Raw genomic sequence first — 44,974 nt, forward strand, 5'->3', positions numbered from 1 at the left:
CCTACTGGCCGGTTTCCATCGCCTATTTCGACGATGAGTCCGATGGCGGCGATCAATTGCCGGTCTACACACAGTCCTTCAATCTTTTCGACAATGGTGTCACCCGTGACCTGACGCTGGATTACGGCGATGTTGTGCTGACTGGCAAGCTCTCCAGGCTGGAAATGCTGGACAAGACCACGTGCCAGCCGCCGAAATAGGATTATCTTGCCGATAAGCCTTGATTTGCCGCCGGTTTCCCTATAAGGCGACCGGCATTCCACACGTGAAGCTTGGGATTGTGCGGGAGAAATCCGCTCAGTTCCGCCCGGTGGCATCCTGAAAAGATGCTGTTTGCTTCACGGGGGTTGAACCGGAAAAGGAGACAAAGGCATGGCATTGCCTGATTTTACCATGCGTCAGCTTCTCGAAGCTGGTGTACACTTCGGCCACCAGACGCATCGCTGGAACCCGAAGATGAAGCCGTACATCTTCGGCGATCGTAACAACATCCACATCATCGACCTGGCCCAGACGGTTCCCATGCTGTCGCGCGCCCTGCAGGTCGTGTCCGACACCGTTGCCCGTGGCGGCCGCGTTCTCTTCGTCGGTACCAAGCGTCAGGCTTCTGATCTGATCGCCGACGCTGCCAAGCGTTCTGCCCAGTACTACGTCAACTCCCGCTGGCTCGGCGGCATGATGACCAACTGGAAGACCATTTCCAACTCCATCCAGCGCCTGCGCAAGCTGGACGAAATCCTCAACTCGGAAGCCCAGGGCTATTCCAAGAAGGAGCGTCTGAACCTTGAGCGCGAGCGCGAGAAGCTGGAAAAGGCTCTCGGCGGTATCCGCGACATGGGCGGCGTTCCGGACCTGATGGTGATCGTTGACACCAACAAGGAAAAGATCGCAATCGATGAAGCCAAGCGTCTGGGCATTCCGGTCGTCGCCATCATCGACTCCAACTGCGATCCGGACCTGATCGACTTCCCGATCCCGGGCAATGACGACGCTTCCCGCGCCATCGCTCTTTACTGCGATCTGATCTCGCGCGCTGCCATCGACGGCATTGCCCGCCAGCAGGGCGCTTCGGGCCGTGACATCGGCGCTTCCGCTGAAGCTCCGATCGAGCCGGCTCTGGAAGGCGCTGCCGAGGCTTGATCCTTGCGCCGGTGACGGGGCTCTGCTCCGTCCTGTCTTCATGACGAGGGCCGCCTAGCAGCTAAAGCTGTTCGGCGGCTCGATCCTTTCATGAGGCCGTTGGCTTCTGAAAGGTATTCCCGGCGTGATAGCCCTCCTTTCATCACGCTGTAACAGTTTCGGGTACAGTCGTGCCCAGCCTGGGCGCCGGTTGCGGTTTCGCGATTCGGATGCGCCCCATGAACGCAAAAGAGGCAAACAATGAGCGAAATCACTGCTGCAATGGTGAAGGAACTGCGCGAAAAGACCGGCGCAGGCATGATGGATTGCAAAAAGGCTCTGGCCGAGACCGCTGGCGACATGGAAGCCGCGATCGACTGGCTGCGCGCCAAGGGCATTGCCAAGGCCGACAAGAAGTCCGGCCGCACCGCAGCGGAAGGCCTGATCGGCGTTGCCAGCGCCGGCACCACGGCTGTGGTTGTCGAAGTCAACTCCGAAACCGACTTCGTTGCCCGTAACGATGCCTTCCAGGATCTCGTTCGCGGTATCGCTTCGGTTGCCCTGTCCACCGAAGGCACAGTTGACGCCGTTGGCGCCGCCACCTACCCGGCCACCGGCAAGTCGGTGACCGACAGCATCAAGGACGCCATCGCCACCATCGGCGAAAACATGACGCTGCGTCGCGCTGCCCAGCTCTCCGTCGAAGACGGCGTTGTCGCAACCTACGTCCATAATGCTGTTGCCGACGGCCTCGGCAAGCTCGGCGTTCTCGTCGCGCTGAAGTCTACCGGCAACAAGGATGCCCTGGCCGCCATTGGCCGTCAGGTTGCCATGCACATCGCTGCCACCAACCCGCTGGCCGTTCGTGCCGAAGAAGTTGACGCTGCCGTTGCAGAACGCGAGCGTAACGTCTTCATCGAACAGTCCCGCGCCTCGGGCAAGCCGGACAACATCATCGAAAAGATGGTAGAAGGCCGTATGCGCAAGTTCTTCGAAGAAGTTGCTCTTCTGTCGCAGGCTTTTGTCATCAATCCCGACCTGACCGTTGCAGCTGCCATCAAGGAAGCTGAAAAGGAAGTCGGCGCTCCGATCGAAGTCACCGGCATGGCTCGCCTGCTGCTCGGCGAAGGCATCGAAAAGGAAGAGACCGATTTCGCTGCCGAAGTTGCTGCTGCTGCCAAGGGCTGATCGCTTCTTCGCACATCCTTATTAGGGAAAACTCAGGGCATCGCGTGACAACGCGGTGCCCTTCGTGTATCGGGCTTTGGGTTGGGTTCGGCAGCGGCGCGCCTTCCACCCCGTGTCTAGCCTCCCGCGCCTCATGTTTTTGTTTTAATGCATCTGCCCGCCTGCAAGCCTCCGGGTTTCGCATCGGTGCGCGGCTTGCCTCAGGAGAAACCATGACCTCCAAGCCCCTTTACAAACGCGTTCTGCTGAAAGCCTCCGGCGAAGCCCTGATGGGGAGCCAGGGGTTCGGGATTGATGTGGCCGTGGCGGACCGGATCGCCGGTGATATCGCCGAAGCCCGCGCCATGGGCGTCGAAGTCGGTGTCGTGGTCGGCGGCGGCAATATTTTCCGCGGCGTGGCCGTCGCCTCCAAGGGCGGCGACCGTGTCACCGGCGACCACATGGGCATGCTGGGTACGGTGATCAACGCTCTGGCGCTGGCGACCTCGCTGCGCAAGCTCGATATCGACACCGTCGTGCTGTCGGCCATTGCCATGCCGGAAATCTGTGAAAGCTTTTCCCAGCGCGTGGCGCTGCATCATCTGGCCCAGGGCCGGGTGGTGATTTTTGCCGGCGGCACCGGCAATCCCTTCTTCACCACCGATTCGGCAGCTGCCCTGCGCGCCGCCGAAATGGGCGCTGAAGCCATCTTCAAGGGCACCCAGGTAGACGGCATCTACTCCGCCGATCCCAAGAAGGACCCGACGGCAACCCGCTTCGACAAGCTCACCCATGATGCGGTGCTGGAAAAGGGCCTGGCGGTCATGGACGTGGCGGCGGTTGCGCTTGCCCGCGAAAATCATATCCCGATCATCGTCTTCTCCATCCATGAAAAGGGCGGCTTCGGTCAGATTCTTGCCGGCGGTGGTTTGAAGACGGTTGTCAGCGACGATTGACAGAACGGGCATTTCACGTTTTCAAGGCCCATCTGTTCAGCATACGGAGAAGTTACATGTCTGATGGTATCGACCTTGGCGCTCTGAAGCGCCGTATGGAAGGCGCTGTGACCGCATTCAAGAGCGATATCGCGTCGCTGCGCACCGGCCGCGCCTCTGCCAATATTCTCGATCCGGTCATGGTCGAGGCCTATGGTTCGCGCGTGGCGCTCAACACGGTCGCCAACATCACCGTGCCGGAGCCGCGCATGCTCGGCGTTTCCATCTGGGACAAGTCGATGGTGGGCGCCGTGGATCGGGCGATCCGCGAATCCAATCTCGGCCTGAACCCGATCGTCGATGGCCAGAACCTGCGCATTCCGCTGCCTGAACTCAACGAAGAGCGCCGCAAATCGCTGGTCAAGGTCGCGCACGGCTATTCCGAAAATGCCAAGGTGGCAGTGCGCAATGTGCGCCGCGATGGCATGGATGCGCTGAAAAAGGCGGAGAAGGACGGCGATATCGGCAAGGACGACGCGCGGGCGCTGTCAGAAAAAGTGCAAAAGATGACGGATGAGACGATTTCCGACATCGATCGCTTGCTCGTGGAAAAGGAAAAGGAAATCATGCAGGTCTGATCGTGCCTGTGTGATGCTGCTGCGCTTACTCCGGAAAGGCCTTTGAGGCTCACCGCGACACCTTTAAGTGCTGCATCGCGCAAGAATAGCCGCAAGGCAGGCGCGATGCGGTGCGACCGAACAGGATCTGTCATGACGATAGCCGAGTTGAGCAATGTTCCGGAGCATGTTGCCATCATTATGGATGGCAATGGCCGTTGGGCCAATGAACGCGGTCAGCCGCGCTCCTTCGGGCACCGCCATGGCGTGGAGGCCGTGCGCACGGTGGTGCGCGCCGCCGCCGAGATCGGCGTGAAATATCTCACCCTCTTTGCCTTCTCCTCGGAAAACTGGCGCCGCCCGGAAACCGAGATCCAGGACCTTTTCGGTCTGTTGAAATTCTTCATTCGCCGTGATCTGGCCGAGCTTCATTCTGCCAATGTCTGCATCAAGGTCATCGGCGACCGGCATTCGCTCACCTCCGATATTCTCAATCTGCTTCTGGAAGCGGAGGAGACGACCCGGAACAATGACGGACAAACACTGGTGATTGCCTTCAATTACGGGTCGCGTGACGAATTGGCGCGGGCTGCGCAGTCGCTCGCCCTCGAGGTGCAGGCCGGACGTCTCGATCCCTCGCAGATCACCCCGGATGCCATCGCGGCCCGGCTGGATACGGCTGGCATTCCTGACCCGGACCTCATCATTCGCACCAGCGGTGAAGAGCGGCTGTCCAATTTCCTGCTCTGGCAATCCGCCTATTCGGAACTGATGTTCGTGCCGGAATACTGGCCGGATTTCGGGCGCGAGCAATTCTTCGCTGCTATCGAGCGCTTCGGCGCCAGATCCCGCCGCTTCGGCGCACTTGCGCCGACGGCAGCAGCGGGATCGTAAGCGCCGATGTCGCGGGAACTTCAGCTTCGCATCCGCTCCGGGATTGTCATGATCGCGGTGGCGCTGCTCTGTACGTGGTATGGCGGCTTTGCCTTCCGGCTACTGGCCGCCATCATTGGCCTTGGCGTGTTCTGGGAATGGTCACGCATGACACGGGTGGCGGATAAAACCGTGCGCGGGCTGGCCGTGGGCTGGTTGGCGGTGACTTCGGTTGCCGCCAATGTGCTGGTCGGCGATGCGGGCCTGAGCCTGCCGCTGTTGGGCGGCTTTCTCATCACGCTCGCGATCATGGCAGCGCTCCGGCGCTGGCCCTGGTGGTTGCCCGGCGGCGTCTTCTATGCCGGATTGTGCATCGTCGCGCTGGCGGCCATTCGCGATGACGATGCTCTGGGCTTTGTGGCCATGCTCTTCGTCTTCGTCACGGTCTGGAGCACTGATATCCTGGCCTATTTTGTCGGCCGCACACTGAAAGGGCCAAAGCTTGCGCCGCGTATTTCCCCCGGCAAGACATGGTCTGGTGCCGTGGGCGGGGCTGTGGCCGGGATGATCGGCGGCTCTGCCGTTGTCTTTGCCTATTTTTCGCTGACGGGCTGGTGGGTCCCTGCCATCGCGCTGCTGCTCTCCATCGCCAGTCAGGCGGGTGATCTGTTCGAATCCTTCATCAAACGGCGGTTCGGCGTCAAGGATTCCAGCCACCTCATTCCCGGTCATGGTGGTGTGATGGACCGTGTGGACGGTCTGGTGACCGCAAGCTTCGCGGCATTTGCGATTGCTATGGGTCTGGCGGCGGCACAATCCGGTACCGCTGATTCCATCGGCTATCTGCTGTTCGATCTGGCAGGACGATCCTAAGTCTGTTAAGGACTGTTCTTTAAAGGCCTGTCATCCTTGTGGAAAAGGCAATGGACGAGGCGGGAAGGAGCATGGGGAGCATGGCAATCATCAGCTTTTTGACTGGCTATATGCTGCCGTTCATCGTCGTGCTGTCGCTCATCGTTTTCGTGCATGAGATGGGGCATTATCTGGTGGGCCGCTGGTGCGGCATCCGCGTGCTGGCCTTTTCTCTGGGATTCGGTCCCGAGCTGGTGGGCTTCAACGACCGTCATGGCACGCGCTGGAAGGTGAGCCTGATACCGCTCGGAGGCTATGTCCGATTCTTCGGCGATGCCGATTCGTCCAGCAAGACCGATTCGTCCGAACTCGATGCGCTCACTCCGGAAGAACGCGCCCAGACCCTGGGCGGTGCGGCGCTCTGGAAACGTGCGGCAACCGTTGCTGCTGGCCCCATCGCAAATTTCATTCTGGCGATTGCGATTTTTTCCATCACCCTGGGTGTGCTGGGCAAGCCCGTCTCCGATCCTGTTGTGGCCGAAGTGCGCGCCGATGGCGTGGCTGCTGCGGCTGGCGTTCAGCCAGGAGATGTTCTGCTGGCGCTGGATGGCCGGTCGGTCAAGACCTTCGATGATGTCGTGCGGTATGTCAGCCTTCGGCCCGATGTCTCCATCGCCGTGACGGTCAAGCGGGGTGATGAGCATCTGACCCTGCCGATGACGCCCCGGCGCGTGACGACGACCGACCGTTTCGGCAACAAGGTAGAAGTCGGTCAGATCGGAATCGTCACCACGCAGCAGAGCGGCAATTTTCGTGTGGAAAAACTCGGGCCTCTGGAGGCGGTGACGGAAGGCGTTCGCCAGACCGGCGCGATTGTCTCCAGCACCTTCGATTATCTTCAAGGACTGGTGGCTGGCCGCATGAGCGCCGATCAGCTGGGTGGGCCGATCCGGGTTGCCCAGACATCGGGCCAGGTCGCGACGCTGGGTGTTGCCGCTTTGATGCAGCTTGCAGCCGTTCTGTCGGTTTCGATTGGATTGCTGAATTTGATGCCTATTCCGGTGCTTGATGGCGGCCACTTAATCCTCTATGCGCTAGAGGCAGTGAGGGGCAGGCCGATCAGCGCTGCTGCGCAGGAATGGGCCTTCAAGGTTGGACTGGCAATGATTTTATCGTTGATGGTTTTTGCCACCTGGAACGACATCAGCCACCTCATTGGCTGAGGGTCAGGGGTAATAAACGGTTAACGATGTTTCAAAATGGTAGTGGCGAATGCGCCACGTCTCGAAATGAAGTAAATGGAAATTAACCGGCGGCCTTGCTTGTAGAGGAAAAGCGGTTAAAACCACCAACGGACCGGAGTCGGTTTTCTGGCCGAGGTACAACGGAAAAAAGGTTAGAAGTTCACATGAAGGCTGGTTCAAGATTTTTGAACGCAGTATCGGCGGTTGCGCTGTCTGCTGGTGTAGTGTCCTCGAGTGCAGGCATCCTGATCCTCGGCTCTGCCGCTGTGGCTGAGGCTGCAGTGATCCAGCGCATCGACGTGCGGGGGGCGAGCCGCGTCGGCACGGAAGCCGTGCGCTCCAACGTGACGATCCAGCCTGGCAAGACATTCTCCAATACCGATATCGATGAGTCCGTTCGTCGCCTCTACGCCACCGGCTATTTTTCCGATGTGAAGATGTCGGTTTCCGGAAGCACGCTGGTGGTGTCGGTCAGCGAAAACCAGCTGGTCAACCAGGTCGTGTTCAACGGCAACCGCAAGATCAAGGACGACAAGCTCACGACCATCGTGCAGACGCAGCCGCTTGGTCCGTACAGCAAGGAACTGATCGACTCCGATATCAAGCGGATCAAGGAAGCCTATGCTGCCATTGGTCGTAACGATGTGCAGGTTACGACCCAGGTCGCCAATGTTGCGCCGGGTCGTGTCAACCTCGCTTTCGTCATCAATGAAGGCGACCGCACCAAGATCGCATCGATCAACTTCACCGGCAACCAGGCTTATGGCGACAGCCGTCTTGCCGCCGTGATCGCGACCAAGCGTTCCAACCCGCTGTCGTTCCTGACGCGCAAGGACATTTACAACGAAGACAAGCTGCGCGCCGATGAAGAGTCGCTGCGTCAGTTCTACTACAATCACGGCTATGCCGACATGCGCGTCATCTCTTCCGATGCGGCGCTGAACGAGCAGACCAATGAATACACCATCAACATCACCATTGATGAAGGCCAGCGCTACAAGTTCGGCAATATCGATGTCGAAAGCTCTGTTGAAGGTGTTGATGCCAATGAGCTGAAGGCTCTGGTGTCCACCCATTCCGGCGATGTCTACAGCGCCAAGGAAATCCAGAAGTCGATGGAAGCGATTTCGCAGCGTGTGTCCGCCAAGGGTTATCCCTTTGCGCGCGTCGTGCCGCGCGGCAATCGCGACATGGGCACTGGTACGATCGGCGTGACCTACATGGTCGACCAGGGCGAGCGCGCCTATGTTGAGCGGATCGATATCCGCGGCAATACCCGCACGCGTGACTATGTTATCCGCCGCGAGTTCGACATCAGTGAAGGTGATGCCTTCAACCAGGAAATCATCACGCGGGCCAAGAAGCGCCTTGAAGCTCTGGGTTACTTCAGCTCGGTGAACATCACCACCGCGCAGGGAAGTGCGCCTGACCGCGTCGTCATCGTCGTCAATGTCGAAGATCAGTCCACGGGCTCCTTCGGGATCGGCGCCGGTTACGCTGCTGGTGGCGACGGTCTGCTGCTCGAAGCCTCAGTCGAGGAAAAGAACTTCCTCGGTCGTGGGCAGTACATCCGCGTGTCTGCCGGTGCGGGCACGGATAACAGCCAGACCTACAACATCTCGTTCACCGAGCCTTATTTCCTCGGCTATCGTCTTGCTGTGGGCTTTGACCTGTTCAAGAGCAGCACCAGCAGCAATGACTACTACGATTATAACGAGCTCGGCGGCACGCTGCGTGTCACCGCGCCGATCACTGAAAACCTGGCCACGACCTTCCGCTACACCTACAAGCAGCTGAAGTATGAAGGCACGGATGACTGGCAAACCGGCCTGTCCCAGCCCTACCAGGATCTCGTGAATGGCAGCCCCTGGGTTCAGTCTTCGGTCTCGCAGAGCTTGGTCTACAACACGCTTGATGACCGTAACCTGCCGCATGAAGGCATTTACGCGAGCTTCACGCACGAGTTTGCCGGTCTCGGTGGCGACTCGGAATATTACAAGCTCTACGGTAAGGCGCGCATCTTCAAGTCGCTGTCGGATGAGCACGATATTATCGGCTCGCTGTCGGTGGGTGCAGGTCATGTCTTGCCCACGGGTGACAACCTGAACATCTTCGACCAGTTCCAGCTGGGCGGCAAGGAAATCCGCGGCTTCGAGAACAATGGTATCGGCCCGCGCATGACCGGCTTCAAGGATGATGCGCTCGGCGGCACCACCTATTTCACGGTGTCTGCTGAAGCCAGTGCCCCGATGCCGTTCGTGCCGCAGGATGCCGGCTTGCGAATCGCCGTCTTCTCGGATGCCGGTACGCTCTACGGCAACAAGGTTGCCAACAGCGCCGGTGTACAGGGCGAGGATATGGCTTGGCGTGCGTCCGTGGGTGCCGGTATCGTCTGGGCTTCGCCATTCGGTCCGCTGCGCTTCGACTATGCCGAGCCGATCGTCAAGGAAGATTACGACCGCGTTCAGCAGTTCCGATTCTCCATTGCTAACCAGTTCTGATTTCTGTAGTCCAAGGCGCAGACAAAACGACCAGTCTGGGACCTTGGTATATGGATCATGAGCATTTCTTTCCGCCCCATGCGGGAGTCAGTTTGAAAGAGCTGGCGGCCCGCCTTGGGGCGGAACTGATTGGAGACGGGGCTGAAGAGCGGATCATCCGCAGTATCGCCCCAGTCTATCGCGCCAAGCCGCATGAACTTGGCTATATTCTTTCCCGAAAGAACAAGGGTGAGCTGGACACCAGCCAGGCAGGCGCCATCCTGTGTGAAGAGGCGCTGCGTTCGCTTATCCCTTCTCACATCCCGGTATTGCTGACGAAGGCACCCCATACGGCCTTCGCGCTCGCAGGGCAGATCCTGCATCCCGAGGCGGCTCGTCCCGGTCCCATTTCGTCTGCTGGCCAGGGGATTTCGCCGGGCGCACATGTCGACCCGACAGCCAGGCTGGAGCCTGGAGTGACGGTCGAGGCTGGAGCGGTGATCGGCGCTCATGTGGAGATCGGGACGGGGTCCTATATCGGTCCTGCTGCCGTCATCGGTGCGGGCGTGAAGATCGGCCGCGATAGTTCCGTGGCCGCGGGAGCCTCGGTTTTTTCCGCCTATCTTGGCAATGGCGTTATCATCCATAATGGTGCGCGTATCGGGCAGGATGGCTTCGGCTATGCACCCGGTCCGCGCGGCATGGTCAAGATCGTGCAGATTGGCCGTGTGATCATTCAGGATCATGTGGAAATCGGGGCAAATACCACAATCGATCGCGGCACCATGGATGACACGGTCATTGGCGAGGGCACCAAGATCGATAATCAGGTGCAGATCGCTCACAATGTCCGCATTGGCCGTCATTGCGGCATCGTTGCGCAGGTGGGTATCGCCGGCAGCACGGTGATCGGTGATGGCGTCATGATCGGTGGCGGCACCGGGGTGAACGGCCACGTTCACATTGGGGACGGTACGCAGATTGCGGCATTCAGTGGTGTTATGTTCGACCTGCCGCCCGGCCAGAAATTCGGGGGAATTCCGGCGCGGCCCTTGCCCGATTTCTTGAGGGAATGTGCCGAGATCATGGGCCGTGCAGGTAATGCGTTGAAGACACGGAAGGGGAAAAAATGACGACAGACGTGAAGGAATTGGGGTCGCTCGATATTCTCGAGATCATGAAGCTGATCCCGCATCGCTATCCGTTCCTGCTGGTGGATCGCATCATCGAGATCGACGGCGACAATTCCGCTATTGGCCTCAAGAATGTTACCATCAACGAACCTTTCTTTGCCGGGCATTTTCCCGGTTATCCGATCATGCCGGGGGTTCTGCTGATCGAGGCCATGGCGCAGACGGCTGGCGCCATCTGTGCGCTGAAGGAAGGCACGAAGGATCATCTGGTTTATTTCATGATGATCGACAATGCGCGTTTCCGTAAGCCTGTGGTTCCGGGTGATCGCGTCGAGTTCCATGTCGTGAAGCAGAAGCAGCGCGGCAAGATCTGGATGTTCAAGTGCGTCGCCAAGGTCGATGGCGGTACGGTTGCCGAGGCTGATATCGGCGCGATGATGAGACCAAGGGACGAACAATGAGTGCGGTTGCAGCGAGCGCTGAAATCCATCCGTTGAGTGTTGTCGAGGATGGCGCCGTGATCGGCGACAATGTCCGCATCGGCCCTTTCTGCCATGTGGGGGCCAAGGTGGTGCTGGGTGAAGGCACCGTTTTAATCTCGCATGCCGTTGTCACGGGCAAGACGGTGCTGGGGCGCAACTGCCGGATTTTTCCGAACGCCGTTATCGGTGGCGAACCGCAGAGCATTCATCACAATGGCGAGGAAACGACCCTCACCGTCGGTGACAATTGCACCATGCGCGAAGGCGTCACGATGAATTGCGGTACTGTCGAAGGCGGTGGCAAGACCGTTGTTGGCAACAACAATCTTTTTCTCGCCAACTCGCATGTGGCGCATGATTGCCAGTTGGGCAACGGCATCATCCTGTCCAACAATGTCATGCTGGCCGGTCATGTGAAGATTGACGACCGCGCCATTCTGGGCGGCGGTTCGGCGGTGCATCAGTTTACCCGCATCGGGCGTCAGGCCTTCATCGGCGGGCTTTCTGCCTGCAGCTATGATGTCATTCCCTATGGCATGCTGAACGGCAATCCCGGTCTTCTGGGCGGTCTCAACGTGGTGGGCATGACGCGGGCCGGTATGGATCGCGCCACCATTCACCGGGTGCGCAAGCTCTTCAAGGCGCTGTTCGATGAGGAGGGCGCGATCCGCGAGAAGGCAACTGCCGCCCGCGAGGAATTTGCAGACTGCAAGGAAGCGATGGAAATCCTCGATTTCATCGCCGCCGAGAGCGATCGCGCCCTGTCGTCGCCGTTCCGTGGCAAAGCGTGACGGCGAGGGCTGACCAGGGCAGGCTTGCTATCATTGCCGGCAGCGGCATGCTGCCGGTCTATGTGGCGGAGGCTGCCCGTGCTTCAGGCGAAAATCCGGTGATCCTGCCGCTTCTTCATGAGGCCGATCAGCGCTGGGAAGGTTTCGATACCGCACCGATGGGCGTGGGGGATGTTGCGGGCTTGGCCCGCAATGTCAAACAGTTCGGCATTGACCGCGTGGTGATGTCGGGTGGGGTGCGCAAGCGCCCGGCCTTCCGTGATATTCACGTCAATTTTGCCTTCCTGAGAAAATTGCCGCATGCCGTGCGCACGCTGTTGTCCGGCGGCGATGATGCCGTGCTGAAAATGGTGATCGGGCTGATCGAGTCCCAGGGCTGCCGTGTGATTGGCGCGCATGAGATCGTGCCGCAATTGCTGGCCGAACGGGGTCCGCTTGGGGCTCATGCGCCGACTGAGGACGACAGGCGGGACATTTTGAAGGCCGCGCAGGCCGCAGATGCGCTGGGCAGGCTGGATGTGGGGCAGGGCGCTGTCAGCGTTGGTGGCCGCATCGTTGCGCTGGAAGGCGTGGAGGGGACTGACCGCATGCTCACCCGCGTGGCGGATCTTCGCGCGGAAGGCCGTATCTCCGCCCGTCGCAAGGGCGTGCTGGTCAAACTCTGCAAACCGCAGCAGGATATTCGCGCCGATTTGCCCACCATCGGCCTTTCCACCGTTGAAAACGCCGCCAAGGCAGGGCTTGCCGGTATTGCCGTGCAGGCTGGCCGGGCACTGCTTTTGCAGCGGCAGGAAACCTTGCATCGTGCCGATGCGCTTGGCATTTTCATTTGTGGCATCGATCCCGAAGATGGGGAGACACCATGGTAAGCGCGAAGCGACTGAAAATAGCCGTGCTGGCAGGGGAGGTTTCCGGCGATTTGCTGGGCGGGGATTTGATATCCGCTCTCAAGCGCGACTATTCCGGCCCCGTCGATCTGGTTGGCGTCGGCGGCCCTGCCTTGCAGGCGGAGGGCTTGCGCTCGCTCTTCGATTTCTCTGAACTGTCTGTCATGGGCGTTACCCAGGTGCTTGCCCGCCTTCCCAGGTTTATCTCGCTCATCCGCAGCACGGCAAAGGCGCTGATTGTTGAGCGGCCTGACGTTCTTCTGATTATCGACAGTCCCGATTTTACCCACAGGGTGGCGAAAAAGGTGAGGGCGGCGCTGCCGGGCGTGCCCGTGGTCAATTATGTCTGCCCCAGTGTCTGGGCCTGGAAGGAATATCGCGCCCAGGCCATGCTTTCCTATGTGGATCGCGTGCTGGCCGTGCTGCCTTTCGAGCCGGCGGTGATGGAGCGGCTTGGCGGGCCACAGACACATTTTGTCGGCCATCGGCTGGCATCGGCGCAGGCGCTTCTGACCTGCCGGGCTGCCCGCTCGCTGCGGCCCGTTCCGGCAGCGGAGGAGCCGAAGACGATCCTGCTCCTGCCGGGATCACGCAAGGCGGAGGTCGCGTCACTCCTACCGATTTTTGGCGAGGCGGCGCAGGTTTTCGTGGAGCGCAACGGGCCGACGCGGTTTTTGCTGCCCACCGTGCCGCGCCGGGAGGCTGAGGTGCGTGAGGGTGTTGCAGGCTGGGCCGTCAAGCCCGAGATCATTATGGGCGAGGAGGAGAAATGGCGGGCCTTTGCCGACGCCGATGCCGCCATGGCTGCTTCCGGCACGGTGGTGCTGGAACTGGCGCTGGCCGGTGTTCCCGCCGTTTCGACCTATAAGACGGATTGGCTGATCAAGCTCCTGCACAAGCGCATCAAGATCTGGACGGGCGTTTTGCCCAATATCATTATCGATTATCCGGTCGTGCCGGAATATCTGAACGAACAGCTGCGCGCAGGCGCCGTTCTCAGATGGATGGAGCGGCTTTCGACCGAGACGCCGGAGCGCCGCGCCATGATGGCCGGCTATGACCGGCTCTGGCAGATGATGCAGACAGAAACCCCCGCCGGTGAAGCGGGGGCGTCGGTTCTGCTTGATCTCCTGCGGGAGCGCGGAATTCTGGTGGGCTGATTTAAAGCATGTCGCGCAAAAGTGTGCAGCGGTTTTGCGATAACGACATGCGTTAAACCAAGAACGTAAAGCACGTTGCATGAGGCTGATAAGCCGAAACGGGCTTTACGGGATTGACCCTAACGCAAACGGTCCGCGTGCCAGCGCAGGTGATCGTCCATGAAGGTGGAAATGAAATAATAGGAATGGTCGTAGCGTTCATGCTGGCGCAGCGTCAGCTGAACGTCGGTGCCCTTCACGGCATCTTCCAACAGCCAGGGCATCAGTCCGGTTTCCAGGAAGCTATCGGCCTTGCCCTGATCCACCAGAAATTCCGGAAAGCGAGCGCCATCTTCGATCAAGGCGCAGGCGTCATAGGCGCGCCAAAGGGCACGGTCGCTGCCCAGATATTTCTCGAAGGCATCCTGTGTCCAGTCTGCCTTGAGCGGGCTGACAATGGGGGCGAAGGCAGAGCAGCTCTTGAAGCGGTCAGGGTTTTTCAGGGCGATGGTCAGCGCTCCGTGGCCGCCCATCGAATGGCCAAAAATGCCTTGCCGCGTCATGTCGGCGCGGAAGGTCTCCGCGATCAGGGCCGGCAGTTCCTCGGTGATATAGCTGTACATCTGGTAATGCTCGACCCAGGGCGCTTGCGTGGCATTCAGATACATGCCGGCACCCTTGCCCATTTTCCAGTTGGTGGCCTCATCGGCCACGTCATTGCCGCGCGGGCTCACATCCGGGCAGACGATGATCAGGCCAAGCTCGGCTGCGAGGCGGCGATATTCGCCCTTTTCCATTACATTGGCATGGGTGCAGGTCAGGCCGGAGAGATACCAGAGCACCGGGCGCTTTTCTTCAATCGCTTGCGGCGGCACGAAGACGGCAAAGGTCATGTCGCATTTGCAGGCGTCCGAACTGTGGGAGAACACGCCCTGCATGCCGCCGAAAGCGGTGTTTTGGGAAAGAATGTTCATGGGAAAACTCCGGAAAGATCAGCCGGCGAGGGCAACAGCAGCATTGACCGCCGCTGCCACCAGCACGGTGTTGAAGAAGAAGGACGTCACGGCATGCAGGATGTTGACGCGCCGCATGGCCGTGGTGGTCACCGCCACGTCGGAGGTTTGGGCGGTCATGCCGATGACCAGTGAGAAATACAGAAATTCATAGGCGCCCGGCTCTTCCGTTTGCGGAAAATCCAGCCCGCGATGCGGCTCTGTGCTGTCGCCCGCTGGCTGATGCTGCCAGAAGCGGTGCGCATAATGCATGGCGAACATCACATGAATAGTGAACCAGCCGCCGATGACTGAGGCAAAGGCCAGTGCCACTTCCAGCAGGCTTTCGGAGCCGTTGCCACGGTTCAGCGCGTTGAACAAGGCAACGACCGCTGCCCCGACCGCCACCAGGCTGACCATGGGAATGGCAATGGTGGGGGCATCGTCGCGCTGCGGACTGGTTTTCAGCCGCTGTGCCGTCACACCTGGAATGCGCCTTGCCATGGCGGCAAGATAGAGCACGAAGAAGATGATGGCCGAAAGCTCCACGGCCAATTGCGGCTTCAGCGCCAGGAACACCGGAAGCGAACAGATGCCGATCAGGCCCGCCCGATAGAAGGGGCTATGCCGGTGGCGGCGCAGCAGAAAGAGAAAAGGCTTTTTCTTTGCGGTCATGGTTGCGCCATGGATTTGGCCTTTCGGCACAGCCGGTCGAGGGTTTCCAGAAATTGCGAGCGATCCCGCTGGGTGAAGGCGGCATTATATCCCTTGCTTTCACCGGTTTCGCGCAGATGCGCGCCAAGGTCCCGCATGGCGCTGGCCATGCCGATATTCGTCTGGTCGAAAACTCGCCCGGATGGCCCCGTCACCAGCGCACCGGCGGCCACACAACGCACGGCCAGAGGGACATCGGCGGTGATGACGATATCACCGGTCGTGGCGTGCTCGGCAATCCAGTTATCTGCGGCATCGAAGCCATTCGAGACAATGACATTGCGCACCATGGGATCGCGGGACGGCCTGAGGCCGGAATTGGCAACGAAGGTCACCGGCAGGTCATGCCGCTCCGCGACCCTTAAAATTTCCTGCTTCACCGGGCAGGCATCGGCATCGACATAGATGCTGGTCATACCCGTTCCAAAGGTTGGTGAGGCAAGGGCGGCAATTCAACGGTGATTTCGTCATTCACCCTCACGTCGCCACCTTGCAGGACGATTGCCATGATGCCCGCCTTGCGGATGAGATGCCCCTGTTCATCGCGATCCAGCACGGCAGCAGTCAGGCCTTTTGAATAGGTGTCGAGTTGAGCGCAGGGATTACGCAGGCCCGTCACTTCCATCACGGCTTGGCCAACGATCAGTTTCGCGCCCCGAGGCAGGTTCAGGAGGTCGATATTTCGCGTGGTGATATTCTCTCCCATCACACCGGGTGCGACGGGAAAGCCCTGGGCCTGCAGTGCATCGATCAACTCGCCATGAATGAGGTGGACCTGTCGCAGGTTAGGCTGCGACGGGTCTATTTTCACGCGAGAGCGGTGCTTGACTGTTTCACCGCAATGGGCGTCGCCTTCCACGCCTTTTCCCGCCAGCAGCGTGATTTTCTCCACGCATTGCTTTGAAAAGTCATGGGAGGCGCTGACGGCCAGAGCTTCTACTTTTCCTCTTTGTTTTAACGTGTTTCCGGACGGAAAACCGGATTCCAGTTTTCCTGGAAACACTTCAGGAGGCATCGCTTTACTCCAGATTCTTAGAGCATAATCCGACCGGAGTGAAACGAGGATCGATAAGATTATGCTGCAAAAATAATAAGTTAGAGCGCAGATCTGATTCAATCAGATCGAAAAGCGCTCTAATAAACCACGACGCCGCGGATGCTTTCGCCCTTGTGCATCAGCTCGAAGCCCTGGTTGATGTCTTCCAGAGGCATGGTGTGGGTGATCATCGGATCGATCTGGATCTTGCCGTCCATGTACCAGTCGACGATCTTCGGAACGTCGGTGCGGCCGCGCGCGCCGCCGAAGGCGGTGCCCATCCACTGGCGGCCGGTGACGAGCTGGAAGGGCCGGGTGGAAATCTCCTGACCTGCGCCCGCCACGCCGATGATGACGCTCTTGCCCCAGCCGCGATGGGCCGATTCCAGCGCCTGCCGCATGACGCGGGTATTGCCGGTGCAGTCGAAGGTATAGTCGGCGCCGCCGATCAGGTCGCCATTGCGCTTCGTCATGTTGACGAGATAGGGCACGATGTCGTCGCCGACGTCTTTCGGATTGACGAAATGCGTCATGCCGAACTTCTCGCCCCAGGCCTTGCGGTCAGGATTGATGTCGACGCCGATGATCATGTCCGCCCCCGCAAGCCGGAGGCCCTGCAAGACGTTGAGGCCGATGCCGCCAAGGCCGAAGACGATGGCCGTGGAGCCGATTTCCACCTTGGCCGTGTTGATCACCGCGCCGATGCCGGTGGTGACGCCGCAGCCGATATAGCAGATCTTGTCGAATGGCGCGTCCGGGTTGACCTTGGCCACGGCGATTTCCGGCAGAACCGTGAAATTGGCGAAGGTCGAGCAGCCCATATAATGATGGATCTTGTCCTTGCCGATGGAAAAGCGGCTGGTGCCGTCCGGCATCAGGCCCTGTCCCTGGGTGGAGCGAATGGCGGTGCACAGATTGGTCTTGCGCGACAGGCAGGAATAGCATTCGCGGCATTCGGGCGTGTAGAGCGGAATGACGTGATCGCCCTTCTTGACCGAGGTGACGCCCGGTCCGACATCCACCACGATGCCAGCGCCTTCATGGCCCAGAATGGCTGGAAACAGGCCTTCGGGGTCCGCGCCGGACAGCGTGAAATCATCGGTGTGGCAGATGCCCGTGGCCTTGACCTCGATCAGCACTTCACCGGCCTTCGGGCCTTCGAGCTGCACGGTCATGATTTCCAGCGGTTTGCCAGCCTGCACGGCAACGGCGGCGCGTACGTCCATATCAATGCTCCCTACATGTATAATGGCAAGGGCCGTTTTGCGGTCACCCTGCCAATCCTGACGGCAACTTGCCACGGCAGAGCCTGCCGCTTCAAGCAATTAGAGCGTTTCATTGCTTCGCGGAAACATTGAAACGCTCTAACTCGTTGTTTTTACGCATTTCCGGACGGAAAACCGCTATCCACTTTTCTCAGGACAATGCTCTGACCGTTTGCTTTCGTCAATGTCCCGAAAAGGTCCGGGACCGGTTGCCGCCGTCCTATCTCAGGCTGCGGCCACCGGCTTTGCTCCGTCTATGCCAATCCATCCGCCTGTTTCCCGCGCAGTGCGAAGAGCCGCAAAGCTCTCGGCCACCAGGATCTTCAAGAGATGCGTCAGCATCGCCGATTCCAGCGGGGAATTGACCCGGCCCTCAGTGGTAAAGGTTTCGAAAATCCACAATAGCTTGGCCTGATCCACCCGATTTTCCGGCGGCATGCGATGCAGAATGAAATCGGCGACGGATTCGATGAAAAATGTCTCCCATTCCGGACATTTTTCCGGGCAGAAGCTGTTCAGCACCAGCAGCGTCAGAAGATCTTCATGGGATCTGACGCCTTCCGGCAGCCCGAATTTTTTCAGCAGACTTACGTCATGGCTCTCCATTCTCCGCTTTCCGGCTATGACGCAGGCCGGAAAGGAGAGGCGAAAATCATTCATCCCCAACCCCGTTTCATCATGAAACTACCTATGGCTTTATGGGTCAATATCCTGCCATCGGCTTAAGGTTGATGGTTAACGCATGTTTAAACCGGGTTTAGAACTGGTTCTTTTTGGGTCTTCCGCTGTTCACGCCAGAGAATGAACAGTCCTGAACCGACGATAATCAGAATTCCGCACCACTTTGACACTGTTGGAAAGTCTCCGAACAGCAGATAACCCAGAATGGTTGCGGCAATGATCTCGAAATACTGGAAAGGCGCCAGCACGGAGAGCGGCGCCATGCGGAAGGCCTTGACCACCAGCAGATGCAGATAGCCAGAAAGCGCGCCCAGGATCACCAGCAGGGAAAGGCCGAGACCGTTTGCGGGCAGGGAAGGGATGAAATCCTCATGGCCCGCCGCTGAACCGGCCAGAATGGCAAGGGCCATGAAGGCGGTTCCGCCGAAACCGGACATGGTTTGCATGGTCATGGGACTGTCCGCATCGCCCAGCGCCCGATTGAGAAACATATAGAGTGCAAAGAGAAAGGCACAGAGAACCGGCAGCAGCGCCGTCAAGCCGAAGATTTCCCAGCTCGGCTGGATCACGATCATCGCCCCGCCAAAGCCGACGAGAATGGCAAGCCAGCGCCGCCAGCCGACCTTGTCGCCCAGAAAGGCCGCTGAGAGCGCGGTCAGGATGAAAGGCTCGACGAAATAGATGGCGAAGACATCCGCCAGCGGCATGTATTTCACCGCCATGAAAAAGGCGAGGCTGGCCGCCCCATGCAATGCGCCCCGCAGCAGGTTGAGGCCGGGCCGCTTTGCCTTCAGCGCCTTGCGTCCCTGCGTGGCGATGAGAAAGGGCAGGGTAACGGCGATCTGGAAGAAGAAGCGATAGAACGTGACCTGCCCCGGAGACATGCCCTCATAGGTAGCCATGTATTTGGCAATGGCATCCATGCCCGGCAGCAGCATCATGCAGCCAGCCATCAGCATCATACCGCGCAGCAGGGAAGGCGAAGACACAGCCTTGTTCATGTAATGTTCCAATTTTTGTCCCTTTAGATCACGAGTCGTGCATGGATGCAAGGCAAGCGCTCCGTCCGGTGGGCGGCCTGCCTTTTTTCGCCAAGCCCCGTTTCAAGAGGGGAAGTGTTTCGCTTCTCTGCGAGTCTTGAAATCCTATTCCTTATAAAAATGATAGAATTAATTAGTCTGCTTGGAGGAGCGGGCTGACGCCGCTGTGACGATTGGGGAATGAATGATGATTACGCGCAGACGCGGACTTCAACTGGCGGGGATCGCCGCGACCGGACTTCTTCTTGGCCAGACGACTGCCAAGGCGGCAGCGCAGAAAATTCGCATCGGCTGGCAGAAATTCGGGGTGCTGGCGCTGGCCAAGCAACAGGGCGCGCTGGAAAAGCGGTTTGCCGATCGTGGTATTTCTATTGAGTGGTCGGAATTCACCTCCGGCCCCCCGCTTCTTGAAGCGTTGGGGGCGGGCTCGCTGGATTTCGGCCCGACGGGCGATGTGCCGCCGCTGTTTGCCCAGGCTGCGCGCGGCGATCTTCTCTATGTCGGCACCTATCGTCCACCTTCGGCCTTTCATGGCCTGCTGGTGCAGAAGGATGGGCCGACCCAGGGCCTTGCCGATCTGAAGGGTGTGCGGCTGGCCTATAAGCGGGGGTCCAGCGCCCATAATTTTGCTTTCAAGGCGCTGGCCAAGGTTGGGCTGACGCCGAAGGATGTCAAGGAAGTGGATCTTGCGCCGCCGGATGCCGCCGCCGCCTTCAAGAATGGCAGCATCGATGCCTGGGCCATCTGGGATCCCTATTTCGCCATCGCCGAGCAGGACCCGAAAGCACGGCTTTTGACCACCTCGGACGGTATTGTCGAGGCCTGGGGCTATTTCCTCGGCAATGGGGCCTTCACCAAGGCCAATCCGCAGATCGTCAGTGAGATTCTCGATGAATTGCGCAAGGTCGGTACTGCGGCCCAGCAGGATATTGACGGTACGGCCAAGGCGCTTGCCGCCATTACCGGCGTGCCGGAGGATGTGACTCGCGTCACGCTGACCCGCGCCGGGTCCGATCTCGGCCAGATCGCCACCGTTTCCGATGCGGCACTTAACTATCAACAGCAGCTTGCCGATGATTTCCGCGCGCTCGGCGTCCTGCCGAAAAGCCTGAAGATCAGCGACATCGTCTGGCGGCCTGCGGCCTGACCTAGTGGTTTGATTGTGACATTTGCTAGCCTGTGCAGCACCCTCGAGAGCAAATGTCACAATCATGAAAACCACTAGCAACCTTATGATTCTAGTGGAATTTTTGAATTTGACATTTGATCATCGAGACCCCCGCAAATGGGTGTCAAATGTCAAATTCATTCCACTAGCCTTCTAAACCATGACCAAGGAGAGGTTCATGATCCATCGCAGACAAACGCTTGCACTCCTGGGGGCGGGATTTGCAAGCCTTGCCGCGCCTGCCATTCGTCCGGCGCGCGCAGCCGTCAGCCTGCGCATTGGCTGGCAGAAAAATGGGGTCGTGGCGCTTGCCAAGCGGCAGGGTGCTCTGGAAAAGCGGCTTGCCGGCCGTGGCGTGACGGTCACCTGGTCGGAATTTACCTCCGGTCCGCCGCTGCTCGAAGCGCTCGGGGCTGGCGCTCTGGATTTCGGACCCACCGGCGATGTGCCGCCGCTGTTTGCGCAGGCGGCGCGGGGCAATCTCGTTTATGTCGGCGCCTATCGGGGTGCTTCCGCCGGAACCGGCCTGCTCGTCCACAAGGATGCGCCGATCCAGAGCCTTGCCGATCTGAAGGGGCGCAAGCTGGCGTTCAAGCGCGGCTCCAGCGCCCATAATTTCGTGGTCAAGGCCTTGCGCAGCGGCGGTCTGGGTGTCGGTGACGTTCAGGCTGTCGATCTGGCGCCGCCGGATGCGGCGGCAGCTTTCAAGACCGGCAGCATCGATGCCTGGGCCATCTGGGATCCCTATTTCGCCATCGCCGAGGCCGATCCGCAGGCCCGCCTTTTGACCACCGCCGAGGGTATTGTCGATAGCTGGAGCTTCCTGCTCGGCAATCGCAGCTTTGCCGAAGCCAATCCTGAAATCATCACCGAGGTGCTGGATGAGCTTGGCAAGGTCGGAGCGGGCGCCCAGAAAAACCTCGATCAATCCGTGGCCGATCTCTCGGAGATTACCGGCGTGTCTGCCGATGTCACCCGCAAGGTGCTGACCCGGCGCGGCTCCGATCTCAGCAAGATCGGTCCCATTCCTGATGAGGCCGTCGCCTATCAGCAGGCGCTGGCCGATGAATTCTATTCGCTCGGCATCGTGCCGAAGAAGCTCACCATTTCCGATATCGTCTGGCGCGCCAAGGCCAGTTGACCTTCAAAAAGGAGGATTCTCCCATGAGCACCACCACCAAGCCGCTCGATTTCCTGTGGTTTATCCCGTCATCCGGCGATGGCGCCTATCTCGGCACCGATCACCTGAGCCGTCCCGCCGATCCGGCCTATTTCAAGGAAATCGCCGTTGCTGCCGACCGCCTCGGCTATTCCGGCGTGTTGCTGCCGACGGGCGTGGCTTGCGAGGAATCCTTCACGCTGGCCGCCTATCTCGCCGCCTTCACCGAACGGCTGAAGTTTCTGGTGGCCATCCGTCCCGGCACGGCATCGCCTGCCTATTATGCCCGCCTTGCTTCGACGCTGGACCGGGTTTCCGCCGGTCGGCTGCTGCTCAATATCGTGGTGGGCGGCGGTCCGCAGGAACTGGCGGGAGATGGCATCTTCCTGCCGCATGACGAACGCTATGATCATGCCGACGAGTTCTTTCAGGTTTTCAATTCTCTGATCGAAACCGGCCACGGCCATGTCGATGGCAAATATATCCAGGCCCACAATGCGCGTTTGGTGCTGCCGCCGGTACAGGAGCCGCGCCCGCCGCTCTATTTCGGCGGCTCGTCGGAAGCGGCCATCGATTTCTCCGCCGGTCTGGTGGATAAATATCTCACCTGGGGCGAAACGCCGGATCAGGTGGGCGAAAAGATCGCGCGCGTCCGCAAGGCGGCGGCGGCCAAGGGCAAACAGGTCAGCTTCGGTATTCGCCTGCATTTCATCGTGCGTGAAACCGATGACGAGGCCTGGGAAGCCGCCGACCGGTTGATTTCGCATCTCTCCGATGAAACCATTGCCGCCGCGCAGGAAGGCTTTGCCAAGAATTCCGATTCCGTCGGCCAGTCGCGCATGCTGGCGCTGCACCAGGGCCGCCGTGACAAGCTGGAGGTTTCGCCCAATCTCTGGGCCGGCATCGGGCTGGTGCGCTCTGGTGCCGGAACGGCGCTGGTCGGCTCGGCCAAGACGGTCGCAGCGCGGCTCAAGGAATATCAGGATCTCGGCATCGATACGGTCATCGCCTCCGGCTATCCGCATCTGGAGGAGGCCTATCGCGTCTCAGAACTGCTGTTCCCGGAAATCGGCCTTGGCAAGCCGGTCAGCCATGTGCGGGCAGCCTTTGGCGAGCCGCAGGTCTTCGGCGGCGGCGGCCATGGCGGCAATGTCCGTCTGGCATCCGCCTCCTGATACCAAGGCTCGAAGATGCTGACGCATCCCCGCCTTGAAAGAATTTCGAATATCTCAAATGCATCAAGGGCTTGAGATATTCGAAAGGGGAATACGAACGGTCATCTTCAATGACCGTTCGTATGACGTTTCATTTCCATGATGTCTGGAACGGCCTTCGGGCCGTTCTCGCCTGCCGTGAAGAGGAAAAGCCGATGACCGCATTCGACATCGCCACCACACGCATCGCCCGCCGGGTCAAGAGCCGTAGACCCCTGCCGCGCCTGTCGTTCAGAGGGCTTATTCCCTATGCGTTGCCGCTTTCTGTGCTGGTCGTCTGGCAGGCGCTGGCCTCCTTCGGGGTGATTTCCGACCGGGTCATGCCTGCGCCGACGGCAGTGGTCACGGCCTTCTGGGATCAATTGCTGAGCGGCGATCTCATTCGCGATATCGGCATCTCCACGGCGCGGGCGCTGGGCGGCCTTGTCGTGGGCGGGCTGCTGGGGCTGGCGCTTGGCATTGCCAACGGCGTTTCGCGGCTTTCGGAAGAAGTGACGGACACGACGCTGCAAATGCTGCGCACCATTCCGCACCTCGCCATGATTCCGCTGGTCATTCTCTGGTTCGGCATTGGCGAGGAATCGAAGCTTTTCCTTACCTCGCTCGGTGTGCTGTTTCCGGTCTATCTCAACACCTTCCACGGCGTGCGCAATGTCGATCGCGGTCTGATCGAGATGGGCCGGATCTATGGCATGAGCCGTTGGACGCTGTTTCGCAAGGTGGTGTTCCCGGGCGCGCTGCCCTCCATCTTCGTCGGGTTGCGCTATGCGCTCGGCATTATGTGGCTGACGCTGATCGTCTCGGAATCCATCGCTACGTCTTCGGGCATCGGCCACATGGCCAATGAAGCGCGGGAATTCATGATGACGGATGTCGTGGTGCTGTCGCTGCTGATTTATGCCGCCCTCGGCAAACTGGCCGATGTGATCGCGCGGGCGCTGGAACGCCGCGCCCTGGCCTGGAACCCGGCCTATGCCCGCTGAACCCGGCTTTGCCGGTCAGCCGCCGGGCTCCGTCGGACGTGATGGCTGGGACGTCATTCGCTCAACACTCTTTTCGGACCAGAACAGACCGATGATCGAAAGGAAATGCACCATGGCCGAGACCGCTTCCCTGCCGCGCTCCTTCTTTGCCGCCCAGCAGGGCTCCTTGCCCGTGTCCCTGAAGCTGCATCGCGTCGAAAAGCGCTTCGGCGGCAATCAGGTTCTGCGCGGTATCGATCTCGATATTCCTGCCGGTCAGTTCGTGGCGATCGTCGGAAAAAGCGGCTGCGGCAAGAGCACGCTGCTGCGCCTGCTGGTCGGGCTCGACCAGCCGACATCCGGCGAGATTGCGTTGACGACGGAGCAGGGCGCGGATCAGGTCAATGCCCGCATCGTCTTTCAGGAACCGCGCCTGCTGCCCTGGTCAAGCATCATCGACAATGTCGTTGTCGGTCTGGGTGAGGGGGTAGAGGCCGCCAAGGGCCGCTATGCCGCCCAACGCGTTTTGGAAGAGGTGCGGCTGTCGGACAAGGCCGGTTCCTGGCCTTCGGAACTTTCCGGTGGCCAGCGGCAGCGCGCGGCCCTTGCCCGGGCGCTGGTCAGCAATCCCGGCCTGCTGGTGCTGGATGAGCCGCTCGGCGCACTGGATGCGCTGACGCGCATCACCATGCAGCAATTGATCAGCCGGGTCTGGCGCGAACTTGGCTTTACCGGCGTGCTGGTCACCCATGATGTCAATGAAGCGGTCTATCTGGCGGATCGGGTGATCGTGCTGGATCAGGGCCGGATTTCGCTGGATCTTACCATTCCGCAGGCGCATCCGCGCCAGCACGGCGATGCAGCACTTGCAGGCTATGAGCGGCAATTGCTGGAAGCCATTCTGGGACGCGACGCCTGATCCATCACAATGGGGAGGTCATGCCGCCCCATTCTCATTATACCGTAGACGCATTTTCAAATATCGAAAGACGCTTCCACGCCGCGCTGCAAGCGCTCCAGCATCTGCAAGGCAAGGCGCTCCGCCTGAGCGGCAATTTCCGGTGCGCCGGTCAACTCGCCAAACCGGCCACGGGTGAGCGGCCCGGCCACAAAGAGATTGCCGAGTGCCAGACCATTGCGTCGCAGAGCGCGGCAATTTTCATCCACGTCAAGACCAAGGCCGTGAATATCGGGGCGAATGAGTCGGGCGTCAGCGAGATCGCGCAGATAATCCTGCGACTGGATCAGCCGCGCATAATCCGGTCCCGTGGCCACGGCCACCCATTGGCAGCTATGGCGCTCCACCATGCCGTGCGGTTTGAGAATGATATCGAGATGAATGGCCTGCGGTGTCCGTTCCACGCGGCAGATCTGCCCTGCGATGTTTTTCAGCGTGCCCTCGCGCATGTCGTGGGCCAGCAGGGATGCGATCTGCGGCGGCATGCGGTAGCGGTGGGTTTCGTAGCGGCGTTTCAGATGCCGCATGAACCGCTGCTGCTCCTGATCGCTGAGATTTTGCCAAAGCGCCTGACCCTGTTGGCGAAGCGTGTCGAACACACTCTGCCAGGGCAGGCCACGATCGGCGGCATCCTGCACGGCAGCGCGCACCGTCTGCAATAATTGACGGGCGGAGGCAGGCGGCGGGCTGATGAAGTTTCCAGCCGGCGGCAGGCCGCCCAGGCTCTGCGTCTGCGGCAGCCTGCCGCTGCGCGAGAGCATGAGGATTTCGCCTTTATGCCCCTTGCTGCGAAGCGATGCCACCAGATCGAGGGCCGTCAGCCCGGCACCGACGATCAACACCTTGTCATCCGGCTGGCAGGTGTCGAGAGCATTCCATTGGCCGGTTTCAGCCAGAAAGCGCGGATGGCCTTCCAGTGCACCCGCAAGCGCCTGCGGCGGGCGGGCGGTTAGATGCGTGGTGGCAATCACCACCTCCTCGGCATAAAGCGTGCTGCCCTGATCGCCGGTGATCAGCCAGCCCTGACCGCTGCGGGTCAGGTGCGCCACTTTCTCGCGAAGATGGCGAACGAGACCTGCTTGCAGCAGCGGCTGCATCTGTTCGGCCATGAACAGGCCGAAATCGCTGCGGCGGGCGTAAAAGGCGCCATCGGCGGCAACACCTTCCGGGTCGCTTTCCAGTTTGCCGGTTTGAACCAGCCATTGATGAAAGGCATCGGGCGCTTCGGGCAGGGCCTTCATGCGGTGTGAGGCGACGTTCAGCCGCAGAGCATCGTCATGACAGTCATAGGCCAGACCCTGGCCGAGAGCGGCGCGTGGTTCGAAGACCGCCACAGCGCCATCGCGTCCGAGACGCGTCGCGAGAGAACGGGCAAGCGAAGCTCCCGTAAACCCTCCACCGATAATTGCCACCTGGCAGCGTCCGAAGGGTGGAGCGAAATGACCCCTGAGGTCCTGCTCCCGCCACAATGCTCGATGTTCCAGCATGGCTTTTCCTCTCTATTGTTGATCCCTCTTTTGCCCTTACGTCCCGGCGGAAATCGCCTTCTGAACAAGGCAAGTTTTGCATTTATTTTCTAGTGAATATATAGATTATAGTACGCCATGTCTACGGCAAGGGCGAGCATGCCGTTAGATCTGTCATAAATGTGAGATGCGGAGCGGTTTTTGCGAGGATCTGCAAAACCGGTTCTGCTCTTTCACCGAATGTGAGATACTCAACCGCTGCGATCCGGCCGTAGCGGCAAACCGAGAAAAACAGGCCGGGCGTGCTACGGTGCAGGAAATGGCCGGATTCAATGGCGAATCGCTGGTGATCATGTACCGGGCAATGCGGGGAGCGTCGTCATGGGAACCATTACGCATCTGCATGAGCGGCTGAGGCCCGCGCCATCGCATGTTGGCAGTGAGGATGATGCGCTGCATCGTGCTGCGGAAATTGCCGCACGCGGCCTGGCCTCTCGTCGCCAATTGCGGGATGAACTCTCGCAAGCGGGACTTCTGGGGGTCTCCATCCCGGCGGATTTCGCCGGTCTCGATGTCTCGAACGGCGTGTTGGCGGAGATTGTCGCCAGCCTTTCGGCCAAGGGCGATGACGGTGCTGCCGTACTGATCGGCCATCAGGCGGCGCTGGAGGCCCTGCGCAATTCCGGCAGTGAGGAGCAGCGCCGTGTTCTTTTTGCCCGTGTCGCTGCCGGGGAAAGCTTTCACCTGATCGAGACCGCGAGCACACTGAAACTGGCCGCTGATGCGCTCGGTTCACGCCTGGATGATCTGCAATCGCTGGCCGGTCATGGCTCCGAAGCCGACTGGCTGGCGGTGTTTGCCCATAATGAAGCGGGTGGCGAATGTCTGGCGGTTTTTTCCCGGCAGGATCTTCTGGCGGCGCAGGAACCGGGACAAATGCCGGGCCTGCATGTCTCCGTAGATGGTGTTCTGCCGTGCCGTGCCGGTGCGCGCGCCATGTCCGAGGTGATGCGGCGCTTTCTGCAAGGGGCCGTGGTGCAGGGCCGGGCGCGGGCAGGCGGCTTTCAATCCGCAATCCCGCATTATGATGGGCTGTCGCAGGCGCGCTTCGTTCTGGAAAAGGAAAGCCTTGCGGCTTTGCTGGAGCGCTGCGGTCTTGCCATCGATGCCGCGCAGGTCAATCCCGGTCCGCAAACCATAGAGGCGGCGGCAATGGCCGCCCTGATCCTGCAAGCGGCGGCTGAACGCATGTTTACAGTGCTGGGTCTGGAGGTTTCCGGTCAGCCCGCGTTGAACGCGCTTGCGTCGCGGCTTGAACCGGGACGGCATTGAGCCGACAGCAGATAGCAATTTTGGGCTCAAACCAGCACTTCGTCGGCCAGTAGCGGCGTTGCCTTTTTGCTCACGAATTCCGCCAATGACATATTGTCGAGGATCATGGCGATGGCGTCCCGCACTTCCGTCATGGACAGGCGAACCTGACAGGCTTCCGGATCCGCACAATCATCGCAGGCTTCAAAGGCGGTGCGGCTGGCGCAGCGGATAGGCGCAAGCGGCCCGTCCAGGGCGCGCACGACTTCGCCGATCATGATGTCGCTGGCTGGCTTGGCAAGGCCGTAGCCGCCGTTGGGGCCTTTCTTGGAGCGCAGAATACCGTCTTTGCGCAGTTCCAGCAGAATAGCGTCCAGGAATTTCTTGGGGATATTGTTGCGCGAAGCGATCTCGTTCACGAAAGCACTTTCACCCGGCGCCAGGCTGGCGAGATCAACCAGTGCCTTCAAACCGTATTTGCCTTTTTTCGTCAGCATGACAACACCCGTTATGGCATGCTCCTGCGGTTACACCGCCACCCATGAACATGCTATGAACAAAAACATAATCAGCGCGCGTTTAACGCCGCGCTCCCGGCCCCGTTTCTCCGGGCCTGGGTTTCTCGTATCTGATATTGTCTATAAAGAAGCTGGTTTTAATCATCAATGAACGAAATGCCGCGCCTGCGAAAAAGGCGCGCGTTCTCTGCACACATTTGGTTTCCGTTCGTAACCGCCGCTTGAAGAGTGGCGGTTAGAGCATGTCGCGCAAAAGTGTGCAGCGGTTTTGCGATGACGACATGCGTTAAAACAAGAACGTAAAGCACGTTGCATGAGGCTGATAAGCCGCAACGGGCTTTACGAACTTTCAGATGATAAGATTGGCGAGGATTTCGTTTTCGGTAATGTCTTCGAAGCCCAGCCCTGCGGCATCGAATCGCTCGATGAGGCCGGTGAAGTTTTCCCGTGACGACGTTTCGATGCCGATGAGGATGGAGCCGAAATTGCGGGCCGACTTCTTCAGATATTCAAAGCGCGCGATATCGTCTTCCGGCCCCAGCAGGTTCAGGAAATCACGCAGAGCGCCCGGGCGCTGCGGCAGGCGCAGGATAAAGTACTTCTTGACGCCCCGATAGCGCATGGCGCGCTCCTTGACGTCCGGCAGCCGCTCGAAGTCGAAATTGCCGCCGGACACCACCGCCACCACGGTTTTGCCGCGGATGGTATCCGGCTCCATAAGGTCCAGGGCGGCAATGGCCAGCGCGCCCGCCGGTTCCAGCACCACGCCTTCGATGTTCAGCATATCGGTCATGGTGCAGCAGATGGCGTTTTCCGGCACCAGCATCACCTGTTCGGCGGAAAACTGTTTGAGAGCTTCAAAGGGGAGGGCGCCGATACGGGCCACCGCCGCGCCGTCCACGAAATTGTCGACCTTGGGCAGCGTGACGACCTCGCCCTTTTCCAGCGCCCGCTTCAAGCTGGGTGCCCCGGTCGGTTCTGCAAAGACAAAATTTTCCTTAGCGACGGTGCCCGCCAGATAGGAGGTGACGCCAGCGCTCAAGCCGCCGCCGCCAACCGGCAGGATGATGAGGTCCGGCACCACCCCTTCCGGTAGTTGCTCCAGGATTTCGGCGGCCACTGTTGCCTGGCCCTCCATGATGTCCTCATGGTCGAAGGGCGGCACCATGGCGCCTTGCACCTCTTCCACATAATCCTGCGCGGCCTTGTAGCACTGGTCGAAAATATCGCCCACCAGCCGGATGGAAATGAAGGCGCCGCCGAAAACGCGGGTCTTGTCGATCTTCTGCTGCGGCGTCGTCACCGGCATGAACACCACGCCCTTGACGCCGAAATGGCGGCAGGCAAAGGCAAAGCCCTGAGCATGATTGCCGGCGGAGGCGCAAACGAAGATCCGGTCCGTCTTGCCGGAGGCGATGGCCTTGCGGAAAAAGTTGTAGGCCCCGCGCACCTTATAGGAGCGCACCGGCGTCAGATCCTCCCGCTTCAGATAGATGGTGGCATCGTAAAGCTTGCTCAGATGCTCGTTCAATTGCAGGGGCGTGGCCGGAAAAAGCTCCCGAACGGCTTCCAGCGCGGCGCCCACCTCAGATTTATCCACGTCCATGATCCTGTCTTCAGCTTGCAAGAGCCGGCAAGGCATCGGCATCTGCCGGCCTTCTGCCCGGCGCGGTTTGCAATTGGACCTAAAGCACACCCAGGAAAAGTGGAAGCCGGTTTTCCGTCCGGGTGTGCGAAAAACGAAAAAGCACACCCAGGAAAAGTGGAAGCCGGTTTTCCGTCCGGGTGTGCGAAAAATGAAAACGCACACCCAGGAAAAGTGGAAGCCGGTTTTCCGTTCGGGTGTGCGAAAAACCAAAAACCTGTCCCTCGCAAAGAGTGGCACCCGCTTTTCCCCTGAGGAGCCGGGAAAACTGTATTTCCGTTGTGCTTCAGGTTGCTTTCCCCCGTCAGCCCTCATCGGGAATGATCTCTATTGGGACGCATCAAGAAAATGTGAGCCTCTTTTCTGTGGGAAACCGTCTCAAAACTGGACCTTTACAGGGGGTAATCGGTTTTGGGGCTTACTCCCTAAAGAATGAGGGGTAGATGTGTCCTAACATGAAGCAGGGTCATATTTTTCCGCGCAGGTTGTGGCGGTGCAGCAATAAACAACTCTAAGAATATATCGCGCGCCTTCGAACATTTTTGGGTCATTTTTTCATTGTACGGCGATTGTCTCAGAATGTTTTCTTGTGGGACGGTGTGTATCGCTTCGTAAAACGCTTCTGCAATCTGTGATTTTCCTTTTTGTTTCAGTGTTTCTCGTGGATTGCCCCCAAAATTAATTTGGGTTTAAGCATAATGAACCCAAATATATTCGTTTCTCAGTATTGTAAAACTTGTGCTGCCTCTGTATGGTTAAGTTTGTCCTAAGATAGTTGTGGGCTTGAAAAGCATGGGGAAGTGCCGGGGTGTGTGTTGCGTAGGGTGCCGGTGGTATCGACGCGCGCAGGCCGGACAGGGGTCCCTTTTTGAGACGTGAGGTGTCCGATGAAGGTGACTGTCGCTGTCGTTATTCCTTTTTATCAGAGAGAGGCGGGCATTCTCGCCCGGGCCCTGGAGTCTGTTCGCACCCAGACCGTGGCTGACCGGATTTATCTGCATGTGGTGGTGGTGGATGATAGCTCCCCCATGCCGCCCGCGCAGGATCTCGCTCCTTACGAAGACGTACCGGAAATGCGCGTGACCCTGCTGCAAAAGCCGAATGGCGGGCCAGGCGAAGCGCGCAACATGGCCCTGGACTATCTGGAAGACCACGATATCGATTACATCGCCTTCCTGGATTCCGACGATGTCTGGCATCCGGATCATCTGGAGCGGGCGCTGGACGGTCTCGCCCATGGCGATTTCTTTTTCTGCAATCATGTGCGCGGCAGCCATTACGCAGATTACTTCCTGGGACTGCCTGAAACGCGCCGCCTGCTGGCCGCCGAAGAGGAGATCACCTGCGGAGATGGCTTCCGCGCCTTCCGCAAGGGCACGCTGTCCGGCGTGATGATCAGGGAATGTCCGCCCCAGACCTCCACCGTCGTCTATCGTTTCAAGCGCAATATCGGCCTGCGCTTCAATGGCGCGCTGCGCAGTGCTGGCGAAGACCATGTGTTCTGGATCGAACTGTCGCTTTTCAATGACACGGTGGTGGATCCGCGCATCAATGTGAGCTGCCTGGAAGGCGTGAACCTCTATTGGTCGAATGTCAGCTGGTCCAGCCCGAAATCCGTGGCGATCCAGGGCTGCCTGGCCCTGCAGTTCAATTATATGAAAAATACGCCGGTGATCATGCTGGCCGATCCGCAGACCATTCTGTTCCGGCATCGTCTTTATGAGGGCGCTTACACTTACGCGCTCATTCGCGGCCTGGTGAAGGGTTTCCTGCCGGAGTTCAAGGTGTTTGCCCGGCTGGCGCTGGCCTATCCGGGGTATATGCTTCGGGTGCTTGGAAGCTTCCGCTTCTTCATCCAGAATCGCCGTATCATGACCAATGAAACGGCTGTGAAGACCTTGACGCCGGAAGATGTCGTCGCCTGACGGTTTCAAGGTCCTTAACCGTAATGGTTATAAGCCCTGCCCTGCGGTGGGGCTTCACCATTTAGGGCGCCCATGCTAGAGGGATAAGTGAGTTGAGCAGCGTGATGCTGCTCCCGGATTCATCCCCGATGATTGAGGTCGGGCGTCAAACCTGTCGGATCCCATGGCCAGTTTTCTGTCGAAAATTTTTTCCGCTTTCTCCGGTTCTTCTGCAGGCAAGGAGCGGCAGGCTGCGGCCTGCGAGCCGCAATTGCATGGCGATTGCCGGATTTTTGCCGAGCCCATTCGCGAAGGCAGTCAGTTTCGTCTGGCGGGCCGGATCGAAAAGGATGTCGATGGCCGGGTGCTGACCCGCAGCTTCATCCGCGCGGATCTGTTTTCGGGGCAGGACGAGGCGCTGGAATTCACCTTCCGCAAGGCGCGGCAGATCATCGACCAGAACGGGCCTTCGCTCTTCGCCGACGGAGAGGCTTCGCGCACAGTTTGAATTTCGTGTCGTCAGAGAAAAAGGCCGCCGATAGAGCGGCCTTTTTCATTGCATCCAGCAGTGATCAGAGGATCAGCCGGTACTTCGCAAAACCCTCCGTGCCGTCACCGGCATCCTCGATCTTTGCGCCAATCACCTTGGAGGCAAAGGGGCGGCCCTTCGGCCCGGTCTGGAAGACCGCCGTGGTGCCGGGCAGGGCGGCAAAGCGCCAATTGCCGTCAGCGGACGGGTTTATGGTGCCTTGGGAAATGATGTAGCGCACGATGACGTCGCGATTGGTGTCCGGGCCGACAAAGATCACCTTGTCGCCGGCGATCTCCGGGAATTTTCCGCCGCCGCCTGCGCGGTAATTATTGGTGACCACAACGAATTTCTGTTGCGGATCAATCGGTTTGCCGTTGAAGCTGAGGTTCTTGATGCGGTTGGCTTGGGGATTGGCTTCCTTGCCGTCCTTGTCGTATTTCGCCGGTTCCGAGAGGTCGATCTCATAGGTCACGCCGTCGATGACGTCGTAGTTATAGCTCGGGAAATCGAGGTTCAGCAGATCGGCATCCTTGGAGCCGGGCTTGATCTGATTGAACATGCCCGCCGACATTTCCAGCCAGTTCTTGACCTGCGCGCCGGTGATCAGCACAGCCTGCACGGTGTTGGGATAGAGGTAGAGGTCGGAGACATTTTTGATGGCGATATCGCCCGCCGGAACGTCGGTGTAGTAATCGGCGCCGCCGCGGCCACCGGCCTTGAAGGGGGCAGCCGCCGAGAGCACCGGATAATCCTTGTACTGCGTCTCCTTCAGCATGTCCTTGATGTACCAGAGCTGCGCATTGGAAACGATCTGTACGGACGGGTCATCCGCCACCAGCGCAAAATAGGAGTAGAGCGGCGCGGAGGTCTTGCCCACGGGCGTGCGCACGTAAGCCAGCGTTGCCTCATGCTCTTCCTGAACAGCGGCCACCACTTCCGGCTTGTCCTTGGTGTCGGCGATGATCTTCTTGGCCTCGTCGCGGTGATAGATCGGTCGGGCTTCGCTGGTGAAGTCCACGATCTTCCAGCTCTTGCCGTCCTTTTCGAGAAGCAGGTCGATCAGCCCCATATGTGAGCCCCAGAAACCGGCCATGACGGCGGGCTTGCCCATCAGCGTGCCCTTCACGGCATCCACGCCCTGCATGCCGTCCCAGGTTTTCGGGCCGGGGAAGACGAGATGCTGGTGGCCGGTGAAAATGGCATCGATGCCCTCGACGCCTGCCAGGTAGAGCGAGGCATTTTCCATTTTCTCGCTCGGCCCCTTGGCGTCGATGCCGGAATGCGAAAGCGCGATGACGATATCCGCGCCCTGTTCCTTCATCACCGGCACCCAGGCGCGGGCTGCTTCCACGATGTCACGGGTCTGAGCCTTGCCTTCCAGGTTCTTGGCGTCCCACACCATGATCTGCGGCGGTACGAAGCCGATAAAGCCCACCTTGACCGGGCTTTCATGGCCCGCGCCATCCTTGATCTTCTTCTCGATGATCACGAAGGGTTTGAAGAACAGCTCGTCATTCTTCGGGTCGGAGGCCAGTTGCCCCTTGGTAAGGTTGGCGCAGACGATCGGATGCTTTGCTGCCGCCAGTGTGTTGAACATGAAATCGAGCCCGTAATTGAACTCGTGATTGCCGAGCGTGCCGCAATCATAGCCCAGCACGTTCATGGCCTTCATCACCGGATGCAGGTCACCGGCCTTCATGCCCTTCTTATAGGCCATGTAATCGCCCATCGGGCTGCCCTGCAGCAGGTCGCCATTGTCGATCAGCATGGAATTGGTGGCTTCGGCGCGGATGCCATCGATCAGCGATGCGGTGCGTGACAGGCCCAGCGTATCGTTCGGCTTGTCGGCATAATAGTCATAGGGCATCAGGTTGACGTGAATATCCGTCGTTTCCATCAGCCGCAGATGCGCCTGATTGCTGGCAGCGCGAGCGGCGAAGGGATGAAGCACGACCAATGCGCCGGTGGCGGCAAGGCCGCCCAGCAGGGAGCGGCGCGTCATGGGGTGAAGATCGAGAAGAGAAGACATGTTTGGCTCCTGCCTGGATGAAGTGCGCGGGGCCGAGGCCTGCTCGCGCATCGCAAAGCAAGTGCATGCATAACATGACAATCAGATGATGCTACTGCAAAAACGGGAGGTCTGCCTTTTTCACAGGCGGATGAGGCTTGTGCTCAACTTCTCAGCAGGGCGTTTACCGTTTCAGGACCGGTTTTATCTCCTGATGGAAGTTGCGGAAATAGGCCGCCACCTTGGCGCTGGAATTGCTGTTGGGTCGGAACTGTATGCCAATCCGTCCGCCCCGGTTCCAGCGTACCAGCCCTTCCACAAGACCGACTTCGCTGTTTTCGATGGTGACCATGCTGCCTGTGGAGGCGTGAAAGGCGGTGTAAAGCTCAAGCGCCATTCCCGTGCGGGAGATGTTGACGATACGGCAATCGGCAACCTGGCGCATATAGCGCACGGCGCCATCCAGCCGGCACCGGCTGCGTGGGGCGGAGCGAACCTCCATGGCAAGATTGTTCTGCATGATCCTTCGGCCTCGTTGATGATGTGAGGCACCTTATAAGGATCCCGTTAGAGCAAATTGAATCTCTTGCCTAAAATTGCATTTGTACTGCGTTACAGTCCCACATTGGGGCGGTCGATGATCTCGCGCAGCGCAAAGCTGGAATTGATCTTCACCACATGCGGCAGGGCCGAAAGCCAGTCGCGGTGAATACGCTCGTAATCCGCCAGATCCTTGGCGGCCACGCGCAGGATATAGTCATACTCCCCGGACATCAGATAGCAGACCAGCACATTGGGGCAGCGCTTCACCGCTGCCTCGAATTCCTGCAGGGTTTTGGCGAACTGGCCGGACAGCGAGATGTGGACGATCACCATCATCTTGTAGTCCAGCGCCTTATGGGTGAGGCGGGCATGATAGCCACTGATGACGCCAGCCTTTTCCAGTGCGTCATGGCGGCGCGAACAGGCCGAGGCGCTCAATCCCACCCGCTCGGCAAGCTCGGTATTGGAGATGCGGCCATTTCGCTGCAATTCCTTCAGGATCGCAAGATCAATCGTATCCAATTCCATATCTGCAATAAAATCCGGCTTCAGGGGTATTCAACGCAATATTCTTCGAAATGCATGCGGATGGCAATCCGTCTTTGCAAGGACATTGTGCGGGCTTTCTGGTTGAATTTTGAAAGCGTTCAACGAAACGCCTTGCGGGGATAAAAAGGAAAAAACGGGATGCGCATCGGCTGCCCAAAGGAAATCAAAAATCATGAATATCGCGTGGGTCTCACCCCCGCGGCGGTCAGGGAATATGTTGCCCACGGTCATCAGGTGATCGTGGAAACCGGTGCCGGGCTCGGCATCGGTGCAGACGATGGCGCCTACAGCGCTGCCGGTGCAAAGATCGTCGGCACGGCGAAGGAAATCTTCGAAAAGGCGGACATGATCGTCAAGGTCAAGGAGCCGCAGCCGCAGGAATGGGCCATGCTGCGCGAAGGCCAACTGCTCTACACCTATCTCCACCTCGCGCCCGATCCGGAACAGACCAAGGGCCTGCTCCAGTCCGGCGTGACGGCGGTGGCTTACGAAACCGTGACGGATGAGCGCGGCGGTCTGCCCCTGCTGGCTCCCATGTCGGAAGTGGCTGGCCGTCTTGCCATTCAGGCCGGTGCAACGGCGCTTCAGAAGGCCAATGGTGGCCGTGGCATTCTGCTCGGCGGCGTTCCGGGCGTGCTGCCGGCCAAGGTCACCGTTATCGGCGGTGGCGTCGTGGGTCTGCATGCGGCGAAAATGGCCGTTGGCCTTGGCGCGGATGTCACCATCGTCGATCGCTCCCTGCCGCGCCTGCGTCAGCTGGACGATATCTTCCATGGCCGCGTCCACACCGTCTATTCCACCATCGATGCGCTGGAGCAGGAAGTGTTCTCCGCCGATCTCGTGATCGGCGCCGTGCTCATTCCGGGTGCTGCTGCGCCGAAGCTGGTAACGCGGGAAATGCTGTCCGGCATGAAGAAGGGTGCAGTCATCGTCGATGTCGCCATCGACCAAGGCGGCTGCTTCGAGACCTCCCATGCCACCACCCATTCCGAGCCGACCTATGAAGTCGATGGCGTGATCCATTATTGCGTGGCCAACATGCCGGGCGCTGTGCCGATCACCTCAGCCCACGCACTGAACAATGCCACGCTCGCCCATGGTCTGGCGCTGGCCGATCGTGGTCTCAGGGCGCTGGCTGAGGATCGCCATCTGCGCAACGGTCTCAACGTCCACAAGGGCCGCATTACCAACGCGGCGGTTGCCGAGGCGCTGGGCTATGAGGCTGCCGCCCCTGAGGCGGTGCTGAACGTCGCCTGAGCCTGACAGTAAGTCCAATAATCGCCGCTGGCCGGCTGCAAATGGCAATTTCTGCGCTTCCGGTACTAACGTACGTTAAGTCCGTTCCGGTTCTCGAAATCACCATTTTCGCCAAGCCGGCAGCAATTCTTGAACAGACTGTGAGAAGACTGAAAAACAGGTAATTGAGATGCCCGGTGAGCCAAGCTCCGCCGGGCATCTTTATTGGTGAGATCAGGGTCCCGGTGCGCCCTGTAGCAGTTTAACCAGCTCTTCATTCTTCAGGTTGCTGGCAATATCGAGCGCCGATACGCCGCTTTCCGTGCGCTCCTCAACGCGCGCACCTTTCTCCAGCAGAAAGCGCACCATCGCGACGTTCTGTTCGCTGACCGCCATCATCAGCGGCGTGCTGCCATTCTTCGTGGCGCGGTTCACATCTGCGCCCGCAAAGACCAGCATGCGCGCCCAGAGATTGGGCAGCGGCTTCGGGCAGCCGGCGGTGTCGAGGGCGGAGATCAGCGGCGTCGGGTTGAAATTGCTGTCATCCTGTTGACCGTTCACGTCGTCGCCCCGGGCGAGATAAACACCAACCCAGAAAATATTGCTGCGGCAGACGGCCTGTTCCAGCGTGTCCGGCTTGATCCAGGGCTTGGTTTCCAGGGCGATAAACGCCACCAGAAGCAGCAGGATGAGTTGAAGTTTGCGCATCGCTTCGTCAGGCTCTCTTTCTACTGCATAATTCCTTAAATCGGAATCGATTTAAGGTTAAAATTATGCAGTAGATTTAAAGTGTTACAGCGTCCTTTGTGCGTTTGATAAAACGCACGGCGCTGTAATGTCTGTGAGGTATTATCCACTATGGCACGTTCGGGCAACCATGCATCCACCTTGCAATCGCGTCTGCGAGCCTGCATTTTGCCGCCACCATGCGTCCATCCTTGCTTGATCCGCTGTTTTCCTCCGTCTCGACCCTGCCGGGCGTCGGGCCAAAACTTGCCGGGCTTTTGGCAAGCCTGCTGGGGCGGGAAAGCGCCGAGGACGCCAAGGTGGCGGATCTCCTGTTTCTGGCCCCGCACCGGCTGATCGACCGGCGTCATCAGCCGGGCATCGCACGCGCGCCGCAGGGCGCCATCGTCACCGTCACGGGCCGGGTGGATCGCCACCAGCCGCCGCCCAAGGGCAACAACGCCCAGCCCTACCGGGTTTTTCTGCATGACGAAACCGGCGAACTGGCGCTGACCTTCTTCCGCGCCAAAGGCAACTGGCTGGAAAAATCGCTGCCGGTGGATGAGATCGTCACCGTCTCCGGCAAGATCGACTGGTTCAATGGCCGCGCCTCCATGGTGCATCCGGATTTTATGGTCAAAGCCAGCGAAGCCGCCGACCTGCCGCTGGTGGAGCCGGTCTATCCGCTGACGGCGGGGCTTTCGCCGAAAGTGCTGCGCAAGGCCATCGATGCGGCGCTGCCGCGTCTTCCCGATTTTCCCGAATGGGTCGATGGCGCTCTGCTTTCAAAACAGGGCTTTTCAACCACGCGGGCTGCATTCGAGCGGCTGCATGCACCGCGCGATGAAAAGGATGTGGACCCGCAGGCCCCGTGCCGCCGCAGGCTGGCCTATGACGAGTTTCTGGCCGGGCAGGTGTCGCTGGCGCTGGTGCGGCAAAGGCTGCGCAAGGTGGCGGGCACGCCGGTCAAAGCCACCGGTGACCTGAGCGGCAAGATAGTGGCGGCCCTGCCGTTCACACCCACCAACAGCCAGAGCGAAGCCGTTGCCGAAATCCTGAAGGACATGGCCAGCGATAGCCGCATGCTGCGCCTGGTGCAGGGCGATGTCGGCGCTGGCAAGACGCTGGTGGCGTTGCTGGCCATGGCCGCCGTGGTGGAAAGTGGCGGCCAGGCGGTGCTGATGGCGCCCACGGAAATTCTGGCGCGTCAGCACCATGCGACGATCTCTAAAATGGCAGCGGTTGCAGGAATTTCCACGGAAGTGCTCACAGGCCGCACGAAGGGGCGGGAGCGGGAAGGGGTGCTTGCCCGTATTGCTTCCGGCGAGGCGCAGATCGTTATCGGCACCCATGCGCTGTTTCAGGATACGGTCAACTATCACAATCTCATGCTGGCCGTGGTGGATGAACAGCATCGCTTCGGCGTGCACCAGCGTCTGCGGCTGACCGCCAAGGGCATTTCTCCGCACATGCTGGTGATGACGGCCACGCCCATTCCACGCACGCTGGTGCTGGCCGCCTTCGGCGACATGGATGTGTCCAAGCTCACCGAAAAGCCGGCAGGCCGCAAACCGATCCAGACCGTTACCGTGCCTGCCGAGCGCATTGGCGATATTGTCGGACGGCTGAAGTCGGCTATTGCCGAAGGCAAGAAGGCCTATTGGATCTGCCCGCTGGTGGAGGAGAGCGAAGAATCGGACCTCACTTCCGCCGAAGAGCGCTACGACACCCTGGCCCGCTCGCTGAACGCGCCCGTCGGTCTCGTGCATGGGCGCATGAAGGGCGATGAAAAAGATGCGGCGATGCTCGCCTTCAAGCGCGGCGAAACCCGGCTGCTGGTGGCGACGACCGTGGTGGAAGTAGGGGTCGATGTGCCGGATGCCACCATCATGGTGATCGAACATGCCGAACGCTTCGGGCTGGCGCAGCTTCACCAGTTGCGCGGGCGTGTCGGGCGCGGGTCGGAGGCCTCCTCCTGCATCCTGCTCTACAAAGGCCCGCTCAGCGAAAACGGCAAGGCGCGCCTTTCCATCCTGCGCGACAGCGAGGACGGTTTCCTGATTGCCGAGGAAGATCTGAAACTGCGGGGTGAGGGGGAGTTGCTGGGCACACGGCAATCCGGCACGCCGGGCTTCCGCATTGCCAGCCTCGAAGCCCATGCCGATCTGCTGGAAATCGCCCGCAAGGATGCCGCCTATCTGCTGGACCGCGACCCGGACCTCACCTCCGAACGCGGCGAAGCCATCCGCACCCTTCTCTATCTCTACCGGCGTGATGAGGCGGTTCGCTTCCTGCGGGCGGGATGACAGCTTTAGAGCATTTCAGTGTTTCACGGAAACATTGAAATGCTTTAACTCTTTGTTTTTACGCATTTCTGGGCGGAAAACCGGTTTCCACTTTTCCTGAAAATGCTCAAGCTTTCACGGATGCGGCGGCAGTTTTGCCGCGTCAATGGCATCCAGCAACGCATTGGCCGGATTGCTGCCCATATGGATGCCGTCATTGCCGAAGAGCATGAGCTTGCCCTGCGAATGCGTAAGCGCTGGCCAATCGCCTTCCAGAAGCTGCGGATAGCCTGTCTTGGCAAAGGCGACCCAGCGGTCGATCATCGCGGCCGACATCCGGCTGCTTTCGGGATCGGCCTGTTTCTCCACAGCGATCCTGCCAAAGACATAGGGAATTTCCGCGGCGTGAATAGCGCCCGGCAGGGCGCTGCGCTGGGCTGCCGGAACATAATCGAAGCGATAGGCGTAGACCGGCATTTTCGGGGCTGCGGCCTGGGCAACCGCCCGGGTGTTAACCCCGGCAAACAGTTCCGACACCACCTGTTCGGCGCAGCGATCCTCGTTTTCCGCGCCATAGCCAAAGCACTTCGCTTTCAACCCCGGCCATTTCTCGCCCGCTTCCGCCGGAAAGCCCGACCAGAAACGCGGTCCGAAAAAGCCCGCTTCGGCGCTATTATAGCCGATGATCAGGGGCATGCGGTTCACCCTGGCCTTTTCAAAGGCCTCGCGCATCTTGAAGGGCAGTATCTTGCCGTCGATGAAGGGCTGGGTATCGCCAACGCCGGTATTGGCATCGCGAATGGCCTCGGCGGGCAGGGCGCTGAGGGCCTTCAAATCCGGCGCGTTCAGTTCCTTGGAAACGCGCTCGGTAATTTCTCCCGCTTTCTCTGGCGAAAGCTCGGGCAAGGCCAGCGCGCCGGACTCGATGATTGCCTTTGAAAACAGCCCATGCGCCAGCGGCGATGCCATCAGATAACCCACGGTGGCCCCGCCTGCCGATTCCCCCATCAGCGTCACATTGGCGGGATCGCCGCCAAAGGCGCGGATATTGCCTCTCACCCATTTCAGCGCCGCCATCACATCCAGCAGGCCGAAATTGCCGGTGGGGTTCTTGCCCTGCAAAAGCTCCTTTTGCGCAAACGTGCCAAACAGTCCCAGCCGGTAGTTCAGGGTGATGAAGATCACGCCGCGCCGGGCAAATTCCGCACCATCATAGGTCTTCAGGCTGCCGGCACCGAAGCGGAAACTGCCGCCATGGACCCAGACAATGACCGGCAGCGGCATCCGGGCGGTTTTTGCCTCGGCGGGCTCCCAAATGTTCAGCGTCAGGCAGTCCTCGCTCTGCGGCCCATCCTTCAGGCTCTTTTCCGGCTCCTGGGCGGCCACTTTCTGCATACAGGCCGCGCCGAATTGCCTTGCCTGTTTCACCCCGTGCCACAGCGCCGGCGGCTGCGGCGGCTGCCAGCGCAGCGGGCCAACCGGCGGCTGCGCATAGGCGATGCCCTTGAATTCCAGGAGGTCACGCGTCTGCGACCCTTCGATGACACCATTCGGTGTCTGAACTTTCAGCGTTGTCTCCCCATCATCTTCTGCCGAAGCGGGCGAACTTAAAAGAAGCAGTGCTGAAACTATCGAGACGCAGGCGGAGAGCAATCGGGCCATGGCACATTCCATCAGGGGGGGCAGCTCGACTCGGTGGAGGGAGCGCGATCAGGAAACGTTATGCAGTATAACTTGAGCAGGCAACCATCTGTTTGTCTTCCTCTCTTTTTGCTTGGCGTGGAAGATGCAGCGGAATTTTCGAAAGAGTTCATTAAGGTCGAAATGCAATCCTGAGTTATGGGTGGTGGCCGTCTTTCGCCATGTGTCGCCGCCACGCTATTCGGCGCGTTGGCCGATGATCACACTCCAGGGATTTCCAGAGATGGCTTTTAATAGAAGACAGTTTCTTTCCGCTGCCGCGGGAACGGCCGCTGCTGCGGCAATGACCAGAAAAGTCAGTGCGCAGACCCTTTCCAATACGCTCGGCGGCACAACCGCCTCTTGGGATGAATTGAGCAAGGCTGTGAATGGGCACATTTTCTTCCGGGAAACCAAGGATTACTATTACAACGCTGCCGTCAACAATCTCCGCTATATGGCGCTGTTACCGCAGGCGATTGCCGTGGTGAGCTCCGAACAGGAGGCTGCCGCCGCCATTCAATGGTGCAAGACCACCAAAATGCCGTTTCGGATCAAGGGTGGCGGCCATTCCTATGCGGGTTTTTCCACCTGCCCGGAACTTGTGATCTCCACAAGTGGACTGAACGGGCTGTCGCTGGACCAGCAGACCGGCACCGTTACGGCCGGGGCCGGGGTGATCAACTACGATCTCTATGATCGGCTTGCGATGGCTAACCGCACCATTACCCATGGCCGCTGCCCCACTGTCGGTGTCGCAGGCTTCGTGATGGGTGGCGGCATCGGTTTCGATATGCGCCGTTTCGGCATGGCCTGTGATCTTTTGACGAAGGTTCGGGTGGTCACTGCCGACGGCGAGGTTGTGGAAGCTCCCGGCCAGAAGTACAGCGATCTGTTCTGGGCGCTGCGCGGTGGTGCTGGCGGTAATTTCGGCCTTGCGACGTCCTTCGATTTCAAGACCATCGATGTGGCCGGGGCTCAGATCCGGGCTTTCCAGCGGCAATATGTGACGAGCGATCTGGGTCAGATGAGTGGCTTCGTGAAGCTGGTCCTCGATTCTTGTCAGGCCATGTCCGAGGATTTCGGTTCGCGCATCTCGGTGCGTTATCTCAAGCCTGCTCCGGGGATTACCGGCGAAAACCAGTTTCAGGTGGACATGGTTGGTCAATGGACCGGGGAACCGAAAGAACTCGATGCGCTCTTTGCCAAGTTCGACAAGGTTCTCAAGCCGAATGTGCTCATCGATTTTACCGGCCAGTACTGGGCAGGCCAGCACCTGATGGAAGACGACGATGCCGGCTATTTCTACCAGGAACGCTCGACCTTCATCGAAACCGCACCGAGCCCTTCCGCCATCACCGCTGCGCTTGAGGTATTGCAGCAGCGTCCGGATGTGCACGGCACCTGCGACCTGCGCTTCTTCCAGACCGGCGGCGCCATCAACAAGGTCGCGCCCGATGCCACAGCCTTCGTGCATCGCAACAGCCAGTGGCTCGCCGTCATCGGTTATTACTGGCAGGGGCGCGATCAGTCGAACACGGCGATGATCGAAGCTGGCCATCTCTGGCAGGACAGTTTCTATTCCCTGATCCTCAGTGAATTCAAAGGCGAGGGTGCCTTCCAGAATTTCCCGGATATCTCGCTTCTCGATTGGCAGACCGCCTATTACGGCAAGAACCTCGACCGCCTGAAAACGATCAAGCAGAAGTACGATCCCGGCAAGCTGTTCGACTTCCAGCAGGCCATTCCGCCGCAGGCTTGAAAGAGGCTGGGAGGGATCCCGCCCTCCCTTTCTTTACTTCTTCGCCACGCCCGGCAACGTCACGCGGAACACCTGGAACATGGTGTCCACCTCCGCGCCGCCTTCCGCCTTGTAGGCGGCGCCGACCTGATAACCGTCCTGGGTCAGGAAGTCGTTGTCATTGGCCACGAACAGGAAGAAATCATCTGGCGCCGAGGTGTCGAGGGCAGGGGCAATCGACATGGCCTCCCATTTTTCGGAGAGGTTGTTGCGGTCGTTGGGCGCGCCATTGTGCAGGCCAAATCGTTTGAGTTCGGCATTGTCGTTGAGGTCGATGAAGGGGGTGACCGCCGCAACCTTCACAGCGGGGTCGACCACGCCCTTCGGCGCCACTGGCTTGTCCTTGTCGAAATCGCTATTGGCAATATCCGTGGCCGTAGTCACATCGACAAGATCGATCTTGCGGTAGACGGAGGTGTCACCCTTCACGCCCTGACCGTTATTGCTGTCACGCGCCAGCATCAGGAAAGCCTTGTCGGACAGCGCCAGAATTTCGCTTTGCGCTGCCACGGCCACCTTGCCCTTGTTGTCATAGGTCGGCAGCGGCACGACATATTCATGCATCAGCTTCAGCTGGTCGACATTGCTGGCATCATAAACCAAGGCACGGGTGTTCATGCGGGTCGAGCTGGAATCGCCGCCATCCTGGCGGGTGGCCGATTGCAGCAGCGCGATCAGATATTTGCCGTCCGGCGTCATCGAGAGCCCTTCCAGGCCCTGATTGTTCTGCCGTCCCGTCTCGGGATCCTTCGGCTCCGGCTTCACACCGCCATCGCCGACATTGTTGGAGGAGAAGTTGAGCGCCCCTTTGCGCATCGGCAGCAGAGCCTGCGGTGGCTGGGTGGCCGAGATCAGCTTACCATCCTTGGAGAAGTGATAGATATACGGCCCGTATTCGTCGCTGATCATCAGCGAGCCATCCTTCAGGCGCACCACGGCTTCGGCATCCAGCGAAATCTTGCCTGTGCGCGCCAGTGGCAGGACCGGAAAGCCGCCAGCGGCGGCGCGGGTGCCGGATTCGGGATCAAGCCCTGTCAGGTTCTTGCCCTGGTCATCCGTCAGCAGCATGGTGTCTGTCAGCTTGGCCTCCACGCCAGCCTGCTGCTTGTCAGCAGCAAGCGCTTCGCCCTTTTTAGCCGGGGTCAGCACCACGTCGATGCGGTTGATGCGGGCGTTGTAATCGGTCGTGCCTTCGACATTATAGCCGCGATCCGGCAGCAGCCAGAGCGACCCCTTATAGCTCTGGCCATCTTTCATCCAGCTTGTCGGGTCAATCGCCATGCCGGAGCCGGAGCCAAAGGTCTCGCCGAACTTGTCCTTCTGGCTGGCGGGAATGCGTCCGATAGCAACAAGGCCATGGTTGACGATGGTGACGCCATTGGCCGTGACCTCGCCTTGCGCGAAGACGCCGCCTGCCGAAGACAAGACCACGCCTGCGGCGAGCAAGGCCGCCGTGCTGGAAAACGCTTTCATCCCAAACCTCCGAAATGCTTGAAAACCAAGTCATGGAGTGACGGCGATGAAGCATTGTTCAGCCGGCCTGCTCCAGAGGGAGGAATACGTGCGTTACAGGCATGACGCCTGATAAATGCCCAGGATTTTCCTCACCCCGAGCGTTCCATTAGAGGTATGAAATGACAGTGGCGTGACAATGCGCGCGCTTAATCTCTAAAGCCCGTTGCGCCTTATCAGCCTCATGCAACGTGCTTTACATTCTTGTTTTAACGCATGTCGTTATCGCAAAACCGCTGCACATTTTTGCGCGACATGCTCTAGGGTCAAAACTCAATCAGGATGGGTGTTCTGTTGAACGGGATGGGATTGAATGGCCGCGAACAAGCGCAAGGCAAGGCCCTGAGGCC

The 44,974-nt window shown here is 59.5% G+C and carries 41 protein-coding genes (1 of these 41 running past the window's edge); 25 read left to right on the plus strand and 16 right to left on the minus strand.

All coding sequences use genetic code 11. The features are described 5' to 3' along the window. From QO005_RS18040 to lpxB, 14 genes are all read left to right on the plus strand, one after another. A protein-coding gene (locus QO005_RS18040) for a cell envelope integrity EipB family protein (protein ID WP_307159450.1) crosses the window boundary here: on the plus strand, positions 1-200 show its final stretch. Its footprint begins 625 nt before the window's first position; the window shows 200 of its 825 coding nt (coding positions 626-825); the start codon falls outside the window, past its left edge; it ends in the stop codon at positions 198-200. A gap of 172 nt (positions 201-372) precedes the next feature. Then, a complete protein-coding gene (rpsB, locus tag QO005_RS18045; protein ID WP_307159451.1) occupies positions 373-1,140 on the plus strand; it encodes a 30S ribosomal protein S2 in 768 nt (255 codons plus the stop codon). A gap of 240 nt (positions 1,141-1,380) precedes the next feature. Further along, entirely contained in the window at positions 1,381-2,307 is a 927-nt protein-coding gene (gene tsf / locus QO005_RS18050; RefSeq protein WP_307159452.1) for a translation elongation factor Ts, read from the plus strand. Between the two features lie 212 nt (positions 2,308-2,519). Continuing rightward, the gene (gene pyrH, locus QO005_RS18055) at positions 2,520-3,242 is read left to right on the plus strand and encodes a UMP kinase (RefSeq protein ID WP_307159453.1); all 723 of its coding nucleotides are present in this window, start codon (positions 2,520-2,522) and stop codon (positions 3,240-3,242) included. 56 nt (positions 3,243-3,298) lie between these two features. Then, the gene (gene frr / locus QO005_RS18060; protein WP_307159454.1) at positions 3,299-3,859 is read left to right on the plus strand and encodes a ribosome recycling factor; all 561 of its coding nucleotides are present in this window, start codon (positions 3,299-3,301) and stop codon (positions 3,857-3,859) included. A gap of 132 nt (positions 3,860-3,991) precedes the next feature. Further along, positions 3,992-4,732: an isoprenyl transferase gene (locus QO005_RS18065; RefSeq protein WP_307159455.1), complete on the plus strand. Its 741-nt coding sequence runs from the start codon at positions 3,992-3,994 to the stop codon at positions 4,730-4,732. A gap of 6 nt (positions 4,733-4,738) precedes the next feature. After that, entirely contained in the window at positions 4,739-5,584 is an 846-nt protein-coding gene (locus tag QO005_RS18070; protein ID WP_307159456.1) for a phosphatidate cytidylyltransferase, read from the plus strand. Between the two features lie 80 nt (positions 5,585-5,664). Beyond that, positions 5,665-6,786 (plus strand): RIP metalloprotease RseP, encoded by a 1,122-nt coding sequence (gene rseP / locus QO005_RS18075; protein WP_307159457.1) that lies wholly within the window; start codon positions 5,665-5,667, stop codon positions 6,784-6,786. A gap of 185 nt (positions 6,787-6,971) precedes the next feature. Continuing rightward, positions 6,972-9,308, plus strand: a complete 2,337-nt coding sequence (bamA, locus tag QO005_RS18080) for an outer membrane protein assembly factor BamA (RefSeq protein WP_307159458.1) — start codon at positions 6,972-6,974, stop codon at positions 9,306-9,308. 50 nt (positions 9,309-9,358) lie between these two features. After that, positions 9,359-10,420, plus strand: coding sequence for a UDP-3-O-(3-hydroxymyristoyl)glucosamine N-acyltransferase (lpxD, locus tag QO005_RS18085; protein ID WP_307159459.1), 1,062 nt, complete (start codon positions 9,359-9,361; stop codon positions 10,418-10,420). Beyond that, entirely contained in the window at positions 10,417-10,881 is a 465-nt protein-coding gene (fabZ, locus tag QO005_RS18090; protein ID WP_307159460.1) for a 3-hydroxyacyl-ACP dehydratase FabZ, read from the plus strand. Before lpxD ends, fabZ begins: the two co-directional genes overlap by 4 nt. Next, positions 10,878-11,693 (plus strand): acyl-ACP--UDP-N-acetylglucosamine O-acyltransferase, encoded by an 816-nt coding sequence (lpxA, locus tag QO005_RS18095; protein WP_307159461.1) that lies wholly within the window; start codon positions 10,878-10,880, stop codon positions 11,691-11,693. Before fabZ ends, lpxA begins: the two co-directional genes overlap by 4 nt. Then, positions 11,690-12,562 (plus strand): LpxI family protein, encoded by an 873-nt coding sequence (locus QO005_RS18100; RefSeq protein ID WP_307159462.1) that lies wholly within the window; start codon positions 11,690-11,692, stop codon positions 12,560-12,562. Before lpxA ends, QO005_RS18100 begins: the two co-directional genes overlap by 4 nt. Next, entirely contained in the window at positions 12,556-13,740 is a 1,185-nt protein-coding gene (lpxB, locus tag QO005_RS18105; protein ID WP_307159463.1) for a lipid-A-disaccharide synthase, read from the plus strand. The genes QO005_RS18100 and lpxB overlap by 7 nt, the downstream gene beginning before the upstream one ends. Before the next feature lie 119 nt (positions 13,741-13,859). Here the strand turns inward: lpxB and fghA are convergent, their stop codons facing one another. From fghA to QO005_RS18140, 7 genes are all read right to left on the minus strand, one after another. Beyond that, positions 13,860-14,693 carry an S-formylglutathione hydrolase gene (fghA, locus tag QO005_RS18110; RefSeq protein ID WP_307159464.1) on the minus strand — a complete coding sequence of 278 codons (834 nt, stop codon included), beginning with the start codon at positions 14,691-14,693 and terminating at the stop codon, positions 13,860-13,862. An 18-nt stretch (positions 14,694-14,711) separates the two neighbouring features. Next, complete coding sequence (locus QO005_RS18115) at positions 14,712-15,386, minus strand: DUF1345 domain-containing protein (protein WP_307159465.1); 675 nt, start codon at positions 15,384-15,386, stop codon at positions 14,712-14,714. Further along, complete coding sequence (locus QO005_RS18120) at positions 15,383-15,841, minus strand: YaiI/YqxD family protein (protein ID WP_307159466.1); 459 nt, start codon at positions 15,839-15,841, stop codon at positions 15,383-15,385. The genes QO005_RS18115 and QO005_RS18120 overlap by 4 nt, the downstream gene beginning before the upstream one ends. Then, positions 15,838-16,440, minus strand: coding sequence for an MOSC domain-containing protein (locus tag QO005_RS18125; protein ID WP_307159467.1), 603 nt, complete (start codon positions 16,438-16,440; stop codon positions 15,838-15,840). Before QO005_RS18125 ends, QO005_RS18120 begins: the two co-directional genes overlap by 4 nt. 119 nt (positions 16,441-16,559) lie before the next feature. After that, positions 16,560-17,687 (minus strand): S-(hydroxymethyl)glutathione dehydrogenase/class III alcohol dehydrogenase, encoded by a 1,128-nt coding sequence (locus QO005_RS18130; protein WP_307159468.1) that lies wholly within the window; start codon positions 17,685-17,687, stop codon positions 16,560-16,562. A 264-nt stretch (positions 17,688-17,951) separates the two neighbouring features. Beyond that, a complete protein-coding gene (locus tag QO005_RS18135; RefSeq protein ID WP_307159469.1) occupies positions 17,952-18,332 on the minus strand; it encodes a hypothetical protein in 381 nt (126 codons plus the stop codon). Positions 18,333-18,472: 140 nt separating this feature from the next. Further along, positions 18,473-19,408, minus strand: coding sequence for a DMT family transporter (locus QO005_RS18140; RefSeq protein WP_307159470.1), 936 nt, complete (start codon positions 19,406-19,408; stop codon positions 18,473-18,475). Positions 19,409-19,634: 226 nt separating this feature from the next. Here QO005_RS18140 and QO005_RS18145 point away from each other — a divergent pair, with 226 nt between their 5' ends. From QO005_RS18145 to QO005_RS18165, 5 genes are all read left to right on the plus strand, one after another. After that, positions 19,635-20,594, plus strand: coding sequence for an aliphatic sulfonate ABC transporter substrate-binding protein (locus tag QO005_RS18145; RefSeq protein ID WP_307159498.1), 960 nt, complete (start codon positions 19,635-19,637; stop codon positions 20,592-20,594). 199 nt (positions 20,595-20,793) lie between these two features. Further along, positions 20,794-21,756: an aliphatic sulfonate ABC transporter substrate-binding protein gene (locus tag QO005_RS18150; protein ID WP_307159471.1), complete on the plus strand. Its 963-nt coding sequence runs from the start codon at positions 20,794-20,796 to the stop codon at positions 21,754-21,756. Positions 21,757-21,779: 23 nt separating this feature from the next. Next, the gene (gene ssuD / locus QO005_RS18155; RefSeq protein WP_307159472.1) at positions 21,780-22,949 is read left to right on the plus strand and encodes an FMNH2-dependent alkanesulfonate monooxygenase; all 1,170 of its coding nucleotides are present in this window, start codon (positions 21,780-21,782) and stop codon (positions 22,947-22,949) included. Between the two features lie 194 nt (positions 22,950-23,143). Further along, positions 23,144-23,971: an ABC transporter permease subunit gene (locus tag QO005_RS18160; protein WP_307159473.1), complete on the plus strand. Its 828-nt coding sequence runs from the start codon at positions 23,144-23,146 to the stop codon at positions 23,969-23,971. 112 nt (positions 23,972-24,083) lie between these two features. Next, positions 24,084-24,869, plus strand: coding sequence for an ATP-binding cassette domain-containing protein (locus tag QO005_RS18165; protein ID WP_307159499.1), 786 nt, complete (start codon positions 24,084-24,086; stop codon positions 24,867-24,869). A 56-nt stretch (positions 24,870-24,925) separates the two neighbouring features. Here the strand turns inward: QO005_RS18165 and QO005_RS18170 are convergent, their stop codons facing one another. Then, complete coding sequence (locus QO005_RS18170) at positions 24,926-26,395, minus strand: FAD/NAD(P)-binding protein (RefSeq protein ID WP_307159474.1); 1,470 nt, start codon at positions 26,393-26,395, stop codon at positions 24,926-24,928. A gap of 360 nt (positions 26,396-26,755) precedes the next feature. Between QO005_RS18170 and QO005_RS18175 the strand changes: the two genes are divergently transcribed. Beyond that, a complete protein-coding gene (locus tag QO005_RS18175) occupies positions 26,756-27,706 on the plus strand; it encodes an acyl-CoA dehydrogenase family protein (RefSeq protein WP_307159475.1) in 951 nt (316 codons plus the stop codon). 26 nt (positions 27,707-27,732) lie between these two features. Here the strand turns inward: QO005_RS18175 and QO005_RS18180 are convergent, their stop codons facing one another. Both QO005_RS18180 and ilvA read right to left on the minus strand, forming a co-directional pair. Beyond that, entirely contained in the window at positions 27,733-28,182 is a 450-nt protein-coding gene (locus QO005_RS18180; protein WP_307159476.1) for an RrF2 family transcriptional regulator, read from the minus strand. Positions 28,183-28,552: 370 nt separating this feature from the next. Further along, on the minus strand, positions 28,553-29,803 hold the full coding sequence (gene ilvA / locus QO005_RS18185; RefSeq protein ID WP_307159477.1) for a threonine ammonia-lyase: 1,251 nt from the start codon (positions 29,801-29,803) through the stop codon (positions 28,553-28,555). A 932-nt stretch (positions 29,804-30,735) separates the two neighbouring features. Between ilvA and QO005_RS18190 the strand changes: the two genes are divergently transcribed. Next, complete coding sequence (locus QO005_RS18190) at positions 30,736-31,773, plus strand: glycosyltransferase family 2 protein (RefSeq protein ID WP_307159478.1); 1,038 nt, start codon at positions 30,736-30,738, stop codon at positions 31,771-31,773. 163 nt (positions 31,774-31,936) lie between these two features. Next, positions 31,937-32,260: an HlyU family transcriptional regulator gene (locus tag QO005_RS18195; protein WP_307159479.1), complete on the plus strand. Its 324-nt coding sequence runs from the start codon at positions 31,937-31,939 to the stop codon at positions 32,258-32,260. Between the two features lie 64 nt (positions 32,261-32,324). Here the strand turns inward: QO005_RS18195 and QO005_RS18200 are convergent, their stop codons facing one another. From QO005_RS18200 to QO005_RS18210, 3 genes are all read right to left on the minus strand, one after another. Continuing rightward, entirely contained in the window at positions 32,325-34,313 is a 1,989-nt protein-coding gene (locus QO005_RS18200) for a bifunctional 2',3'-cyclic-nucleotide 2'-phosphodiesterase/3'-nucleotidase (RefSeq protein WP_307159480.1), read from the minus strand. Positions 34,314-34,476: 163 nt separating this feature from the next. Then, positions 34,477-34,812 carry a PilZ domain-containing protein gene (locus QO005_RS18205; protein ID WP_307159481.1) on the minus strand — a complete coding sequence of 112 codons (336 nt, stop codon included), beginning with the start codon at positions 34,810-34,812 and terminating at the stop codon, positions 34,477-34,479. Between the two features lie 92 nt (positions 34,813-34,904). Further along, positions 34,905-35,363: an Lrp/AsnC family transcriptional regulator gene (locus QO005_RS18210; RefSeq protein ID WP_370878102.1), complete on the minus strand. Its 459-nt coding sequence runs from the start codon at positions 35,361-35,363 to the stop codon at positions 34,905-34,907. 159 nt (positions 35,364-35,522) lie between these two features. On the opposite strand from QO005_RS18210, the gene ald reads away from it, so the two are divergent. Beyond that, positions 35,523-36,641: an alanine dehydrogenase gene (ald, locus tag QO005_RS18215; protein WP_307159482.1), complete on the plus strand. Its 1,119-nt coding sequence runs from the start codon at positions 35,523-35,525 to the stop codon at positions 36,639-36,641. A gap of 213 nt (positions 36,642-36,854) precedes the next feature. Here ald and QO005_RS18220 read toward each other — a convergent pair whose 3' ends face one another. Then, positions 36,855-37,328, minus strand: coding sequence for an ankyrin repeat domain-containing protein (locus QO005_RS18220; RefSeq protein WP_307159483.1), 474 nt, complete (start codon positions 37,326-37,328; stop codon positions 36,855-36,857). A 218-nt stretch (positions 37,329-37,546) separates the two neighbouring features. Here QO005_RS18220 and recG point away from each other — a divergent pair, with 218 nt between their 5' ends. Beyond that, on the plus strand, positions 37,547-39,652 hold the full coding sequence (recG, locus tag QO005_RS18225) for an ATP-dependent DNA helicase RecG (protein WP_307159484.1): 2,106 nt from the start codon (positions 37,547-37,549) through the stop codon (positions 39,650-39,652). Between the two features lie 114 nt (positions 39,653-39,766). Here recG and QO005_RS18230 read toward each other — a convergent pair whose 3' ends face one another. Then, a complete protein-coding gene (locus QO005_RS18230; protein ID WP_307159485.1) occupies positions 39,767-41,293 on the minus strand; it encodes a carboxylesterase/lipase family protein in 1,527 nt (508 codons plus the stop codon). A 322-nt stretch (positions 41,294-41,615) separates the two neighbouring features. Here QO005_RS18230 and QO005_RS18235 point away from each other — a divergent pair, with 322 nt between their 5' ends. Continuing rightward, positions 41,616-43,073 carry an FAD-binding oxidoreductase gene (locus QO005_RS18235; protein ID WP_307159486.1) on the plus strand — a complete coding sequence of 486 codons (1,458 nt, stop codon included), beginning with the start codon at positions 41,616-41,618 and terminating at the stop codon, positions 43,071-43,073. Between the two features lie 33 nt (positions 43,074-43,106). Here the strand turns inward: QO005_RS18235 and QO005_RS18240 are convergent, their stop codons facing one another. Continuing rightward, positions 43,107-44,585, minus strand: coding sequence for an esterase-like activity of phytase family protein (locus tag QO005_RS18240; RefSeq protein WP_307159487.1), 1,479 nt, complete (start codon positions 44,583-44,585; stop codon positions 43,107-43,109). Between the last annotated feature and the right edge of the window lie 389 nt (positions 44,586-44,974).

The organism is Allorhizobium paknamense, from assembly GCF_030815125.1.
GTDB lineage: Bacteria > Pseudomonadota > Alphaproteobacteria > Rhizobiales > Rhizobiaceae > Allorhizobium > Allorhizobium paknamense.

Coding starts and splice junctions, on each gene's coding strand:
- pyrH (WP_307159453.1), top strand. CDS start 2,520: ATGACCTCCAAGCCCCTTTACAAACGCGTTCTGCTGAAAGCCTCCGGC.
- QO005_RS18175 (WP_307159475.1), top strand. CDS start 26,756: ATGGGAACCATTACGCATCTGCATGAGCGGCTGAGGCCCGCGCCATCG.
- QO005_RS18135 (WP_307159469.1), bottom strand. CDS start 18,332: ATGGAGAGCCATGACGTAAGTCTGCTGAAAAAATTCGGGCTGCCGGAA.
- rseP (WP_307159457.1), top strand. CDS start 5,665: ATGGCAATCATCAGCTTTTTGACTGGCTATATGCTGCCGTTCATCGTC.
- QO005_RS18070 (WP_307159456.1), top strand. CDS start 4,739: ATGTCGCGGGAACTTCAGCTTCGCATCCGCTCCGGGATTGTCATGATC.
- QO005_RS18160 (WP_307159473.1), top strand. CDS start 23,144: ATGACCGCATTCGACATCGCCACCACACGCATCGCCCGCCGGGTCAAG.
- QO005_RS18065 (WP_307159455.1), top strand. CDS start 3,992: ATGACGATAGCCGAGTTGAGCAATGTTCCGGAGCATGTTGCCATCATT.
- ssuD (WP_307159472.1), top strand. CDS start 21,780: ATGAGCACCACCACCAAGCCGCTCGATTTCCTGTGGTTTATCCCGTCA.
- ald (WP_307159482.1), top strand. CDS start 35,523: ATGCGCATCGGCTGCCCAAAGGAAATCAAAAATCATGAATATCGCGTG.
- QO005_RS18150 (WP_307159471.1), top strand. CDS start 20,794: ATGATCCATCGCAGACAAACGCTTGCACTCCTGGGGGCGGGATTTGCA.
- recG (WP_307159484.1), top strand. CDS start 37,547: ATGCGTCCATCCTTGCTTGATCCGCTGTTTTCCTCCGTCTCGACCCTG.
- lpxA (WP_307159461.1), top strand. CDS start 10,878: ATGAGTGCGGTTGCAGCGAGCGCTGAAATCCATCCGTTGAGTGTTGTC.
- QO005_RS18115 (WP_307159465.1), bottom strand. CDS start 15,386: ATGACCGCAAAGAAAAAGCCTTTTCTCTTTCTGCTGCGCCGCCACCGG.
- QO005_RS18145 (WP_307159498.1), top strand. CDS start 19,635: ATGATTACGCGCAGACGCGGACTTCAACTGGCGGGGATCGCCGCGACC.
- QO005_RS18180 (WP_307159476.1), bottom strand. CDS start 28,182: ATGCTGACGAAAAAAGGCAAATACGGTTTGAAGGCACTGGTTGATCTC.
- QO005_RS18220 (WP_307159483.1), bottom strand. CDS start 37,328: ATGCGCAAACTTCAACTCATCCTGCTGCTTCTGGTGGCGTTTATCGCC.
- QO005_RS18190 (WP_307159478.1), top strand. CDS start 30,736: ATGAAGGTGACTGTCGCTGTCGTTATTCCTTTTTATCAGAGAGAGGCG.
- QO005_RS18205 (WP_307159481.1), bottom strand. CDS start 34,812: ATGCAGAACAATCTTGCCATGGAGGTTCGCTCCGCCCCACGCAGCCGG.
- QO005_RS18165 (WP_307159499.1), top strand. CDS start 24,084: ATGGCCGAGACCGCTTCCCTGCCGCGCTCCTTCTTTGCCGCCCAGCAG.
- QO005_RS18170 (WP_307159474.1), bottom strand. CDS start 26,395: ATGCTGGAACATCGAGCATTGTGGCGGGAGCAGGACCTCAGGGGTCAT.
- rpsB (WP_307159451.1), top strand. CDS start 373: ATGGCATTGCCTGATTTTACCATGCGTCAGCTTCTCGAAGCTGGTGTA.
- QO005_RS18235 (WP_307159486.1), top strand. CDS start 41,616: ATGACCAGAAAAGTCAGTGCGCAGACCCTTTCCAATACGCTCGGCGGC.
- lpxB (WP_307159463.1), top strand. CDS start 12,556: ATGGTAAGCGCGAAGCGACTGAAAATAGCCGTGCTGGCAGGGGAGGTT.
- QO005_RS18130 (WP_307159468.1), bottom strand. CDS start 17,687: ATGGACGTACGCGCCGCCGTTGCCGTGCAGGCTGGCAAACCGCTGGAA.
- QO005_RS18195 (WP_307159479.1), top strand. CDS start 31,937: ATGGCCAGTTTTCTGTCGAAAATTTTTTCCGCTTTCTCCGGTTCTTCT.
- bamA (WP_307159458.1), top strand. CDS start 6,972: ATGAAGGCTGGTTCAAGATTTTTGAACGCAGTATCGGCGGTTGCGCTG.
- QO005_RS18240 (WP_307159487.1), bottom strand. CDS start 44,585: ATGAAAGCGTTTTCCAGCACGGCGGCCTTGCTCGCCGCAGGCGTGGTC.
- QO005_RS18200 (WP_307159480.1), bottom strand. CDS start 34,313: ATGTCTTCTCTTCTCGATCTTCACCCCATGACGCGCCGCTCCCTGCTG.
- QO005_RS18125 (WP_307159467.1), bottom strand. CDS start 16,440: ATGCCTCCTGAAGTGTTTCCAGGAAAACTGGAATCCGGTTTTCCGTCC.
- QO005_RS18140 (WP_307159470.1), bottom strand. CDS start 19,408: ATGAACAAGGCTGTGTCTTCGCCTTCCCTGCTGCGCGGTATGATGCTG.
- QO005_RS18120 (WP_307159466.1), bottom strand. CDS start 15,841: ATGACCAGCATCTATGTCGATGCCGATGCCTGCCCGGTGAAGCAGGAA.
- frr (WP_307159454.1), top strand. CDS start 3,299: ATGTCTGATGGTATCGACCTTGGCGCTCTGAAGCGCCGTATGGAAGGC.
- fabZ (WP_307159460.1), top strand. CDS start 10,417: ATGACGACAGACGTGAAGGAATTGGGGTCGCTCGATATTCTCGAGATC.
- lpxD (WP_307159459.1), top strand. CDS start 9,359: ATGGATCATGAGCATTTCTTTCCGCCCCATGCGGGAGTCAGTTTGAAA.
- QO005_RS18230 (WP_307159485.1), bottom strand. CDS start 41,293: ATGGCCCGATTGCTCTCCGCCTGCGTCTCGATAGTTTCAGCACTGCTT.
- QO005_RS18210 (WP_370878102.1), bottom strand. CDS start 35,363: ATGGAATTGGATACGATTGATCTTGCGATCCTGAAGGAATTGCAGCGA.
- fghA (WP_307159464.1), bottom strand. CDS start 14,693: ATGAACATTCTTTCCCAAAACACCGCTTTCGGCGGCATGCAGGGCGTG.
- tsf (WP_307159452.1), top strand. CDS start 1,381: ATGAGCGAAATCACTGCTGCAATGGTGAAGGAACTGCGCGAAAAGACC.